Source organism: Actinomycetota bacterium, assembly GCA_030650795.1.
GTDB lineage: Bacteria > Actinomycetota > Actinomycetes > S36-B12 > S36-B12 > UBA11398.
Genome location: JAUSDJ010000017.1, coordinates 230,687 through 288,357, shown reverse-complemented (window position 1 = coordinate 288,357; position 57,671 = coordinate 230,687). Strand labels below are relative to the sequence as shown.

The 57,671-nt window shown below is 60.5% G+C and carries 41 protein-coding genes and 1 pseudogene (1 of these 42 cut by a window edge); 19 read left to right on the top strand and 23 right to left on the bottom strand.

What is annotated here, in order from left to right:
- Positions 1-124: 124 nt before the first annotated feature.
- Complete coding sequence (locus Q7L55_05150) at positions 125-808, top strand: pentapeptide repeat-containing protein (GenBank protein MDO8731946.1); 684 nt, start codon at positions 125-127, stop codon at positions 806-808.
- Positions 809-842: 34 nt separating this feature from the next.
- Here the strand turns inward: Q7L55_05150 and Q7L55_05145 are convergent, their stop codons facing one another.
- The 3 genes from Q7L55_05145 to Q7L55_05135 all read right to left on the bottom strand — a co-directional run bounded on the left by Q7L55_05145 (position 843) and on the right by Q7L55_05135 (position 3,532).
- The gene (locus Q7L55_05145; GenBank protein ID MDO8731945.1) at positions 843-1,895 is read right to left on the bottom strand and encodes an ArdC-like ssDNA-binding domain-containing protein; all 1,053 of its coding nucleotides are present in this window, start codon (positions 1,893-1,895) and stop codon (positions 843-845) included.
- On the bottom strand, positions 1,892-2,317 hold the full coding sequence (locus tag Q7L55_05140; protein ID MDO8731944.1) for a hypothetical protein: 426 nt from the start codon (positions 2,315-2,317) through the stop codon (positions 1,892-1,894). The genes Q7L55_05145 and Q7L55_05140 overlap by 4 nt, the downstream gene beginning before the upstream one ends.
- An 81-nt stretch (positions 2,318-2,398) precedes the next feature.
- Entirely contained in the window at positions 2,399-3,532 is a 1,134-nt protein-coding gene (locus tag Q7L55_05135) for a DUF4192 domain-containing protein (GenBank protein MDO8731943.1), read from the bottom strand.
- Between the two features lie 190 nt (positions 3,533-3,722).
- Between Q7L55_05135 and Q7L55_05130 the strand changes: the two genes are divergently transcribed.
- The 7 genes from Q7L55_05130 to brxL all read left to right on the top strand — a co-directional run bounded on the left by Q7L55_05130 (position 3,723) and on the right by brxL (position 16,800).
- A complete protein-coding gene (locus tag Q7L55_05130) occupies positions 3,723-3,920 on the top strand; it encodes a helix-turn-helix domain-containing protein (protein MDO8731942.1) in 198 nt (65 codons plus the stop codon).
- Between the two features lie 95 nt (positions 3,921-4,015).
- On the top strand, positions 4,016-4,612 hold the full coding sequence (locus tag Q7L55_05125) for a DUF1819 family protein (GenBank protein ID MDO8731941.1): 597 nt from the start codon (positions 4,016-4,018) through the stop codon (positions 4,610-4,612).
- Complete coding sequence (locus Q7L55_05120) at positions 4,612-5,223, top strand: DUF1788 domain-containing protein (GenBank protein ID MDO8731940.1); 612 nt, start codon at positions 4,612-4,614, stop codon at positions 5,221-5,223. Before Q7L55_05125 ends, Q7L55_05120 begins: the two co-directional genes overlap by 1 nt.
- A 3-nt stretch (positions 5,224-5,226) precedes the next feature.
- Positions 5,227-8,700, top strand: a complete 3,474-nt coding sequence (gene brxC / locus Q7L55_05115) for a BREX system P-loop protein BrxC (protein ID MDO8731939.1) — start codon at positions 5,227-5,229, stop codon at positions 8,698-8,700.
- Positions 8,700-12,161, top strand: a complete 3,462-nt coding sequence (pglX, locus tag Q7L55_05110) for a BREX-1 system adenine-specific DNA-methyltransferase PglX (protein MDO8731938.1) — start codon at positions 8,700-8,702, stop codon at positions 12,159-12,161. Before brxC ends, pglX begins: the two co-directional genes overlap by 1 nt.
- Complete coding sequence (gene pglZ, locus Q7L55_05105; protein ID MDO8731937.1) at positions 12,154-14,646, top strand: BREX-1 system phosphatase PglZ type A; 2,493 nt, start codon at positions 12,154-12,156, stop codon at positions 14,644-14,646. Before pglX ends, pglZ begins: the two co-directional genes overlap by 8 nt.
- Before the next feature lie 12 nt (positions 14,647-14,658).
- Positions 14,659-16,800, top strand: a complete 2,142-nt coding sequence (brxL, locus tag Q7L55_05100; GenBank protein ID MDO8731936.1) for a BREX system Lon protease-like protein BrxL — start codon at positions 14,659-14,661, stop codon at positions 16,798-16,800.
- 6 nt (positions 16,801-16,806) lie between these two features.
- Here brxL and Q7L55_05095 read toward each other — a convergent pair whose 3' ends face one another.
- From Q7L55_05095 to Q7L55_05085, 3 genes are read right to left on the bottom strand one after another with little or no spacing between them, the layout of a single operon-like run.
- A complete protein-coding gene (locus Q7L55_05095; GenBank protein ID MDO8731935.1) occupies positions 16,807-17,025 on the bottom strand; it encodes a hypothetical protein in 219 nt (72 codons plus the stop codon).
- Between the two features lie 49 nt (positions 17,026-17,074).
- Complete coding sequence (locus Q7L55_05090) at positions 17,075-17,794, bottom strand: hypothetical protein (protein ID MDO8731934.1); 720 nt, start codon at positions 17,792-17,794, stop codon at positions 17,075-17,077.
- The gene (locus Q7L55_05085; GenBank protein ID MDO8731933.1) at positions 17,785-18,072 is read right to left on the bottom strand and encodes a hypothetical protein; all 288 of its coding nucleotides are present in this window, start codon (positions 18,070-18,072) and stop codon (positions 17,785-17,787) included. The genes Q7L55_05090 and Q7L55_05085 overlap by 10 nt, the downstream gene beginning before the upstream one ends.
- Before the next feature lie 451 nt (positions 18,073-18,523).
- Here Q7L55_05085 and Q7L55_05080 point away from each other — a divergent pair, with 451 nt between their 5' ends.
- Complete coding sequence (locus Q7L55_05080) at positions 18,524-21,691, top strand: AAA family ATPase (GenBank protein ID MDO8731932.1); 3,168 nt, start codon at positions 18,524-18,526, stop codon at positions 21,689-21,691.
- 292 nt (positions 21,692-21,983) lie between these two features.
- Here the strand turns inward: Q7L55_05080 and Q7L55_05075 are convergent, their stop codons facing one another.
- The 3 genes from Q7L55_05075 to Q7L55_05065 form a co-directional block, all read right to left on the bottom strand.
- Positions 21,984-22,772 carry a hypothetical protein gene (locus tag Q7L55_05075; GenBank protein ID MDO8731931.1) on the bottom strand — a complete coding sequence of 263 codons (789 nt, stop codon included), beginning with the start codon at positions 22,770-22,772 and terminating at the stop codon, positions 21,984-21,986.
- Positions 22,773-23,151: 379 nt separating this feature from the next.
- Positions 23,152-27,171, bottom strand: a complete 4,020-nt coding sequence (locus Q7L55_05070) for a hypothetical protein (protein MDO8731930.1) — start codon at positions 27,169-27,171, stop codon at positions 23,152-23,154.
- A gap of 277 nt (positions 27,172-27,448) precedes the next feature.
- Complete coding sequence (locus tag Q7L55_05065; GenBank protein ID MDO8731929.1) at positions 27,449-28,165, bottom strand: hypothetical protein; 717 nt, start codon at positions 28,163-28,165, stop codon at positions 27,449-27,451.
- Positions 28,166-28,835: 670 nt separating this feature from the next.
- On the opposite strand from Q7L55_05065, the pseudogene Q7L55_05060 reads away from it, so the two are divergent.
- Positions 28,836-29,061, top strand: a pseudogene (locus tag Q7L55_05060) (transposase).
- Positions 29,062-29,289: 228 nt separating this feature from the next.
- Here the strand turns inward: Q7L55_05060 and Q7L55_05055 are convergent.
- The 12 genes from Q7L55_05055 to Q7L55_05000 form a co-directional block, all read right to left on the bottom strand.
- Positions 29,290-29,763 (bottom strand): hypothetical protein, encoded by a 474-nt coding sequence (locus Q7L55_05055; protein ID MDO8731928.1) that lies wholly within the window; start codon positions 29,761-29,763, stop codon positions 29,290-29,292.
- 160 nt (positions 29,764-29,923) lie between these two features.
- Complete coding sequence (locus Q7L55_05050; GenBank protein MDO8731927.1) at positions 29,924-31,717, bottom strand: TraM recognition domain-containing protein; 1,794 nt, start codon at positions 31,715-31,717, stop codon at positions 29,924-29,926.
- The gene (locus Q7L55_05045) at positions 31,714-33,159 is read right to left on the bottom strand and encodes an ATP-binding protein (protein MDO8731926.1); all 1,446 of its coding nucleotides are present in this window, start codon (positions 33,157-33,159) and stop codon (positions 31,714-31,716) included. Before Q7L55_05045 ends, Q7L55_05050 begins: the two co-directional genes overlap by 4 nt.
- Positions 33,156-34,640 (bottom strand): hypothetical protein, encoded by a 1,485-nt coding sequence (locus tag Q7L55_05040; protein ID MDO8731925.1) that lies wholly within the window; start codon positions 34,638-34,640, stop codon positions 33,156-33,158. The genes Q7L55_05045 and Q7L55_05040 overlap by 4 nt, the downstream gene beginning before the upstream one ends.
- 57 nt (positions 34,641-34,697) lie before the next feature.
- Complete coding sequence (locus Q7L55_05035; GenBank protein MDO8731924.1) at positions 34,698-36,095, bottom strand: hypothetical protein; 1,398 nt, start codon at positions 36,093-36,095, stop codon at positions 34,698-34,700.
- A gap of 30 nt (positions 36,096-36,125) precedes the next feature.
- The gene (locus Q7L55_05030; GenBank protein MDO8731923.1) at positions 36,126-36,401 is read right to left on the bottom strand and encodes a hypothetical protein; all 276 of its coding nucleotides are present in this window, start codon (positions 36,399-36,401) and stop codon (positions 36,126-36,128) included.
- Positions 36,402-36,482: 81 nt separating this feature from the next.
- On the bottom strand, positions 36,483-37,097 hold the full coding sequence (locus tag Q7L55_05025; protein MDO8731922.1) for an NlpC/P60 family protein: 615 nt from the start codon (positions 37,095-37,097) through the stop codon (positions 36,483-36,485).
- Between the two features lie 396 nt (positions 37,098-37,493).
- Positions 37,494-39,725 (bottom strand): S8 family peptidase, encoded by a 2,232-nt coding sequence (locus Q7L55_05020; GenBank protein MDO8731921.1) that lies wholly within the window; start codon positions 39,723-39,725, stop codon positions 37,494-37,496.
- 112 nt (positions 39,726-39,837) lie between these two features.
- Positions 39,838-40,812, bottom strand: coding sequence for an ATP-binding protein (locus Q7L55_05015; protein MDO8731920.1), 975 nt, complete (start codon positions 40,810-40,812; stop codon positions 39,838-39,840).
- 162 nt (positions 40,813-40,974) lie between these two features.
- Positions 40,975-42,132 carry a tyrosine-type recombinase/integrase gene (locus Q7L55_05010; protein ID MDO8731919.1) on the bottom strand — a complete coding sequence of 386 codons (1,158 nt, stop codon included), beginning with the start codon at positions 42,130-42,132 and terminating at the stop codon, positions 40,975-40,977.
- Between the two features lie 643 nt (positions 42,133-42,775).
- On the bottom strand, positions 42,776-45,028 hold the full coding sequence (locus Q7L55_05005; protein ID MDO8731918.1) for an AAA family ATPase: 2,253 nt from the start codon (positions 45,026-45,028) through the stop codon (positions 42,776-42,778).
- A complete protein-coding gene (locus Q7L55_05000) occupies positions 45,021-45,149 on the bottom strand; it encodes a hypothetical protein (GenBank protein MDO8731917.1) in 129 nt (42 codons plus the stop codon). The genes Q7L55_05005 and Q7L55_05000 overlap by 8 nt, the downstream gene beginning before the upstream one ends.
- Positions 45,150-45,378: 229 nt before the next feature.
- On the opposite strand from Q7L55_05000, the gene Q7L55_04995 reads away from it, so the two are divergent.
- The 4 genes from Q7L55_04995 to Q7L55_04980 all read left to right on the top strand — a co-directional run bounded on the left by Q7L55_04995 (position 45,379) and on the right by Q7L55_04980 (position 50,555).
- Complete coding sequence (locus tag Q7L55_04995; protein MDO8731916.1) at positions 45,379-46,311, top strand: hypothetical protein; 933 nt, start codon at positions 45,379-45,381, stop codon at positions 46,309-46,311.
- A gap of 178 nt (positions 46,312-46,489) precedes the next feature.
- Positions 46,490-49,231: a hypothetical protein gene (locus Q7L55_04990; protein ID MDO8731915.1), complete on the top strand. Its 2,742-nt coding sequence runs from the start codon at positions 46,490-46,492 to the stop codon at positions 49,229-49,231.
- Complete coding sequence (locus tag Q7L55_04985) at positions 49,191-50,138, top strand: restriction endonuclease (GenBank protein MDO8731914.1); 948 nt, start codon at positions 49,191-49,193, stop codon at positions 50,136-50,138. The genes Q7L55_04990 and Q7L55_04985 overlap by 41 nt, the downstream gene beginning before the upstream one ends.
- Positions 50,139-50,297: 159 nt before the next feature.
- A complete protein-coding gene (locus Q7L55_04980; GenBank protein MDO8731913.1) occupies positions 50,298-50,555 on the top strand; it encodes a hypothetical protein in 258 nt (85 codons plus the stop codon).
- Positions 50,556-50,667: 112 nt separating this feature from the next.
- On the opposite strand, the gene Q7L55_04975 is transcribed toward Q7L55_04980, so the two are convergent.
- Complete coding sequence (locus tag Q7L55_04975) at positions 50,668-52,056, bottom strand: hypothetical protein (GenBank protein ID MDO8731912.1); 1,389 nt, start codon at positions 52,054-52,056, stop codon at positions 50,668-50,670.
- A gap of 335 nt (positions 52,057-52,391) precedes the next feature.
- Between Q7L55_04975 and Q7L55_04970 the strand changes: the two genes are divergently transcribed.
- The 5 genes from Q7L55_04970 (at position 52,392) to Q7L55_04950 (ending at position 57,471) form a co-directional block, all read left to right on the top strand.
- A complete protein-coding gene (locus tag Q7L55_04970) occupies positions 52,392-55,484 on the top strand; it encodes an AAA family ATPase (GenBank protein MDO8731911.1) in 3,093 nt (1,030 codons plus the stop codon).
- A 79-nt stretch (positions 55,485-55,563) separates the two neighbouring features.
- Entirely contained in the window at positions 55,564-56,058 is a 495-nt protein-coding gene (locus tag Q7L55_04965) for a hypothetical protein (GenBank protein ID MDO8731910.1), read from the top strand.
- Positions 56,059-56,190: 132 nt separating this feature from the next.
- A complete protein-coding gene (locus Q7L55_04960) occupies positions 56,191-56,424 on the top strand; it encodes a helix-turn-helix domain-containing protein (protein ID MDO8731909.1) in 234 nt (77 codons plus the stop codon).
- Positions 56,425-56,585: 161 nt separating this feature from the next.
- The gene (locus Q7L55_04955) at positions 56,586-57,041 is read left to right on the top strand and encodes a hypothetical protein (protein MDO8731908.1); all 456 of its coding nucleotides are present in this window, start codon (positions 56,586-56,588) and stop codon (positions 57,039-57,041) included.
- Positions 57,042-57,192: 151 nt separating this feature from the next.
- Positions 57,193-57,471 (top strand): hypothetical protein, encoded by a 279-nt coding sequence (locus tag Q7L55_04950; protein MDO8731907.1) that lies wholly within the window; start codon positions 57,193-57,195, stop codon positions 57,469-57,471.
- A 29-nt stretch (positions 57,472-57,500) separates the two neighbouring features.
- Here the strand turns inward: Q7L55_04950 and Q7L55_04945 are convergent, their stop codons facing one another.
- Positions 57,501-57,671: the 3' end of a tyrosine-type recombinase/integrase gene (locus Q7L55_04945; protein MDO8731906.1), read on the bottom strand. The gene runs 1,005 nt beyond the window's last position; only the last 171 of its 1,176 coding nucleotides appear in the window; its start codon lies off the right edge, out of view — the gene reads right to left on this strand; the stop codon is at positions 57,501-57,503.

The following is a 57,671-nucleotide window of genomic DNA, read 5'->3' as shown; positions in this document are numbered from 1 at the left end:
CGTGGCGAAAACGGTCGGTACCGAGCCCGCTGACACCGTTGACTAAGTAGGACACTTCGCGCAACTCGGCGAGTGCTCGTCCGTCACGCCCGCAGGAAGCACGCACGTCACGTTGGAGGCACACATGGCAGAACCCGATCCCAAGCCCGCTTCAACTGTGCTGGCAGGACCATTCGCAGGAGCGGCGCTGTCTGATGCCCGGTTCATCCGTGCCGATCTGGCTGGCGCGGACTTCACCGGCGCCCAACTGGACGGTGCCGACTTCACAGGGGCAGACCTTCGCGGTGCCAAATTCCCTGGCGCGGATCTGAGCGGAGCGGTTCTGCACGGCGCAACGCTTACCGCGGCGGACCTCACGGGCGCCTGCCTGGCCAACGCCGACCTCCGACGGGCCGATTTCTCGGGCGCCTGCCTAGCCAACGCCGACCTCACCGGGGCGGTCTTTGATGGCGCCTGCCTGGCAGGCGCGAACCTGACCGGCGCAGACGCCCGATCAGCGTCCTTCCTGCGCGCCGATCTCGCCAAAGCCAATCTCACAAATGCAGACGTCACTGGGGCGGCCCTGGCTGGGGCCGATCTCACCGACGTCGATCTCACCGGTACGACAGGGGCAACCATCGCGGTGTTCCATGCCCGCAACGCCATCCACTGGTCCACAGGCAAGGCCCTGCAAGCCATCGCACAGGATCGCGGCCTAGATGACTACACCAATGAGGTCGAACCAGTCCTCGAACACGCACGCAGTCAAGGCGTCGACGCCACAGCTCCCGGCACCACGCAGCAGCCACCGTCGATCTCCTGGGCATAGCCGTCGAACCCGCACCACAGACCGCGAGAACTCGTTACTGCGTTAGCGAGTGCGTGCCTGCTCCAGCTGGCGAGAGTTGAGCTGGCTTGAGGCGATCCCGTACTTGCATGTCAAGCCGAGTACCGGAAACTGCGTGGTCGACAAGTTCCGCAGCTGCAGGGAGGTCGAGTCGTTCCGTGATGCTGCGCGCGGTCGCGAGCACGCGACCAGCAACCTTGGTGATCACCTCAGGTGAAGTCCCCGCGGACCACCCGGCGACGTAGCCGAAGGTGTACTCCGATGAGTCAAGCCCAGCATGAGCTGTGACCACGTATGCCACGGACTCGGCCTCGACTTCTTTGACTTCCCGGCACGGCATCGACCAGGTCGGATCGGACGCCGGATCATGCAACATCACATGCCCAAGTTCATGGGCCAGCGTCTTAACGGCCTGCGCTTCACTGACGTCCATGCGCACCCGAACTGTGCGGGCTCCGAAATCCGTCACGCCATTCGCGCCACCGATCATGGCCGCATCTGCGACGCGGGTGAGCGTGAAATTGGCCGCAGCAACCTGATGCGCAAGGGCGCCCCACAGTCCTTCAGGTGCTTGTCCCTGCAGCAGTGCGGGGCGTTGCGGCACTGGCAGCGGGTCGCCGTCAGTCTGGGCCACGTCGAAGACCGCCACCGTGCGAAAACCCGTCAACACGCGTCGAGACTGCTCCCGAACGTCAGCATCGTCAGGCTCGGGCGCTGCGTTGTCGTCCGCGTCCGCGCCCCCATCCCGAGTAATCCTTCGGGTCGTGGGTGCCAGGATCCGGATCCCGGTCCCTCCCCGGCGCACCTGTCGTCCAAGTGACTTCCAAGCGGTGTAACTGGCAACGGCTGATGCGGTCGGTCGCTGCGCCACGATGAGCAGTTGGTTGTTGAGTGAGTACGCGGGCATGCGCGCAGCAAAATCCAGCCACGCCCGCCAGCCGTCCGAGGTCTGCAGCGATGCAACGCCAGCCTGCAATGTGGCGAGTGTTGCCTCAAGGTCGGCCTGGCGCTGTTCCGGGGTCCGGCTCGCACGCGCCTGGCGCGCGCCGACGGTCGATGGGGCAGTCACGCTGCATCCGCAGCGCGCACGCCATCTCGCCGATCGCTCTGGAGTGCGAGCAGGCATGCCCTTGCCCGGGCGCGCGTTTCCACCAGAACGGTGGATTCTTCGATGTCAGCGCTGGACAGTGACTGGAGGTGTGTGAGCATCGACTCGACGAGTTGGCGCACTTGGCATGGGCTCTTGATGCCCGGGAGATCGAGGTCGACATCGCTTGGCCAGGCGCCGGCTTCCACGAGGTCCTCGCAGGCCCACTGCATCTCGAGGGCTAACCACGCGAGCGGCTGCGGGGGCAAGTCCCAGCAGCAGAGCCTTGTGGGCGCAGTGTCAATCGTGGTGCGGATGGCGCTGGCCCAGGACCAGGCGCGGTTCAGAGGCGTGGCACGGCGGGACACCTGGCATTCGATTAAGCGCAGATTCGTTGTTCGCATAGCAACTCCAATCAGGAAATTATTCGGGCAGCGGGGGCGCGACGCATGGAGCGCTGCGCTGGACGTGCTCACGCGGAAAGGTCAGATGGCCAAGGTTGGGCCGGACGCGGTCATCGGCATCGACGGTGATCGCCGCACAGACCAGGCCTGGGGCGGAGCAGAGTTCCCGTGGCGGCAGCTGGTCCGATCCAGTTGCTGCATGACTTCGGTCCACGATGACGGCGGCAGAGCGCGACCGATTGCCGTACTGACCATCGAGGCCAGCGAGTAGTTCGGGTCATCGTCGGCTGCCCGGTCCAGGCAGGCGTTCGCGCGGGCTCCGTCGCCGCGGGTCCAGTGCTGAATGGCCAGCGTTGTTGCGACCGGCGCGACATAGCCGTCTGGGGCGCTGCGCAGTGCCGCGTTCAGTCCGGACATGGTGTTGGTCGAGTCAGTGCTGTCGTGGGCCATTTCCCACAGCGCGGTGTCGCGCACGCGGATGTCCTGCAGGCCGGCGGTGACCGCCGCGATGGTCTGAGGTGACGGGGCCGGATCCTGGCGCAGGCCGGCGATCTGGCCGATGGCCTCATCGCGCCACCCCTCCACATCGCCGGAGGGGGCCGCATGCGCCGGGATCAGCTCAGCCACGCGTTCGATCGAAGTTGAATCCGGGGCGACCTCATCCCGGAGGGCCTGTCGAGACGGGGCCATCGCCGCGCCGGCCCCGGCGAACTCCGCGGCAATCATCGTGCGCAACTCATCTGCGATCGGCGCCCCTTCGATGGGGCAGCACGCGGGGTTCTGGCAGCCATACGACCAGCGCGAGGCCCCATCGGTATACAGCGCGTCCTTGACCCACAGGTCACGCTCGTCCAAGGCCTCAACCAGCTGGTCGACCAGGCCAGTGGCTGGCAGCACATCGGTACGGGCCGGGTTCTCATCCCCGAAGACCGCGACAATCACCGAGGTCGAGCCACTTGCCGCCATGGGATCGGTGGCGGCCTGAGCGAGGTCAGCCAGCTGTAAAGCGGTCAAGTCTGTACCTGGGCGATCGAACCGCTGGGTCAGCCGAATCGTCTCACGCCCTGAGCCATCATCGGCCAGACCAACCAGGACGACGGAATCGCGGGGAGGAAAGCCCAGCAGGTGCGGAATGGCCGCGAGGAACGCATCAGGGCTGGACAAGGTCAGCCGCTCAGGGACACCCGTTGGGGCAGTTGTGCGGGGATCGGACATGGTCACGCCTCTCGGTCAGGACCGCGCCAATCGCGATCTCTACCCTGTCAACGGTGTGACCCCCTCGGTACCTCGCAAGTTCGCTGACTCGTGGAGGAAGCCTTCACGAAACAATGCTAGACCCGGCAAGACAGGACTAGAATCTGGTTTGCTCGCCTCGAAAGCGGGCAGTCCTAGGAGGTTCATTCGAGTGTCCGAGCCTTGGATGTCCGCCGAAGACATCGCCGTTCACTTAGGCGTCACAAAGGACACTGTCTACTCCTGGATCGTGGACAAGCGGATGCCCGCGCACAAGGTGGGCCGACTTTGGAAGTTCCAAACGAGTGAGGTGGACGACTGGGTCCGGGGCGGGGGTGCTGCTTCCAGCGACGGCGCAGCGGCGGGATGACTGTATGACTCGACGGAAGGCAGCGTTGTCGTAGGCCGGTCATAGTTTGGCGGTTTCAGATCAGGGTGACGGGGGAGACAAGCGTGAGGGCGGTAATGACGAATTCGGCGGCGTATGCGCTTTCGTTTACTAGCGGTGCACTGCTCGCTGGTGAAGCGGCCGTAGTCACCCCCATATATCTCGAGGATCGTGACTGGGCGAAGACCCGCGCCCGAGTCAAAATGGAAAACCTTCTTCAAGCTCGGGTCTCGGCGTCAACCACCAGAAAACTGGGCGCACTCATCCCTCGACTCCAAGTCCTGACCGACGCAGAGCTGCAGATCGTCGCGGAAGGTACGTCCACGGAGCGGGGCCACTTGATGTGGGCGGCCGCCTGCCGCAGTTACCTCCTGATCGCTGAGTTCGCGGAGGAAGTGTTGCACGAGCGGTTCCTCACACTGGTCGGCACACTCGCATACGAGGACTACGACTCGTTCTATCGCTCCAAGGCCATGTGGCACGGTGAACTCGACGAGGTCACTGATCTCTCTTACAAGAAGCTCCGCCAGGTGCTCTTCAAGATGATGGTCGAAGCCGGTCTGCTGACTAAGCAAGGCGATATCGAGCCCGTCCTGCTCTCAACCCGCGTCGCGGAGTGCCTCAATCAGCGCACCCCTAGCGACATCCGGTTCTTCCCGTCGAGGGTGGCGTGATGAGTGTGCGAGCCAAGACCACGCTGACCCAGCAGGAGGAGCACCTGTTCAAGGTGCTCAGCAGCGAGCGCTTCCTCAAGATGGAGGGGCTGGGCAACGAGGTCGCCCACTTCATCTATGACTACGACCAGACTTGGGCGCTCGACGTTGCTCAGGCCAAGAGGCGCATCAAGACCAAGCTCGAAACCGAAGTAGGCATCAAGGTCTTCGAGATCAATCTTTACGACCTCAGCGTCGAACTTCTCAAAGAGCGCAACGTCTGGGATCGCGTAATCGCAGCCGAGCCAACGATGGACAAGCGTGACTTCCTCAAGATGCTCCAGAACATGCTCGACCCCCAGATTCATCTCGCCCCAGCCATCAAGTCCCGCATAGACGGCGAGACCTTCGACATCCTCTTCCTCACCGGCATCGGGGAAGTCTTTCCGTTCATACGCTCACACACGGTGCTCAATAACCTGCAAACCGTCGTCTCCGACGCGCCAATGCTGATGTTCTTCCCCGGCAGGTACGACGTGTCCACCACGCAGGGCTCTTCGCTAGTCCTCTTCGGCCAACTCAAGGACGACTCCTTTTACCGCGCGAAGCGCATCCTCGATCAGGAAGCTTGACATATGAGACTCAACGAGATCTTCCGCAAAGACGTCACCCGCTCCATCGAGGGCGTGGTCAAGGCCGACGACTTTGATCACCTGGGGATCGAGGTCGAGGAGTACGTCCTCACAAACGACGCGGCCAAGGGCGTGGCCCCGCTGCTGGAGGAGTACTCCAACTACACGAACGCAAACGGCGTCTGGATCTCGGGCTTCTTCGGTTCCGGCAAGTCGCACCTCTTGAAGATGCTCGCCCACCTGCTCGGCGACGTGGAAGGTCAGGAATTTCCGCGGTCTCAAGTGAGTGACAGCTTCATGGGTAAGACCGACGACGCGATGCTCATCGCCGCGCTGAAGAAGGCCGCGGCGATCCCCGCCAAGAGCCTGCTGTTCAACATCGATCAGAAGGCGAACCTGATCGCCAAGGACCAGACGGACGCCTTGCTCAAGGTCTTCGTCAAGGTCTTCGACGAGAGTCGCGGCTACTTTGGAAACGACGGCGCGGTAGCGCGCTTCGAGGAAGATCTTGACAAGCGCGATCAGTACGACGAGTTCAAGACCGCATTCCGGAAGCACGCGGGCATCGACTGGACACAAGGCCGCGAGCAAACAGCTCTCGAAGCGCACAACGTCGACAAGGCGTTTGCCGAGGTCAACGGCGAAGCAAACCCCGGCATCATCGGCCAGTACCAAGCCTCGTATGCCGTATCGATCGAAGACTTCGCCGACTCGGTCAAAGCGTGGATTGACACGCAGGAGGCGGGCTACCGCCTCAATTTTTTCGTTGACGAGGTTGGCCAGTTCGTAGCTGACGACGTGAAACTCATGCTCAATCTTCAGACCATTGCCGAGTCTCTCAACACGAAGTGCAAGGGGCAGTCGTGGGTCTTCGTTACCTCGCAGGAGGATATGGAGAAGGTGATCGGTGACCAGACCCGTCAGCAGGAAAACGACTTCTCGAAGATTCAGGCCCGCTTCAGGATTCGCGTGAAGCTCACCAGCGCCGATGTCGAAGAAGTCATTAGTAAACGACTCTTAGAGAAGAACGATGCAGGCTCCGTCGAACTCAAGGCCATCCACGCCGAGGAGGCCGCGAACTTCAAGACGATATTCGACTTCGTTGACGGCGCGAAGACGTATCGCAACTACGTTGATGAAAGCCACTTCATTGGGACTTACCCCTTCGTGACTTATCAGATTCCGATGTTCCAGGCATCTATTGAGGGATTGTCCGATCACAACATGTTCGAGGGGCGAAACAGTTCGGTAGGTGAGCGCTCAATGCTCGGTGTGGTCCAAGAGGTTGCCAAGCGCATCGGCGGCGAACAGGTGGGCTATTTAGCCACGTTCGATCAGATGTTCTCCGGCATTAGCGCTGCGCTCAAGGCGGCAGCGCAGAGTGCCATTCTCCAGGCCGAAAGGCACCTGCCTGACCCCACATCCGACGTCACGATTCTCGCGAACCGCCTGCTCAAGGCCTTGTTTCTCGTGAAGTATGTCGACAACTTCAAGGCCACGCCTCGCAACCTAACCGTGCTGGTATATGACCGCTTCGGTCTCGACCTCAAGGCCCTGGGCGACCAGGTGCAAGAGGCGCTCAACCTGCTGGAGACACAGTCCTACGCGCAGCGAAATGGAAACGTCTACGACTACCTCACCAACGAGGAGCAGGAAATCGAGAAGGAGATTAAGGCGGTCGATATCGACTCCTCCGAACTCTCTAGCAAGCTCTTCAAGTACCTCTCGTCCGACATCTTCAAGACGAACAAGCTCAAATACACCAAGAATCAGCAGGACTTCGCGTTCGGGTACAAGCTCGACGACATCGTTCAGGGCAACCAGCGTGAGCTCACCGTCCATTTCATTACGCCGGAGACGAGCTACACAGACGACGAGATCAAGATGCAGGGCGCGGGCAAGGATGAGCTACGCGTGTTCCTCGGTCGCGACAAGCGGCTGCTGTCAGACCTTCGTCTGCTACTGAAGACCGAGAAGTACACCAAGCAACGCACCAACTCGGGCGCAACTCCGACAATGCAGGCGATCCTGCAGTCAAAGCAGCTGCTCAATGCCGACCGCGAGAAGGAACTCATCGAGCGCCTTCGCCAAGCCGTTGGTAAGGCCCAGCTCTTCATCAACGCTGCCGAAGTTAAGTCCAGTTCGCAGGATGCCCAAACGCGGGTGTCCGACGGCTTCCAAGAACTCGTCAGCCGCACGTATACGAACCTCAGCCTGCTCGGTGGCAAGGTTTTCACCGAGCAGCAGGTCGCAGGTGCAGTTCAAAACGACCAAGGCCTGTTCGGGTCGGAGAACCTGACCGTGCTCGCCTCACCTGGCACCGAAGTGGAATCGTGGATCGTCTCCCAGACCAATCTCGGTGAGCAGGTGACGGTCAAGAAGATCGTCGGGCGCTTCGAGACAAAGCCCTATGGCTGGGACCTCGGCTCTATCGAGGTTGTGCTGGGTTGGCTCGTAGGCAACGGCAAGGTCACCCTCAGCGTTGATGCAAACCCTGTGGTGCGCACTGAGGCCGCAGTCCTGATTCGCAACACTGCCAAGCAGCAGCACACCATCGTTGCCCCCCAGAAGGTCTATGACGAGACCAAGATGGCAGCGTTCAAGAAGTTCTGCACGGACTTCTTCGACGAGGGCGGCGTGCCGAGCGACCCTACGGAGTTGGCTCGATTCGGGAAGGACAAGCTCGCAGCCAAACGCGAAGAACTCAATGCGCTGGTGAGCACCAGTCGGTATCCGTTCGTCAGCCAACTCGCCGGTGTTGTCACACTGCTCGACCACGTCATAGGAAAGCCCGCCGACTGGTACCTCGGTCAGTTCGACAGTGCCGATCAGCTTGTGGATGCCAAGGAGAACTTGGTCGACCCGATCAGAGCCTTCCTCAAGGGTCAGCAGGGCAAGATTTTCGACGATGCGCAAAGTCTGCTAAACACCAACAGCGGCAACCTGAGCTACGTCCCGGACGGCACTGCCGAAGACGTCAACGCTCTGCTTGCAGACCCCAACGCCTTCCGCGGCAACAAGATGAACCAGCTCAAGGCGGCATCCGACACTCTCAAGGGACTCCTCGACAGCAAGGTCAGTGAGTCCCGAGCCACGGTTAGGACAACAGTCGCCGTCAAGTTCACCGGCCTCCAGTCCCAGTCCTTCTACAAGGCGGCAACGGAGGCCGCGCAGAAAGCGGCGGTCGACAGCGTGAACCACTTGCTCGCTGGGCTCGACAACGAGAGTCTCATCGCGGTCATCCAGCAAACCGGCACGAACTTCGAGTCGAACGTATACCCCGGCATCATCGACCAGCTCACCCAATCCACCTCTTCAAAGGACGCACCCCAGAAGCCCACGGTCGCAGTTACCACCGTCAAGGCAGTAGGTGGGCCGACCATTATTGAAACCGAATCTGACGTGGATGCGTACCTCGCGTCGCTCCGTACTGCCCTGGTGCAGACGATCAATGGCGGAAAGCGAATCTCGAACTGATGGAGACTGCACCGCTTAAGTCCTTTGCTACGTCGGCTCGGACTGAATTGATCCGAGAAGTCACGGCGCGGATCGTCGCGGTGGTCGCGCAAGGTTCTCCAGAGCGCGTGGAGCAAGCCGGGACCGTCGCTTCTCTGGAGAGGGAAGTCGCGGCCGCTGGAGGGGGAGACGTCGGCAGGAAGCATGTGGCCGACAAGGTCGCATACGTCTGGTTCAACCGCATCATCGCGCTGAGATTCATGGACGCCAACGGTTACACCGGCATCGGTGTGGTGTCGCCCGCGATAGACCAGATCGGTCAGCCCGAGGTTCTTGCTGCTGCCAAGCGCGATCAAGTTGACAAGATTGTTGTCACCAAGGCGGCAGACGTCACTGCAATCAGGGGCCTACTCAACGACACTCGTCGGCCTCGGCAGGGCGTTGATGCTCAAGCGGAGGCGTACGCGCTCCTGCTCGCGGATTACTGCCGCTACTGGAACCGGGCAATGCCGTTCATGTTCGAGCGCGAAGGCGACTTCACTGAGCTGCTGATTCCAGGGAATTTGTTGGCTGATGATTCGGTGCGCAGCCGGGCGGTGGCGGTGTTGACGCCCGAGGTGTGCCGCGACGTTGAGGTCATTGGTTGGCTGTACCAGTTCTATGTTGCCGAGCGTAAAGATGAGGTTTTCGCGGGGTTTAAACAGGGCAAGAAGGCTGGTGCTGCGGAGATCCCGGCGGCAACGCAGTTGTTCACTCCCCATTGGATTGTCCGGTACCTGGTTGAGAACTCCCTTGGTCGTCTTTGGATGTTGAACCATCCTGAGTCTGCGCTGGTGGATCAGATGGACTACTACATCGCCCCGGTTGATGAAGAGACCGATTTTCTCCGCATCACCAGGCCAGAGGAGTTGAAGATCATCGACCCGGCTTGCGGGTCTGGTCACATGCTCACGTACGCCTTTGATCTGCTGTACGCGATCTATCAGGAGGCCGGTTACGCACCCGCCGACATCCCCAGCTTGATCTTGGGCAACAACTTGTTCGGGGTTGAGATCGACCAGCGGGCCGGTTCTTTGGCCGCGTTCGCGCTAGCGATGAAAGCCCGCGCCAAGCAACGCACGTTCTTCAACACCGGCACCCAACCCAACATTTGCGTCCTGCAGAACGTCCATTTCACCACCGACGAATTGGATGAGCTTGTCACGCGTGGGGGAGACCGGTTCGTTGAAGAAGACTTCTGGCAGGCCTTCGAACACGCCGACACTTTCGGATCCCTGATTCAGCCAAACGAAGTCCTCATTCCTGAACTTCGGGCGCATGTTCAAGCATCGATCCATTCAGACCATTTACTGAACCAGCGACTCGTCGACAACGCCAACACGGTCTTGACTCAAAGCGAATACCTGTCCCAGCGCTACCACATCGTCGTTGCAAACCCTCCGTACATGAGCAGCAAGAACCTAAATGCACTGCTCGCGGGTTGGTTGCAGGTTAACTTTGCCGAGTATAAATCGGATCTCTTTGCAGCATACGTATCGCGAGGCGTGACGTTCCTTTTGACGCAGGGGCATTGTGGCCTGATGACTCCATTCGTGTGGATGTTCATCGCTATGTATGAGCCCTTGCGCAAACTCGTACTAAGCGAGTTGTCATTGACATCGCTCGTGCAGTTGGAGTACTCCGGGTTCGAGGGTGCCACGGTTCCGATCTGTGCATTCACGATGTGTAAGGATGAAACGGACCGCCAGGCAACCTTCATTCGGCTCGCGGACTTCAAGGGCGCAACTAGCCAAGCCCCGAAGGCTCTAGAAGCTATTCGGAACCCAGATTGCGGGTGGGCGTTTCGAAGCCGCCCACGAAGGTTGCTGAAGTTGCCAGGTTGCCCAATTGCCTATTGGGCAACTGAGAGGGACTACCAAGTGTTCGAGTCGTTTCTGACCCTGAGTGATGCGATGGCAACGCGAGAAGGTATGACCACGGGCAACAATGGCCTATTCCTGCGACGTTGGTTTGAAGTCTCCACAGCGGGAATTGGATTCGGGCTAACGGACGAAAATCAAGCAATTCAGTCGGGCAAAAGGTGGTTCCCCTACTTGAAAGGTGGAACTTTCCGAAGGTGGTATGGAAATCTTGAATACGTCGTTGACTGGGAGCAAGATGGCCGACGACCGAAGAACTATTTGGATAGCAAGACTGGTCGAGTCAGATCGCATAATTACAATGGGGTATTCGGATTGCGTCCCGGCCTGACTTGGTCGAGTGTCTCAAGTGGAAGGTTTGCTGCTCGGATGGTTCCGGGTGGGTTGATGTTTGATGCCACTGCTCCGATGGGCTTTGTCGATGATGTGACCACTCTGAAGAAGGTACTCGCACTATTAAACAGTTCTGTCGTAGACCGTTACTTAGAAATGCTCGCGCCAACTTTGCACTTCAAGTTGGGGCATGTCCTAAGTCTTCCCTACCGAGATCTGCCAGACGCACTTGTCGAATTGTCTTCCAGATGTATTCAGCTTTCGAAAGACGCTTGGGATGAGTATGAGACGTCATGGGACTTCAGGCGGCCGTCCTGGATGGCAGACGGGTCTGCTTATGAGACTGGAAAAGTAGAGCGGTCTTTCAAATCAGAACATTCCGCACGCGTACAACGACGGATGCGCTTAGATTCTGCCCAAGGCGCGATCAATCGTTTGGTTGAAGACGTATTCGCGCTCCTCGGAGAGATGCCAGCTGAGCAAGATTTGCCTTGGGACGGCGATTCTGACGCTACGTTCGAACAGCAAGTCAGCGAATTGGCAGAGGATTTGGTCTCTTTTGCGGTGGGTTGCATGTTCGGGCGGTATTCCCCTGATTCTCCGGGTTTGATTCTTGCGGATCAGGGGGCGAAGTTGCAGGACTATCTTGCGAGGATTCCAGCCCCGTGTTTCATGCCAGATGCGGACAATGTGATTCCGATTGTGGATGGTGATTGGTTCGAGGATGACATTGTTGGGCGGTTCCGAGAGTTCCTTCGGGTGTCTTTTGGTGAGGAGCATTTCGAGGAGAACTTGCTTTTTGTGACCGAGTCCCTTGGGGTGCGGGATCTTCGGGACTATTTCGTGAAGTCGTTCTATAAGGACCACGTCCAGCGATACAAGAAGCGGCCGATCTATTGGCTGTTCTCCAGCCCTAAGGGTTCCTTCAATGCACTCATCTACATGCACCGCTACACACCGTCGACCGTCTCGACGGTGCTGACGTACTTGCGAGAGTACGTGACCAAGCTCGAGTCGAGCCTGCAGCAGGCCGAAAGGGCGGGGAGCGCGAAGGAGGCGGATCGCCTGCGCAAGATAATTGTCGAGCTCAACGCGTACGAGCACGACGTGCTCTACCCGAAGGCATCCGAGAACATCGCTGTTGACCTTGACGACGGTGTGAAGACCAACTATCCGAAGTTCGGGGATGCACTCAAGAGGATCCCCGGTCTGGAGTCCTCGGATGAGTGACCTGACTTCCGTCAAAGACGCCCTGGACAAGCGACTCGCTGGGAAACGAGTCGTGTTCTGGCACGATCCGTCAGGAGAGTATGACGCTGAGGTCGACGCGCTTGACTTCGGCAACGTCAACATCATCCGGGTGCACGGCAACGAGTTCGGAGTGAAGAGCGAGCTGCTCGCCGACCACGTCACCAGACACCTTGTGTACCGTGCGGGTGAGGTGCCGGGCGGCACCGACAACTGGCTGCTGGACCTTGAGTTGGCCTATGGCGTATTCACGGCCGATAAGACGTCCATGCTCCAACAGGAACTCGGTCTCAACGACCTTGCGCTCGGCCCGGTCATTGAGCAGCACCAGAAATTCTTCGCAGCCGCCGTGCGTAAGCAGGCACTCGAGAAGTTGTTGTCGTCTGGGGACGACCCTATGAAATTGCGCGCAAAGATGTGCCAGGTGCTTGTGAAGTCCTCCGGGCACACATTGACCGATATCACTAGGGAACTCCTCGCTGAGAACGCTGAAACCAAGCACACCAAGTTCGATGATCTCGTCACCTACGGACTCGACCAATTCCTCTGGGACGGCCTCACCAACATCTACAAGTACCCCAGCGCCAATCCAACGATCGACGACTTCTTACTCTGGATGTTCAGTCGAGCCATCGAGAAGTTCGAGTCTGACACTCCAGGGCGCTACCGCAATATTCGCATCGACTTCAACAGCCTGCGCTTCGACGTTCGCAGCCAAGACATGATGGCGAAACTCGCCTCTCGGGCTGCCGACGCACTCGATATCAAGTCGAAGATCGAGCACACCGACTATTACGAGTTGGTCTCGATCACGATCTTTGAGGAGATCGACCGCAAGGTCATCGTCGACCTCGCCGCCGCCGTGGCAACCCAGGCGGTCACACCTCGCGACGTGGCCGACGTGGTGCGGCAACGTCAGGAAAGCCTTTGGACGCATAAGTACGCCAAGTTATACGCGGCTATTCAGAGCGCCTCGGAACTTCTAGCAGCTATTACCGCATTGCCTAGTTCGACTGGAGCTCTCGATATCGCATTGCAGAAGTACCAGTCGGACTGGTTCCGTATTGATCAGCAATACCGCTGGTTCACATACGCGTATCAATCTGCCGAATTCCAGCAGCCGCTTGAAGCCCTCAAGGCCGAGGTGGACAAGCAGTACGCGAATAAGTTCCTCTACGATTTCGGTGGGCTCTGGCAACAGACCCTGGAACCGGTCACTGAATGGAAATCGGCGGCACTCGCGCCCCAGGCCAAGTTCTTCGACAACCATGTCGCTCCGGTAGTCAAGGATGGACGAACCAAGGCGGTCGTCATCATCTCTGACGGTATGCGCTACGAGGTTGCGGAAGAACTAGCTTCCCTGATCCGCAACGAGGACCGTTTCGACGCATCCCTCTCGGCGGTGTTAGGAGTGTTGCCGAGTTACACCCAACTGGGGATGGCCGCGTTACTACCTCAGTCCGCGTTGGAGTTGAACCCCGAGGCGCTGCCTGTCTTGGCTGATGGGAAGCGCACTGACGGCACGGCGAACCGCGACAAGATTCTGCAGTCGGTGAAGGGCCACGCGCTTTCCGCCGCCGCTGTGCTAGCAATGCCGGGAGACGAACTGCGCGATCTCTATAAGCAGCACCAGATCTTCTACGTTTACCACGACCGCATCGACGCGGCTGGCGACAAGGCACCGACGGAGCGCACCGTCTTCGAGGCCGCTGAGGAGACTTTGCGGGAGCTGTTGCTCCTCGTGAAGAAATGGACGAACGCCAACGCGACGAACATTCTGCTGACTGCCGACCACGGCTTCCTTTATCAAGACATCCCGCTGGAGCAGTCCTACTACGTCTCTGAGACTCCGCAGGGGGATGCCGTTACTAAGACCAATCGCCGTTACGTGTTGGGCAGGGCGTTGAAGCCCTCACCGTCCTTCATGACATTCACCTCTGCGCAAGTCGGCTTGTCTGGGGACATTGACATTCAGATTCCGAAGTCAATTCATCGGATTCCGCTGCCAGGCGCTGGCACGCGATACGTGCACGGTGGCGCTTCCCTTCAGGAAATCGTCGTCCCTGTGGTCACGGTCAACAAGAAGCGCAAGAGCGACATCCGCCCCGTCGAGGTCGATCTCATGCCCGAGACCGACAAGATCACGACCGGGCAACTCACCGTGAAGCTGCTTCAGCGGGAGGCCGTGACCGACAAGATTCAGTTGCGTCAGGTTCGTCTTTGTCTCTACGTGGGTGAGACGCTGATCTCCGATCAGCCGGTGCTGGTGTTCGACAGTGACGCGGACGACCAGCGTGAGCGGTACCAGTCCGCCACGCTGTACCTCACACAAGATGCCGACGACTTCAACAACCGCGCTGTCGAGCTACGGCTGGAAGAACCCATCCCGAATACGAACCAATGGAAGGCCTTCTCAAGGGCCAACTACACCATCAAGCGCTCATTCACGACTGACTTTGACTTCTAAGGGGTGACTGAGATGACCGAACGCACCGAATCTGATGTATTCGACGACGACTATCCAGAGGGCGTTATCGATGCTCCCGTTGCGTCGAATCCACCAGTGAAGTCAGCCCTCGACCAGAAGATCAACGAATTCTTTGGAGGCGCAGTAGTTCGCAAGGACCTCGTCAAGGCTGTCAAGGGCAACGCGATCGTGCCCTCGTTTGTGTTGGAGTACCTACTCGGCCAGTACGCAGCCTCGGACGACGAGGCAACGATCCAGTCGGGAATCGAGAGCGTACGCAAGATCCTTGCCGACCACTACGTGCACCGGAACCGGGCCGAACTGGTGAAGTCGAACATTCGCGAAAAGGGCCGCTACCGCATCATTGACAAGGTGCAGGTGCAACTCAACGACAAGGAGGACACCTACGAAGCCGAGTTTGCCAACCTCGGCATCAAGCAGGTGCTGGTCTCGCCAGCGATCATCAAGAGCCATCCGAAGTTGTTGGTAGGTGGCGTGTGGTGCATCTGCGACATCGAGTACTCACACAGCGACAGTCCTCACTTCGTGCCTTGGATCCTGGGATCCATTAAGCCGATTCAACTCTCCAACTTCGACTTCGACGGATACGTAACTGCCCGTCGCCAATTCACGACGGATGAATGGATCGACCTTCTCATCCAGTCCATCGGCTTCAACCCTGAACTTTTCGGTCGCCGGGCCAAACTCATCCAGCTCGTCCGCCTGATTCCGTTCGTCGAGCGAAACTACAACCTCATCGAACTCGGCCCTAAGGGCACCGGCAAGTCACACATCTTCTCGGAATTCTCGCCCCACGGAATGCTGATCTCCGGTGGCGAAGTCACGGTTCCGAAGCTCTTCGTCAACAACTCGAACGGCCGTATCGGCTTGGTCGGCTACTGGGACGTCGTTGCGTTCGACGAGTTCGCTGGTAAGAAGAAGCGCACCGATAAAGCCCTTGTCGACATCATGAAGAACTACATGGCGAACAAGACCTTCTCCCGCGGAGTAGAGACCTTGGGAGCCGAAGCATCAATGGTGTTTGTAGGCAACACTTCCCACAACGTTCCCTTCATGTTGAAACACTCGGACCTATTCGACGAACTCCCTGAGAGCTACCACGACTCGGCATTCCTCGATCGGCTGCACTGCTACATCCCCGGGTGGGAGGTCGACACGATCCGCGGCGAGATGTTCTCTAACGGCTACGGTTTCGTCGTCGATTACATCGCAGAGGTGCTCAAGTCGATGCGCGACGCCGACTACTCCGACCGGTACCAGCAGTACTTCACTTTGGGCTCAGACATCTCCACCCGCGACCGTGACGGCATCCACAAGACGTTCTCAGGTCTGATGAAGATCTTGTATCCGCAGGGTGAGGCGGCTAAAAAGGAAATCGAGGAGATCCTGCGGTTCGCCATCGAAGGGCGCAAGAGAGTCAAGGACCAGATCCTTCGTATCGACGGCACCATGGTCAACGTGAAGTTTGGCTACTACGACAAGGGAGGCGATTGGCACGCAGTTTCGACCCTCGAGGAAGACGAGTATCCGGCGTACTACCACCAGCACCAAGCCGAGGAGTCGTCTATTAGCACCACCGACGCGGTGCTCTCGACCGGCGCTGCTCCTGCAGAGGTTGGACCGAAGACCGAGCCGTTGTTCGAGGGCCACCGCGAGTTCCAGGAGAACCAGCGCGGCGTCTCGTACGAGACCTTGCTGTTGCCGTACCTGCGCGGCGCGACCGAAATCACCATCGTCGACCCGTACGTTCGCCTGCCGCACCAGGGTCGGAACCTCGTAGACCTGCTCGCGCTTCTGGCCTCGGGCAAGGACCCGGCTGACGAGATTGCCGTGAGGCTCGTAACCAAGGAAGACAAGGGCGAGTTCCAGCAACAGCACCTCCTCATGCTCAAGGACATCCAGGATGGCGCCGCGTCGGTCGGTATCAAGTTCAACGTCGTGTGGGACGACACAGTTCACGACCGGTCGATCCGCACCGACAGTGGCTGGAAGGTGCTGCTCGGTCGCGGCCTTGACATCTTCCAGAAGGGCTCGGGGGGCCAGTTCGACGTGGCCGCACGCCGTCAGGAGTTCCGACAAGTCGTTGGCTTCGGCGTGACTTACATCCGTGACAGCGAGTCAGCGTCGCAGTAGTTGGTGCTAGGGGCTGGGCCATTCGCGCGAAATGATCCGATTGAATTCCTGCTCGACCTCCACAGGGGGCGGGTGAACCCCTGACACACTCCCTGGCTGAGTCTCGACTGGGATGCTTCGCATCGCTCGGAAAATTAACTTGCCGACGGCCACAAGCAGTGCAGTGGCCCCCACCACCGCGCCGATGACGAGCGACAGGGCGACCAGGACGATCAGCGCAATCATGGAACCTCCGTCGTGACGATCCAGGCAGAGTAGGTGTCCGGTCCGACACTCACCCGGCAGCGGATCCCATGTAGGCGCGCGTGAGGGACCAGGCGGGCCACTTGGAGTCAGCGGGCGCGCTCCACGTGACTGAGACGTGCGTCGCCTCCGGAGAGATCGCCAGGGAAGTGCCACTGGCGTTGCATGCTGAACTGGGAGAACACATGACCGTGACGTGCACACGTGCACCTGAGGACAGTGTCGGTGCGCTGATGTCAGTCACGCCGATACCAAGATGTGGCAGCTTCCAGTCATGGAGCGGGTGCGTCGCTGAGCCCTGGACTGCTGGTGCAATTGCTGTCGGCTTGGGCGCCTGTGTCGGCGGCAGGGTGGGTCTTGTCGGGGTGCTCGTTTTCGTTGCTGTCGGCTTGGTCCTATCCCGACTGCTGGGGTCCTTCGTGACTTGAGACGCCGTCGGTGTTGCCTTCGGTGCAGGGAGTGTTGGCGTGGAGGCGCTAGTCGGCGCGGTTGTTGACAAGGGCGCGTTGGGCTGCGCATCTGGCGGGGTTGCGGCGGACATCGGTGTGGCGACCCGCATCGAGGGTGTTGGGTAGGTGACCTGGATGTCGCCGAGTTCGGCCTCGGAATAGGCGGGCGATAAAGCAGCCGCTTCCGGGGTGGGGTTGATGACTCCGATGCTGGGGCTGATGACCGTCGCGGCGCCAACGACCAGGCCGCCTGCCAGGCAGGCACCAAGTGCCATGCCCAGAGTGCGCGGCGTCAGCTGCATGCCGAGTCCTCGACACGGGAGGAAATCCAGCGGCTGACCTTGATAGCCGTGGTCCCTCCGATATGCGCCGCGGTAGCGGCCGTCATGCCCGGTACCTCCATGAGCTGCTTCCACGCCTCAGCTTCGACGCGGCGAGCGTCGGTGAGATCGAGGGGGTACCGGTCTTGAGCCCTGGCGAGACGATCGCTGGCCTTGGCCTCGAGCCCGGCTCGCTTGGCCTGCGCCGCCGTGAGGTCCTTGGCGGCGATGGTCGATGCGGTCAGGAAGTCATTGTTCACGAGTGGAACTCCTTGTCGGCGCGGGCCGGTGTCGACCCGTCACTTCGTTCAACGGTGTTAGCAGGGTCGGTACCTCGCAAGTTCGCGTCGCCCTGGCCGGCGTGAATGCGAGGTACCGGGGCCCCGACACCGTTGTGAAAGCTGAGACCAAGAACTCAAGGCATCGAATCACGAGAAGCAGACCAGACCACACGACCACGAAGGACACCGAAACTATGAATATCAATCACACACCAGAGCACCACGAAGACCCCAAGGACAAGGACACAAGCCACAAGCCCACGAACACCTCCCGGGCTGGCATCCAGATGCTCCGCGCCGTCCGGCCTGCCGGATCGGGGGCCTGAAGATGGCTCGCAGCGGTCATTGCCAAATGCTCACTCACGGCGCCGATTTGGGTGCGCAGGTGGGTTACAGATTGGGCGGAATCACACCGGATAAGTCTGCCTCCGTGGCTGCCCGGGAGGCCCAAGTCGACTACCGATTGGGGTCGGAATCCGTCGACTCGAGGCAGGTCTGGTTCCTCGGCGAGGGGGTCACGGCCGCGAGGTTGGCTTATCGCCCAGGAGAGCAGCTGACGCTAGCCGACGGCCGCATTGTGCGTGACGCGATGTATGGAATTGACCGGCAAACCGGTGAGCGAGTTCGCGTACGAACGGAGCGAAATCGTCAGGCCCGTATCGCCGCGGGCCCCTACTTCTCGGTCATCAAGGAAGCCTGTGAATTGGCGGAGATTCACCCTGAAGATCTTTGGCCAAAGCGGAACCTGTCGTCGCAGTTGCGCTCCGTTGCGCGTGCTGCCGGCCGATCGAACGGCACCGTCGTGATCCGTACGGCGGAGGCTCTGCTGCGTTCGAATGAACACGCCTGGGCGATGTACTGGGCCCGGGACCGGCAGGGCTTGGAGTTCGAGCCGCCGCCCGTGCAGTTCGATCGGGAGGAGGTGATGCGTCTTCTCGGTGCACACCATCGAGCCCTCGAAGAGTCTTGCCAGCAGCAAGTATTCGACGGCAAGCCATTGGACTATTCCCTGTCAGACAAGAAGCTCGGGGAGTGGATCTGGGGTCGCGTCCTGGAGCAGTCCGAGGAGACCAGTGTCGTTGGCAACGCGGGCTACGAGCTGACCTTGACGTGCCCCAAGTCGTTCAGTGTTGCCGCCTTCGTCGCCGATCCATCCACGCGCGAGCAGTGGCTTGCCACGGTCCGCGATGCTGCCCGTCAGGCCGCAGATGGGCTGATGGCCCGGGTTGCTCACGGGCGCGCAGGGCACGAGGGCGACGGGCAGAAGTCCCTCCCGATTCGGGGTCTGGGCTACTCAGCGACGGTGTCGATCGAGTCGTACTCGCGTGAACTGGACCCACACTTGCACGGGCACGTGATGATCCCCAACCGGGTTGTGTGCGTGGATGGCGTGGAGCGCACGATGGCAACCGGGGGAGCGGACTTGGTCAATCATTCGTGGTGGTTGCAAGCTCAATTCGAGCGATGCTTGCGCCAGTTGTCGACGCAGCGAGGGCTCGTGACCGGATGGGAGTTCGACCTCGCCGACCGCCAGTGGGAGGTCATCGGCGCCGACACGGATCTCATGGCCTTCTATTCCCAGGCGCAGGCACGCGTGCACGGGGAAACCCTGGAGTCACTGCACGAGGAATCAGTCGGCGTGACTCGCGCGAGGCTTCAGGTTTTGGATTCTCGTGCCAAGCGGAAGGTCACTAGCGCCAAGGGCGAGCAGACCCTGACTTGGGGCCAGGTCCGGGCCCGGATGATCGACCGCGCTGATGAGTTCGGGATCGACCTAGGCTCTGCTTTTGGCGCCGTCCCTCTTGACTTCGCTCAGCAGCCCCGGGCCTGGGATGTGGACTTCTGGGCGCGGACGGTGGAGGAGATTGTGTGTGAGAACAAGGGCGCTGAGATCACTGCCCGCATTGAGGCCGCCGTTCGCGCGTTCGCGCCGCACGACTGGTCTGAAGAGCAGGTCCGGGCCATGTTGTCGGAGGTCGTTGCGCGTGAATTCACCACCGGGGAGGTCACTGCCCGTGGGCGAGTTGGGGTGCGCAAGCACGCCTCAAACCGCATCGCCGACGCGGAGCGCCGAGCTTGCGAGGCCTTCGCTGCAGCCTCTGAGCAGAACAAGCACGCCCTCGATCCCGAAGCAGCCCTCTTGGGTCTTGAGCAGTGGCGCGAGCTGAGCGGCTGGACACAACAGAGCCTCAGTTTCACGCCCGGACAGCTCGCTTTATTCACCCAGATGACGACCGGCCGTGACAGTGTCTCAACCGTGATCGGGGCAGCTGGCTCGGGTAAGACCACGGCAATCGACGCGGCCAGGACTGTTCTGGCCGCACGTGGCCAGCGCGTCTACGGGGTGTGCGTCGCCGCGATTGCGGCACAGGCCTTGCGCGACACCGCCGGCGTTCAGGCGGGCACGGTCACCTGGCTCACCATGCGCATCAACTTCGCTCGAGATCCGCAAGACCCGATCCGGATCAAGGCAGACGAACTCGCGCGTTCTGGGCGTCGACGAGAGCGAGCACTGGCGCAACGAATATGCACACGCTTCTCCTTGCCCCAGATGGATCATCTCGTCATCGACGAGGCCTCCATGATCCCGGCAACCGACATGGCCACGGTTCTGGAATGGGCTGCCGACAACGACATCACCGTCACCCTCATCGGCGATCACCGCCAACTCCAACCGGTCGGACCCTCCGGCCTCTTCCGGCAATTTCACGAATCCCGACCTGGCGCTGAACTCGTCGAAAACCTCCGTCAACGCACCGACGTCGGCCGAGAATGCGCAGCCTTCCTACGCGACGGTGACCCCGAGCAGGCCCTGCTCAAGCTCGCAGATGCCGGGCAACTTGTCGTCGTTGCGAGCCAGACCGAAGCCGAGCGTGTCCTCATCTCAGCCTGGGCTGAGCGCGCCGAGGGCTGTCCGGAGCCACTGGAACGACTCCATGCAACTGGACTGGAATCAGACCGCAATGACCAAGTCGAGATTCTCAACACTCTGGCTCGGGTCGAAGCACGAAACCGCGGCTGGATCACCGGCGGCGATGTCATCTTCCGCGACCGAGGCCTTACTAGAAGCATCGCTATCGGGGACCAGATCGTGATCACGAAGAACATCACCCGAGGCCAAAACCGATCCCTGTCCAATGGCACCCGAGCAGTGGTCGCCTCAGTCGACGACAAGGGCATCGAGATCGCGTACCGCGACGGCGACAAGGTCTGCACGAGTCATCTGACGGCGCTGCAGGTCATGCGCAACGCGCGCCATGGGTACGCCATGACCACGCACAAACTCCAAGGCCAGACCGTGGACTCGCTGGTGATCGACGTCGGTCCGGACCGCGACATGTCCAGCGCCTATGTCGCCTTCACCCGCCATCGAAACGACGTGCTTGCGGTGGTGAATATCGCGGACATCGCCGACGGAGAGCAAGCCGCCGCCCTGATGGCGGCCGGACCTGATGCCCGCCGTGACGCGGTCATTGCCATGACTGCCGAGCGCATGTCCCAACGCGGATTCATCGAGCAGCCCACCGCGCACGCTGCCCTACGGCGTCCCCTCCCGCTGAGCCCGCGCCCCGACCAAGGCTTGGGCATGGCGGGATGATCCCAACGAATGCAGTCATTCAGTGTGGTTGTCACGTCAATCCTCGACGGTTTCCCAGCGTGTCAACAGAGTCTTCGAAGCGGCTGGGTGGGCCGAAGTCGCGCTTGGCCGGTAACGTCGCCAAGTTGCATGGTCAGATCAGTATCAGTCTCGCGACATCCTCTCGCAGGCTCAGACGCAACCTACGCTTGCGGATAAGCAGAAGCACAAATCCTCAAGGGTCAAGGGGCAATCGAACTCGGTGCAGTCCCCAGCAGGCTCAAGTCGACGGGCCTGGACCAGTCCAACAGTTTCACGTCGCCTTCGCTTCGGCCCAGAGCTCTACAGCACCATTTGGTTGAGGTATGGCCCACATTTGTGGAGGACCGCCCACTGGACGCATGACGTAGTCGCTAATGGAATACAGCGTGCCTATCGTTTGGATGAGAATCTTCATGAATTCAGTGAGTTCGTAGAGATTCCTTGGTGACCTGAACTCATTGGAGGCATCACTCCAAATTATTCCGAACATTTCAATTAAGTGCCGTCCGAAGACAGTCCGACCTGCTGTTGAGCCATTGAAGTAGAACTGCACTCGAAATTGATTGTGCGCACCCGGACTGCGCACCGGGTCATGATCTCTGAGCCAGAAGTCCTCAGTGACTTGAAATTTGTTACTAATGCCAACGTAGTTCCCGGTATTTGGATCTATGCGGTCAACATTGCGAAGGTGGTACAAAACTGGGTGTTGGCTATTTTTCGCGTCACCTTCGTAGCCAACGATTTGCAACACTGTCGGTTCGCCCCATTGCCTTTCGGTGAGTTCGTTTTCAAGACGAGTGGCCAGATATTCAGCAAATGCGCCAACGGGATTCACACTGGTTCCTACCTGGAAGTCGGCAATTGCGGAAGGCATCCATTCATCCATGCGCAGTATCCCGACGCGATACGTACCAGCAACAGCGATAGCTGCAGGAGCAAACGGGAGTCCGAATACTTTCTCGCCATCGGTGGTGGCCGCAACGGGCAGGCTTTGAACGATATTCGAATCTGATGCTTGGACCACCCCAAAGTCGCTGATGGCCGACACGATGAGAGTCACCGGAAAAGTATTGCAGTTCGCAATCGCCACGCCTGACGCTCTACGTCCTCTGCTGGACGCTAAAGGTGTATCGGACTTGGTATCCGATACGAGCGCGGGTTCTCTCACCTATGTGCGAGGCGTCTCACACGATGCCACTCAAATCTCACACGATCTCCAATCGGGAGAGCATTTCCTGACAATGGCCTGCAGGGATGCATGTAGGGAGGAGCGGCTCTAAGTTCGCCGCGTTCATGCCGCGCTTTGTGCGGGATCTGTGACTTGGGGGCAGGTCCAATGCATACCTGGCTGACCGCGCGAAACTAAGGATCTTCGTCAATTTGCGAATGATTCAGTATTGAAGGCGTTTGAATTCGGGCACCTATTCAGAGGATTCTTCCTATCCGAATAGTTCGATCGCTTTGTCTGAATTGTGCATCCATTGCACGGCAGCGAGTGTCAGAAGGCCTATAACTACACCTTCGCCCAACGACTCTGGGTCGGAAGGGGCCGAGAGCAGGTCTAGTGCCTGACATGCAAAGTTTCCTGGTTTGCCATCCTCCTTTCCTTCGTCATCGACGCCCATGGCCAATCGATTGAGTTCAAAAGCAATTTGGCCAAGGCAAGCGTCGTCACCGTATTCCGTGATTCTCTCGAAGGCTTCCGCAAATTGTGTGACGGACCCGAGATAGAAGTCTTCATACTCGGGCGCCAAATTTCTTCTACTTCGCAACTCTTGGATCGCTGAGCATCGAATCAACTGGTCTATTGCCGTGCTGACATCGCTTTGCAGAGTGTGAGTTTGTTGGGCTGGTCGTTCTTCGGGATACCACCGGTAGTACCCAGCGACAGACGGGAAGGAGCGACGGATTACCTCACAGCCGAGTGACGGCTCTGCCCGTCCTTCGAACTCGGGAAAAATCAATGTAGGTGGTAGGTGATGGGCATCGCGAATATCCAAGACGGCCTGAATTACCGCGTCAACTTGGTTTGTCCATGCGGCAACGTCCTCGCACTGGACTATGACTGCTACGTCGATCCGAGGCCAATAGGACTGATCAACTGGCGCATGCTTGTGCACAAGTTTCGCATTGAAACCACGCGCGCGAAGATCTGCATTGAACTCCCGTATGAAGTCTTCAGATGCAGCCTCAATCTTGCGATTGGCCAGATTTGCAACTCTACGAAGCACCTGCCCCTTGGGCCCAGATCGTTCTCGCCGGATGTCTGCAGGAGTGATCGCGTCATGCTGAAGTGCTAACGCTATGTCGCGTATTGCGATCAAGAGAAGTTTCAAATCATCAAGCACGGTAGGCGGCTCACTAAGGCCGATCAATGCCCAATGTTCTGCGGATCGTACTTCCTCAAGGGTGGCCACCAGGTCAGCTGCTACTGCAGCGAGTGAACCGTATTCTCCGTCGCGAATCTTTGCGGGAATTACATCCGTGACGTGATGTAACACTGTGTGAGCCGAGTCCAGACCCAACGCCGACGGGACCATTTCGTTGTCTACGAATCCTGCAAACTGCGCGGTTACTCTCGCTCCAGTGCTTGGAATGATTTCGCGGAAGAGCGCTAGCCCGTCCAATGGGTTGGCCAATTGATCCGCGTCCGTTTTGAGGTCCGATCGTTCCTTTTCGGAACTCTTCCAATACGCATTGCTTGGATCCAGGCTACGAGTTACCCAATGGTCTGCAAGGCTGGTCAGGTAGGCATAGGCGCGATAAAGCAATCCTGCCGCCACTGAGGCGTGGTTGCCCTTCGACATAGTTCCCAGCTCATGAATCACCAATGCTGTCCGAGCACGGTTCCAATCGACATCAGTGCTAGTTAACGCGTATTGCCCAAGCAAGCCAGATTGGCCGAATGTCAGGTCCCCGATTTGAAAGGGTTTGCCGCCTGCTCGAACGGTCTCAATCGCAGCGCTCGAGCAGCCTGGGAGAGACCGAATCAGAACCTTCGCGACATCGTGCGCCCGTGCATTTGGATCTGGGGTCAAGTCTTCGTGGATGAACATGACTTTTGCAGAAGCGACATCGACTCCATCGTGCTGCTCGCGCCCCACTGCAAACACTGTCGGGTAGCTCTCGAGTAGCCGCTCGATGATTTGGGACTCGCCTCCCGCGTACTCGAGCAGCTTTTCTGCAAGGGGGATCGAGAGTTGCCCGGCAGTGTGGCCAATACCCGCGAATTCCTCGGAAGTGCACGCAGTGAGTACGCTCTCCGCGCTTGTTCCATCCCAATCGGCCGCAACGAGATCGTCTACGGTTGTATTCGAGACGCCGATGCATGCAGAAAGAAGGGAAGCAAGCGCACTCGCGCTCCTCTGAGACAGAACGGTCTCGACCACTTGAGCGCGGTCAACGGCATCGATAAATGCATCTCTGAGTCCGGTCGACTCGACCCGATTTTCTCCAAGCGCGTTGATGGCCTCGTTTAGGGACGAATCGAAGAGCGACTCGGGCCATTCAATTCCCGTCAATCCTGATGTGACTACAAGTGGCCAATGGGCTGGAGGGACTGCTGCCTGCTCAACAATTCCCGCACACAACTCAGCGTGGCGCACGAAATCAAGTGCTCGAAACGCGTGGAGCAGCGCCCCGAGCAGTTCAGGCGATCCGGTGGTGGTACGGCTCGCAGCTAGCTTAATAATCGCGCCGTCCAGCGCGCGGTTGTCGCGCAGCACTCCTACGACCAGTTTGACGAGGTCGCTCTCGGGCAGGACCCCCATCAAGCGGGTCACTGTTGTAGTCAAGGTCGGTGGTGGATTCGCGTGCACTGAGTCAACGAGCGCGCGCGAGCGATGCAGGTGCAGTCCTCGTATCGAATCAAAGTCTTCTAGGACAAGATGTTCATCCTTAAGTCGTCTCATCGCACGGCGAAAAGCATCGTCGCCAAGTCCGGCTGCCTGCTGCGCGGACTCTACGGAGAGTGCAATGCCATGTGTGTGTGCCGCACTTACTAGTGCAAGAAGTTGAAGCTCATCACTTGCTCCTTCTCTCACCATGCGATCAACCTGTGCGCCGAGCACGACCGGCAGCCGCTCTCCTTGCGTTAGCTGATACGTGAATTCAAGGGTCAATCCATCGGCGTCATTGAATGCTTCTCGCCAATGAACCGATTGCGTCAAACCGCCTTGCTTAAGATATTCGAAGATGCGAGCGGCGACACCCTCGTCGAGGCCGATGTCGACTCTTGTTGCAAGGTCGGCAGTTGTCGCAGCAAACAAGTCTTCAATGCGGGCAGTCCCTAGCAGGTACACGTTTTGCAAGGGTGAGAGTCGTCGAAGAACTTGGTCCCATGCTTCCATGTCTCCAATTCCTATTCCGTCGACCAGGAACCCGAGCGGCGCTGCTGACGTGGGACGCCTTCCGACGGCGAATCTGTAAATGTCTTCCACGTCAGAAGATAGAAGTCGATTTACGCGATACCAGCTGACGTGACGTTCAACAAACGCCGTCATCCAAAGAACAGTCGATTTTCCGGAACCAGACGGACCCGCAATCAATACTGCCCGAGTTTCAGATAGAGCTGCCAAGACCGCATCGACTTGTTCTGTGCGAGGCGCGGGTAAGCCAGCAGCTATGTGGCCCGGCTGAGCATCAATGCCCTGAAAATAGACGGCGTTGTCATCAGGAGTATCGAGATCGAGTGGTTCAATCGCACCAGAATTGATGGAAGCGACCAGTGAGCCTGGATCAATCTCCGCAATTGCCTGATGGGCAGCCCTCTCGAGCGTCGTTCGATCGAGCCCGGCGCGATGTGAGTAGTCACGTTCTGCGTTGGAGTCAGCGGCATCGGCTATGAGTCGGAGGTAGTCAGCGGCAATCCGAGCAGCAACGGCTGGCTCTACATTGAATGTGTCTTGCACGATATCTGCTGTTCCCCGACGAGCATCCTCGAAGGAGAGGATTCGAATGCGAATCTCGCTGCAACCTGCATTCGGCCACGAGGCGTCTTCAAAGAGACGTTTGCAAGCGATGGCAAGGGGATGGTCTGCTTCCAAGTCTCCTAAGCGCATGCAGCTATGCGGTAGCGGGCATTCGCGGATGTCTCGCTCTAGTACCAATTCGATTGTTGATCCCGCATTGCGGGACTTACGAGCATGCAGAGTCTTGATGTGCTCGGCGACTTCTCTTGCGGGAAAAAGTCCTACTCGCTCCTGTCTTGACTTGGCCTGGACCTCCGTACCTGCCTGACCCTCGCAGGACGCATCTTCGCGATGTGATTCGGGGACGACTCGCGTGTGACTGTCAGAGACCAGTAGTTGAGCCGCGTACCAAGATGAAATGGCATCTTGATAATGGAAGCCACGCCCAGCGTTGGCTCCGTGTCTCGTCGAAGCCCATTGGGAGGCATCCTCGTCCATCAAGTGAATATTCTGGCCGGCCTGCACATAGGGAAGCTTGGACTGGATCATTTCGTCGACCACTGCGCGCTGGCCACGTCTCTCGTTAGATTTGGACAGTTTAGTCCGTCGGCCAGTTCCCTTCTTCACGGGACAACTCCACCATAGGTGGCTGACACTTCCTGTATCCGTGCAGCGTCCACAAGCAGGTTCTCACAGCTGGGCGGAAGGCGGCGCCAAATGAGTGCCTTCGGTCTCCGCATAGGCGATGTTCATTGCTCGCAGGAGTGAAGTGGCTTTTGCCCCATTTCAGGAAGGATGGCAAACCCTTGTATGAGCGGCAGCCCTTCTATGCTGGAAAGACCGCTGCAATTAGCGCCAGGACATTGGATGCACGTTCAAGCACCATCTCGTCAGCATGAGGATTCAGGACAATTGTGAAGCCCATCCCAGGGGCCAGGACATTTCGCTGGACTAGGCCTACACCCAGAAAGGGGAGTTCGGCTGACATCCAAGTCCTAAGCACGGCCTCCCAAGTGGCTGCGCTGCGCATGTAGGCATATCCAACATCTGATGATTCGATCAAGAGGATGGTAGGCATAGATCGGGCCTGCTCGATTTTCTGTTGATCGCGTGTCTTGGCTAGAAGCGCCTCTTCAACGTGTTCCATTGTTCTTGCGAGTGCGGCGGATTCTACTTCCACTTTGACATGCGATGCGTCGTTGTCATCTGGTTTCTGGGCAATTTCGATAGCGAGTGCGAAGGTGCCCGTAAAAGTATCGATCTCATGAATCGTGTCAATCTGGCTGCCTGTCTCTATTGCTTGGGACACACGAAGCATGATGGAGTTTTTTGTTGCTTTCCGAACTTGCAACGGGTAGTTGTCAAACGTCAGTGTCAAAGTGAGTGATCGAGTTCCGATCAGCCGGGTTAGATCTTGAACGAGATCGTCTACACCGTCATAGTCGCGTCGAGTGACCTCTATGCCAATTCCAAAATCTTCCAGAACGAAGTCAGGCTCCGGATTGGGTGGAGCGCCAAACCGAAAACGAATACCTGCTTTCACGAGCATCCATGCGACTGCAAGTTCTAAGCGAACATTCCAGAGGTCAGCCTCATCACGTGCATCTCGGAATCGACGTCGCATGGATGCGATTCCGACGATTGTGGGATTCACGCTGTCAAGAGTTGTAGTCATTTCCGCAAGACTCTCAATTCCAAGAACTGTGAAGTTGTCGAATTGGTTCTCTGCCCGATCTTGCGCGATCCACTGGAGTACGGGATGACTCTGGCCATTCATGCCCACCGGTAGCCAAACGCGCATGCGATCCAATGCGGCCTGGATTCGTTCCTCATTGGTAGCAGGCATGTTGTCCTCAGCATGTGAATTTGTAGGAGCTCGAACTAGGAGGGTGTTTGATCGCAACATAATTCATAGGAGCGGACCCTTGTGAGGCACCTGGGTGATAGCAGATCGCTGTCCGTGAATTGTTCCAGTGACCTAACTGCAACTTGGTTATTAGCTGTATTGAATTCCCTCTCCAATATGGGCTCGACTTCCCTCACACATAGAGGTGTCATCTCACAGGAAGTTGATGGCATCTCACGCCATCACGGGGCTTCGGACTGCCGAGGTCACGCGGTCGGTGCTACCCAGGCTTTGGCGAGTTCGCCGTGCATCTCGTTGAGTTCCAGCTCCGTCAGTTCCTGCTGCGCGGTTTCGCGCATCGCAGGTCCACTGGCGGCAGATCTTGTCCACCAGCCCCCTCAAGAGAGTGAACAAGGAGATGAAGCGGCCCACGGACGTCGACGGCGTGTTCCCCAATCCCGAGGCGCTGCCGCGCCTCGCGGAAGCAGCCCTGGTCAAGTAGCACGACCGAATGGGCCGTCGCCGACAGGCGCTACCTCTCCGAACGATTCTTGACCCTGGTGACGACCACGACCGCCCACCGAAAGGGGTAGGTGACAACACCAGAACTCATATCGGCATGATCGGAGCACTGACCTGAATGCGAACAGTGCAGAGCTGCCACTCAGGGGATGTCACCTTCCATCCAGCGTGAAGACGGTGGAAGTCAACCTGGGTGAGGTGGAGCAGTCGTTCACCCTGGTCGCCCCAGAGCTGACATCTTGCTTGAGGACTCACACAGTAAGCACTTCTCGTACGGAGACTGGTAACTGCGTTTCCTGCTAGTCGGGAACATCCAGAACAAGTGGCACCACCGGCTGATGCTCGTGTCGGCACCTGCCGCGGTACGTGACGTCGAGGCGCTGCTTGAGCTGGAACGTGTGCTCCTGGAACTCCATCTGGCTGGAGATTGGGGCCTTGGGATCACGGACATGTGATTGCCAAAGCCCCCACCATGAGGTGAGCTCTTCGATGATGTCGAAGTGCAGCCACCAGCATTTGTGCGGAATCTGGTCGGTGCTGAATCCCCAGTGAGGCAATGCCCACGCCAGGAAGTCGCACAGCGCGCCCCAGGTTTCCTCGAAGTGGTCGTCCTGCATCTCGTGCCAGTCGACGGGACCTTCGGGGGCGCAAGGATCTCCTTCTCCAGGGCGCTTGTGGTCCAGGTGCCAAGTCTCCTGCTTGAGAGCGCTCTTGATTCGAGCGGTGTGAACGAAGGTCTTGGCCTTAGATTCCAGACTGGATGTCTCAGTCATGCTGCTTCCCGTCCAGATTTACGTGCATGTGCTAGCCGCCCCAGGTGCCATGCACTACAGCGTTCGCATTGATAGGCGCGGCGATGGGTACCGGGGTAGCGGCGGGCGAAAGCGCGAGCGGCTGCCCTCGTGGTGTGACTTCGCTTGCCGGTTGGGCAGTTCATGGCGCCTCCTCGCTGGAGCTTCGTAGAAGTTCAGCCTCCAGAGCAGCCTGCTGCCTGGCGAGGAGCGATCCATCTGGCCGTTCAGTCCATCGACGCATGCGCAAAGGGAAGGGATGTGCTTGGGACAGGAGCATGACTGCAGAGCCGAACGGGATCGAACGGATCGCATCGGGGGGAAGGATCGGCACTTTGCGCAGGGAGCTGCTGCTGGTCGCGCCGGAGTCGATGGCCAGGGCGTGTGCGGATCGGCTGGTCGTGGTGAACCAGTCGTCGCGTTCGCCGATGAGTTCGGAGAGGTCGCGAAGGTCGTCGGCGTCATCGGTGCCGCCGAGGATGAGTTTGATTTGCGATGCGGAGAACACGGTCGAGGCGTCTTCGTCTCCGTAGCGGGATCGGACTTGGGCCAGGGCCTGGAAGATTGGGATGACGGTGAGGTTCTGTCCTCGTCCATCTGCCAGGAGCGCAGGGAGGGAAGGGATGGGCGCGACGTTGGCGCACTCATCGAGCAGGAAGAGCACCGGAGGGTCCATGCGGCCACCGAGCGAGCGCGCAGCTGTGATGCGCGCGACGTAGGCGATGTCCTCGATCAGCGCCGACACCAGGCCCGACGCTGCGGCAGCCCCACGATCAGTGGCGATCGCATACAGCGTGCCGCACTCGGAGAGCAGCTGCTCAGCGGTGACGCCGGGCCGATCGCCGCTCGGTGTTAATGAGGCGCGCACGGTCGGCAGGGCCAGTGGGGCGATGGCTGCGGCGACCACGCTCATCACTGAGCCGACGAATCGCGGGTCGGGGTTCTTGGAGATGCCGCGTAGTCGTGCGTCCCACGTTGGGCACGCATCGGGATGGGATTGAAGGATCTCAAGTGGGACTTCGAGTGCGTGTTCGGACTGGAGCCAGCGATAGGCCGTTTCGATGTTCGCGCCATCCAGTGCCGCGGCGTGCAGGACGGTCTCGATGACGGTTTTCGCGTGGCCGCGCCATATCCGGTTCTCGCTGCCCTCGCCGATCCCGGTGTTTGATGCCAGTGCTTCGGCGCGGGTGGCAGCGCGCATCGGGTCCTGGCAGCCGGCGACCGCATCCCAGGCGACGTGGTGGGGGAACGTCGCACCGAGCATGCCTTGGGGATCGAACACGCCGACGGGGCCTTTGGCCGACCGCGATGTCAGCGTGGCCTTGAGGTTGTCAGGTTTGGTGCTGGTGGTGATGACCGGCCCGGGCGCGTCGAGTATCGCGTTGATAGCGATATGCAGGCCTTTGCCAGATCCGGGTGGACCGATGACCAGGACGCTGCGCTCGACTGAGGCCCACACCTGCTGCCCCTTGCTGGTTCCCAGGAGGTATCCCAGGTCTTGTGGACGAGGGGCAGGGACGGCCGGCCGCAAGAGGGCCGCCTGCGCATTGAGCTGCTTGACGGAGGCGGCGGTACGCACACCGGCCGGAGTCGACCAGCCGGGTCGGGCGGCAAACTCGTTCGCCCGATGCGTCACAGAGGCCTTACGGCTTGCGCGCCATCGCATGAGTCGTCGAGCGGTTTCCAAGAATGCGATCAGGATGACCATGATCAGGATGAGGTGTGCGATTGGTGACACGTGCGGTGTGTATGGCTCGAACTTGATCACACCAAGCGCACGTCCGGGTGTGAACGCCGGTGCCTGGTCGCCCGCGATCTTTGCGAGGGCGAGCCCGGTGAGGTGGATCAGGCCGAACGCGATCACTGCGGCTGTAACCATGAAGACGACGGCCTTCTCGATCGCGAACGAGTTGCCCGAACTGGCGGTGGTGCTCATGCGGCGGGCTCCTGGTCTAGGACTCCGGTGGAGTGCATCCCTGCGGTGGTGTCCCACCACTGCAACTCATACGGGTGCAGGTCTACTCGAATGCGGTATGAGCGCACGCCTGCGGTGGTTTGTAGTTTGACGAGGAACTCTCCGCGGGAGGCGTTGGCGATGACTTCGACCTCGGCTTGCGTCAGGTCGAGGGCTGCTGCGGTGCCGGGGAGTTCTTTGGCGGGCTGGTAGCCGATCACCTTGGTGCCGGCCAGGGCCAGGAGCGATTCGGCCTTGTTGCGTTCGGCGCTGCCGGCGTCGCCGACGTTGAGGGTGTCGCGCAGGTTGTGCAGTACCAGGACGTTGGACAGCCCCCAGGCACGGGCCAGGCGGAACTGCTGCTGGAGTCGGTCGATCGCGCCATGAGCGTGGGACAGCACGCGCCAGGCCTCGTCGTAGACCGCGAACCGTTGGCCGTTGCCCGGTGTCGCGAGCGCAGCCTCCATCCATGCAGAGGCACAGGTGAAGGCGATCGACAGGTTTCCGTTGTCGTTGTACAGATCCGACAGGTCGATTGCGACGATGGGTGCGGTTGAGTCAAACCTCGTCGTGCTGGGCCCGTCGAAGAGGTCGCGAGCGACAGTGGACAGCAGACCGTCGAATGCCCAGCGGGCGGCGTTGCCGGCCTCGAGCATCTCGCCGGGAGTGCGTGAGATCGCTTGGGCCAGCAAGGGATCGGGTTCACGTAATGCTCGGGCGACGTCGGACAGGATCGGCTTGCCACCAGCGGCGTGTAGCGCCTGCTCCAGGGCCAGCGCAACGGCGGTCTTCTCGTCCACCCGCAGGGATCGCTCGAGACGAATCTCGATCAACCCCTCCAGAAGTCGCAGCTGGGAGGACTTGGCGAGAATTTCCGGGTCAATGCGGTTGCCCTCGGCGTCTACCCGAGCACGCATCAGCGCATCGGATACGTCCAGCGGGTTAAGCCTGTTGCCGCGGCCGGGCCCGATGCTGATGGCTGCGCCACCATAGGAGCGTGCGAAGCGTGCCCAGTCGCTCTTCGCATCCACGGCAGCGACCTTGTAGCCCAGCGGGATGGAGCGCATGGTCAGCGCGCAGGTCGTGTTTGTCTTTCCCGATCCGATCTCACCAACAACGAGGATGTTCGGATTGGTGATGAGCCCGTCGCGGTACAGCTCGAAGGGGGAGAAGGTGAACGGTGCGCCGGTGCCGAGATTGGTGCCCAAGAATGTGCCCCTGTGGGTCAGAGGCGCCTGGGCCAGGAACGGGTACGCCACCGATGCGGTCGCCGTCGACACTCGCAGGCTCGGCAGTGTGAACCGTGAGCGGTCACGTCCCTGTCGGGCGAATCCCGACGCCGGTGCGCCGGGGCTGGTCCATGTCGAGGGTTGGGTCGGTGCCGTGTTCTTGTGGCGGCGCAGGGCAGGCAGCGCGATGCTCATGCGATCACCTCGATACCGATTGGTAATGCTGCCGCGGTAAATGCCTGTAGTTGCTGCCCATAGACGCGGCGCAGATCCAGACTCGCCTGGGTCGCGGCGGCGTGAATGGAGGTGACATCAGCTTCGAGTGCATCCAGCGTGGACGCGGTGACGGTGATCATGCCCACCAGTCCGACCTCAGCATGACCGGCGAGCAGTTCGGACTCCCGGGTCAGGACGTCGTCGAGTTCCTTGGAATCGGCAAGGGTCTCAATGCGACCGAGTTTGTCCTTCAGCCACGAGCTCTGCACGATCTCCGAGTGCTTGGCACGGATGGCGCTTTCGGACTGGGCGCGAGTGAACGGCTTGTAGAACAACGACAGAGTGCGGTTCACTCCGGAGGGAAAGATCACTGGCCACAGCACGTCAGCTGCGACATGGGCGCGCGGCCATTCAGCGACCCACAGCACGGCATGGAACGCACCGTCGGTGCGGACGTAATGCCATTCCTCGCGACCCGCAGTCGGGCCACATGCGGACGGGTCGACCCCCTGGCCCGGTTCAATCGTGAACGTGGAGGCTGGGTCGTATGCGGTGCGAACAACTTCGCCAAGACGCCGCGGGGACAACTCATCGACGATCGACAATCCAGCCGATGGCAGCAGCCGTGCCAGGAGCGCGTACTCCTGACGCCACGCCTCGATCAACCCAGCCATGTGCCCGCCGGCAGCCTTGATGCGGGACGTGGCGGCGGCCCGATCGACAGTAATGGCGAGGAATGTCTGGTGCCGGTCAGCGCCGCCACGCAGATCTCCGACCAGATCCCGGTAGGCATCCGCAAGGGTCAGCTGCGTGGGCTCGGTCGTTAGGTGGGCGTCGGTGTAGGCCGATAACTCCGAGCCGTCGTCGGGGATCGAACGTTCAAGGAGCTGGACCTGGCGGATCGCGCCGGTGCGTGTCGCGGCAGCTAGTACGCGTCCCCATCCGGCGACGCGACTGTTACGGTCGACCGGATCGCGTAGCAGGAATTCAGGGCTGGTGACCTCGACAACGGCTGTGATGGTGCCCTGATGCGGATGGAACAGATAGCCGACGCCATTGAGTTCGTGCACCTGTACGCACGCCGCTCGACCGGGCAGCAGGCCCACCCCCTTCTCCACCGCTGTGTGTTGGCCGAAGGAGCCAACATGCACGGGCTTTGCGAACGTCGCATTGCCGCGGCGCAGCCGCAATGCATGCGACGTATGTGTTGCTAGCCAGGCGTAACCGGGGCGACCCTCCACGGTCGAGGTGGCCAGGATCACCAGCGCGATCACACCGCCCAAGGCAAGCCCGCGCATCGGACCGGGGAATATGCCGGTGAACAGGGCGAGCACCAGCATCATCACGGCGACCGCGAGCAGCGCTACTTGGCCCCCGCGAAGGCCCATGACAATGCCGGGACGTGGGCGACGCGGGAACGCGACGGTGACGTCGCGATCCTCAATGGCAGCGGTTGTCATGACGGCTCCTCGTTCGATCAGTAGTGGTGGATGGGCGTGCTGTCAGTCGACGCTGAATCAGTCGACGCGATGGGAGTCGGGTGACCCGAAGCCGGAAGGTCCATCCGAGGGTGGGTTCGCCGAACTTGCGAGCCCCTCGGCGGTTGACGTGGCCTTGCTGGCGACTTGGGCGGCGGCTTTCTTCGCCGCCGCTGCACCCAGCACCACGGCTGCGCCGACTCCGGCCGTCGCGGCACCGGCCGCGGCAGCGGTCCCGGCGGTAGCTGCCGATCCAGCGCTCGCAGCTGATGCTCCGGCTCCAGCTGTCGGCGCCGCCGATGCTCCACCGGCGGCGGACACAGGCGGGGGAGCTGGGCCACCAATCGGCAGTCCCGGTCCTGAATTCCCACCACCGCTAGTTCGATTTGCTGGTCCAGCGACAACTGCGCCTTGCGAGCGCTGCGCAGCGGATGGCTCATGCGGTACCACCGCGTTGGGAGCTGAGCCACCAGTAGTGCTGGGGGAGCGGAACTTCTCACCAGCGGTGCGCATCGCGTTCACCCCGGACTTGCCCATCTGCATCCCGTAGTAGCCCGTGCTGGCCGCACGACCAGGACTTGAGGGGACGCCAGCCGGTCTGGTTGCGACGGTGCCCATGAATGAGAACAGGCTGTACGCCAGGAGTGGCGACAGGAGTGCGCCCATTCCAAGAATCAGTCCGGCGCCGGCATTGACGAAGGCCTGCGCGGTGCCTGCGTTCTTGGAGTTCGCGAACAGCGACACCGATAGCGCTAGCAGGATTGCGATCGGCACTTTGGCGAACAGCAGGGCGAACATTGCGGTTGCCCACTTGGTGAACCACACGCGGGTGGGGCTCATCACCAGTCCCGCGAACGCGAACGGTGATAGCACGAACAGCACGACGGCTCCGGCCATGCAGAACAGCAGCACGAAGAACACCGTGCCCATCCCGAACAACAGCAGCGCCGCAATCAGTGGAGCCACCAGTCCCAGGCCTTCGTAGATCGGGTTCGATCCGACGCCTGCCAGCAGGCGCATGGACTGCGCCAAATCCGGAGTTGCCGTCGCGACGATCCCTTCAGCAAGGGAAGTGAAGCCAGCGGCGAGGAATGGCAACAACAGGGCTGCGGCTTGCGGGCCCAGGATCGCTAGCACGATCCCGGGGAACGCCTGGAGCAGGTACTTGTTCGACTGCGCGAGCATCGAGCGGAACGCCGCCAGGATCAGCAGGATCGTTGCAAGGCCCACAGATAGGCCAGTGGTGATGCGCCAGATGCTTCCGACTGCCTCGGTGCTGAAGTCGACCGTGGTGATCTGGAACAGCTGTGTGTACATGCCGCTGACCAGTTGTGCCAGCGAATCTGACAGCAGCGACATCAGCGTGCGCAGGATCATTCCCAGGGGATCAAGTGTGGTGAATAGCCCATGGAAGACGTTGTCGAAGAACAGGTCCATGGCGATGGATCCCCGTGAGCGAGACGGCCGCTATGCGGCGGTCGTCGCCCAGCCCTGAACGATGCCGACAATCGCCGGGGCCCCGACACACACGATCGCGGCGAACAGTGCGGCGAACATGCCGCCCATCCACCGCGAGGCATTCTGCGGGCTCATGCCCTTTGATCCCATGTAGCCAAATGCGCACACGATTAGCACAATCGTTGCTAGAGCAGTGCCGTATACCTGCACGCTCTTGGCGAGTTCATCCATGAAGTTCTGGTACGGCATGGTCAATGCCGCGGGCACGGCAGCAATGGTTGGCATGAAGAGCTCCGATCAGTTCAGTGGCAAGGGTGATTCCCCTCCACATACATCAACGGCGCGAGCCACTGCGGTTCCTCGCATTCACCGCGTCACCCGACCAAATCCAGTCAGGTAGGTCTGATCCCAGGCGTCACCAAAGTCGCGAATACGGACGCCCACATCTGGGTTGGCTGCTTCGGCGATCTGTACATGCGCACCATTCACAGCCACCACGATCGCGACATGGTGCACGTCCCCACCGAACCAGAACACCAGGTCGCCAGGTGCGAGGGCGCTGCGGGGGATTCGTTGAGTCTGATTCCACTGCGTGAACGAGTAGTCCACTAGGCCCACGCCAGCAGCGCGCCAGGCAAACGCCGTGAGCCCCGAGCAGTCGAAATCCACAGGACCGTTCCCCTCGGCGATGTATCTCCCGTGGCGATCGACGGCTTCGATCGCTGCCTGAACTGCGCTTGCCGCCGCAGGGTCTGGGGCAGGAATGCTCCCGGGATCAATTGGAATCGGTGCACCGAACAATGACGGGCCGATAGCCCCTGGAGTACAGACAGCGGGGTCGGACGTCGCTTCGGACAGACATCGCGGATCAGTCGTTGCGGCGGCGATGCTGCCCCCGACTAGTGCCAATGACATGACGCAGCCGGCGGGGGCCAAGCACACCAACAAGGCGACTGACGTGATGCCGAGGGCGCGCTTCACGGTCTGGGGGTCCGGAGTTGGCTCTGAAGTGTGTTCATAACCTATTCAACGGTGTGGACGCACTCGCAACCGTGCAAGTGTCGGGACACAAGTGCATGTTGATTGCGCTGGCGGACAGCGGAGCCGCAGGAGTTGCTGCATCAGCCAGACTGAGGCGTCCGGAGGAGGGGGTCTGACTCCCTACGTCACATTGTCAAATGGGTCACGACGAGGTGTCACAGTCGGCTACAGAGCCTCCGGTACCTAGGTCCTCGGAGTTCGACCTGATCGAAGTTGATCGATACTCGTGGATCATCGAGTCAGGCCTGAGCACAGCAGTCGCGCCGGAGCGCCGTCTGGAGATGACGCACTGGGTCCCCTGCCTTACGTTGCGCAAGAGCGCAAGAGGTAGTTCCTTTACGCCCTAAGCCGCACTCGGGTCGGGACCTTGAGTTGTTGGCGCAGGATCTGATGAAGATCTGCAGTGACGAGGTCTTGATCCTCAAGGGTTGCTGCGAGCGCGTAGGCTTGGCTCTCGTACGTTGGATCATTCCGTGCCCACGTCTGCGCCTTGTGTGTGACGGCAATGAGGAAAGTTTCGTCGTCATTGATGAATGAATTGCGTCCCACCCATTCGCGAAGTTGGAGGGTGCTGTGAGTGAATGTATTCACGCCTGGCTCTAGGCCGAGCCTTCGGCGATCATTGATCAAATCTGACTGATCGTCCGAATCCTGACGTTGCAGGATTTCCGCCAAGTCGTCAGGGTCAATATCTCGGTATACGTCGAATTTCATGGTGCCCGCTAGGTATTCGCGTCGTTGGCGCCGCACCGGTGGGTCGAATCCAAGGGCGACGCTGATGACCCGATCTCGGCGGCTCCCGCGGCGAAATTCTTCAGGGATTGGTACCGAGTGGATCTGGACGGTGTCGACCGGCATAGATCCATCAAAAGTCATCGTCACCCGGTGTGCGTTGCTGCTTGTGGCCCTCTCCACACTAGGTAGTCCTAGGCCATAGACGCGGCTTCGGAGGTGTGGCGCTTGCAAGGCACCCGCGGGAGCGGTGTGAGTGGAGCCACTGGCAAGCAGCGCGCGAATCAGATTGGCCGAGGCGTCAGGATAGGCGTAGGCAATGTCGGCGGCGACACGTGCGACCGCAGGCGCCGCGTAACTAGTGCCATTGACTGCTGCGAATAGTTGACCGGCACCGCCTTTCGTCGAAGTGCTCACGAGTGAAGCACCCGGGTCAGTGGATACAAAATTCCCACTGTCATTTACGACCGCATTGCCGCCAAAATGAATGACATCGGGCTTGTTCGCACGTTTCGGATTCGTGCCGAGTCCAGGTCCACTTCGGCTAAACGGCGCTGCCTCATTAGCTTCGGCCACGGCCCGCCATCCGATATGACTTGAGATCTCCGCTGGGGCCCCGCTAAGAGCGATCGCCCCAACGGTAACGGCTAGCGCAGCGGGGCCTGGCTCTGCTAGTCGGTGCTCCGGGGTAAAAAAGTACTCAGGCTTGTCGTCGATGACGTGGTGGCCGCTAGGCGTACGAGCAGCTAGATTCGCTGGAGCATTCCCCGTGGGTACGACTATGACAATCCCCAACTCACGCACGAGATCATCGATCGTCTCTGTCAGAGGTTCGAGATGAAGGTCGTTAAAGGGCTCGGAGTATCCAAACGACAAGTTGAATACCCGCACTCCGTACGAGCTATGCAGGTGGCGAATAGCTTTCTCCACCATGTCATGCGCAGTTCCATAGGTCGCGAACCGTGGAGGATGATCCCTGCGCTGGGGGTCGGGCTCTAGTATGCGAACGACGCGGACTGCTCCAAAGGCTGTGAGTGGAAGCGCGTCTCGCAGTTCCTCATGGAGCGATGGGAAGAGGACCCGCCCAGTTACCTCGGAACCATGGGTGCCGCGTTGTTGCCATGCGTAGTCAGCTGGTGCTAGAGATTCGTCAGACAGGACAAGTCCGGCTAGTAAGGGATGCGAGGTCTCCGGCGAATCATCAAGTACCCCGACCACCTCGCTCGCCTCTTCGATGCGGTCGAGCGAAGCAACGCTGAAAGTCCGCCATTCTCGGAAATCGAGGAATGGGACTGGCGGAGTTCGAACCAACTCGATAGCACTGGTGTTCAACAGGTCGTAGAGCCCGTCGACCGAGATTTGGACTCGTAGGTAGTTTCGGCGTGCGGAAATCGACCGGAGCAGAATCTCGCCACTATTCGCGCTAATAATCCCTTCGACAATTGCCGCTCGTCGATTGGCCTCGTTGAGCGATCCTGAGGGCCAGATGGACAGGTCAACTATGCGGATTCCGTCGTATCCAGACGCAAGTTCTTCGATGCCTGGGCCTGTTCGATCTGCCGGACCGTAAGTTTCAATGTCATCGATCTTGTTGAAGAACGTCCGTAACTCACCGGTTCGGACGTACCGCTGCATCGCCTGCTCGAGCGAGGCGCCTTGGTCGCTGGAGAGCACGAAGTACGTGTAGTTGACGGTCTCACCCAGCACTTGCAGTCCGCGGCCTTCGAATGCAGAATCGTCGGGGCGCGAGCCTGCTCTGATCTTGAAGACGAGGTCTGGGTCGACGCCCGCGTTCAGTTGGCGGGGAGTCCGTGCCTCTTGCAACTGCTGGCGCAAATGAGAGCCGTGTTGACTGCGCTGACGTGCCGGACTTCCTCCGCCGGAGCCGTTCGATCGTCGTGATCGTAGTTGCCTCGGACTTGGCAGAAGCAGGTGTTCAGGCACAGGGTCACCACTGCCGAGATGTAATGCCCGGCAAGGCCTTTGCTACGTCGACCTGTTCGACAATCGAGGAACTTCTGAGCAGCGCATTGCGCCGCGAATCGATCACCAGTTTCTCCGCGGCCGCGTGAGGGAGTCCCTTTAATGAACTCGCATACGCGTCAAATTCTAGCCCTGCGTGGGCGATGCCTTTGAACCGCAGCCGCAGGAGTTGACGTATCTGGTGGACCGTGGGTAGCCCCAAGGTCAAAACCTCATCGAATCGCCGCCAGAGTGCCTCATCGAGAAGGGTTGGGTGGTTTGTCGCAGCGAGCAGAATGCTTGGGCCTCGATATCGGTCAGTCATCTGGAGGAAGGCAGTCACCACTCTCTTCATCTCGCCGTGTTCCGACGCGTCATCACGTGCGCGACCTAATGCGTCGAATTCGTCAAATAGAACGACGAACGGTGCCTGATCCGCGTACTCCAGGATTCGACGCAGGTTGCTCGCGGTTTCCCCTAAATAGGACGAGACGACGGCGTCAAGCCGTACCACAAGCAGGGGTCGGCCGAGCTCAGACGCTAGCGCCTCGGCCGCAGTCGTCTTTCCGCAACCAGGCGGGCCTTGGAGTAGCAGTCTCTGCCGCCGCGGAATACCGGCGGCATCGAGGGCCGGCCATTGGCGAACTTCATTCACGATGCCATCAAGAGCCGACGTAACGCTGCTATGAAGGATCATGTCCTCCAAAAGTCGGTCGGGCTCGAGAACTTCGCCCAGGTCCCACTCGCCTTCACGGTCCTTGGGGGGAGCCGGGACCACGATGGTTGATCCTGAGTCGACTTGACCGCCACCGGCAACAAGCAGTTTCTGAAGGTCACGAGCCAAGGCGTTGTGATGCTTGGCCTGCTCTTCCTCGATGATCTCCAATGCCGCGCGCCGGAATGCCAGCTCATCCCGAGCGTGGAATGCTCGAAAGATCTCCTTCAACTGTCGCCCGGCCATGTGATTCACCTTAGAGGCCCATATCGTGGGATTCGTGCCGAACCCCCGTAAGGCTGACTGATTCGGAGCAGTGCCCAAAGGTCCACCAACGGTCAGTCGCCTGTCACGGGGATCGCTATCCACTTAAATGGAACTTTGACCTGTAGCAATCCATTCCAATGTTCAAGCATCTGTGCTGCGCGCCTGCTCCATTCGGTCTGCGACCTGCCGGCCGTGATCGCCTGCGGCGTGTGCATACTTCATCGCCGCGTTCACGCTGCTGTGGCCGAGTCTGGCCATGAGGTCGGCGAGGGTTGCGCCAGACTGCGCTGCGAGGACTTGGCCCGTGTGGCGTAGGTCGTGGACGCGGATGTCGCTTCGACCCATGGCCCGCAAGGCTTTAGTGATCGCCAACTGCGCAGCCCCGTAGGCGCAAGAGCCCGTTCGCGTCGGGAATACGAGTGCATCAGGGCTGGCGTCCTTCACGAACTTATCCAGGTGTTTCTGAATCTCCCCACACAAGAAGACAGGGATCGCGATTTTTCGGTGCCCAGCACGTGACTTGGGTGTGTCGACAAAGTAGCCGCCGTCAGGATTGGGGTAGGCGGCCCGGTCTATTCGGATGGTCCCGTTGTCGAAGTCAAGGTCCCGTCTCCGCAACTCGGTCGCTTCGCCGAGTCGGATGCCAGTCCAGGCGAGGACGAGCACCAAGCCCTTGTATCGGTGCGATACAAACGTCGCGAGCTTGTCGATTTCGGCGATAGTGAGCGTTGGTCGCTCAGTGTTTCGGTAGGTGCCGCCGTTCTTGATGCGGCAGGGGCTCGAGGCGATGAGTTCATCCTCGACGGCGGTGTTCATGACTGCTCGCAAGATCCGGTAGCAGCGTGCCACTGTCGAGGTGCCGTCCTGGCGAGTTGCGGTGCTGATCTTGTTCTTGGACGCCAATTTGTCGGCCAGGTCCGTGCCGAGTTCGGAGTACCACGTGCGAATGACTTCTGGGGTGACCTGATCAAGTTGGTAATCCCCGATCCGAGGAGAAATGTGGTTGTTCCAATCCTCCAGGTATCGGATCCGCGACGTGTCCTTAAGCGGACGTTCCGCGATCCACTTCAAGCCGTATGAGTCAACGGTGTGTTCAGACGAGACTGGCGCCTTCCAGGTTTGGCGGACTAGGTCCGCCTGGATGGTAGACAAGTAAGCCTCGGCGTCCGACTTGAACTCGTAGGTCACAGGCGCGACGTAGTACTGGGCATCGGGCCCGAGGTACTTCGCCTGAAATCGACCGGACGGCAACTTGCGAATGGCTCCGAACGGTCTCCGAGTCCGTGATTTGCGAGCCACTCGATCTCCCCTTTCATGCCCGTTGGAGCCCGGGCGTCCCTTGTCACTATTGCACGACTATTGCACGCAAGGACCTAGGCCGCGCAAAAGAGGTTGCAAATAAACAAGAAATTCGGCATATCGACCAGCCTCATAATCTGGTCGTCGCGGGTTCGAGCCCCGCCCGCCCCACTTGCTAATAGTTGTTGCGCTGCAACAACTATTAGCATCCCCATTTCCACCTTAAGTGGTGGGAAATGGGCCTACTTGGGCCCACCTAGTGGCACGTATCTGGCACGGACTCCCTCACGAGTGCGCATCCGGAATGCGGTGGAGGGCACGTAGGCGGCACGCCGACGACGACCAGATTTCGCAGGGCGGGAAGCATTCAGACGGAGTGGGGGTCGATCGCACTACCGGCCGCCTAATCGATTTCGTGCACAATCCGCTCGACAGAAGAGGAGATCGATCCACAGTGAAGTGATCGTTGGCGATCCGCGACGGGGGGGTACTTACGATTGATCAATGTCCGAGTTGTTGAAGGTTGCGCCGCCCTCACGAGCGTCATTTGCTTTGCGAAATGCTTAAGCGGCGTCTCGACCCAAAGTATTGGCGAGACACGCATGGCGCCGCCGAGAAAATGTTGACGCATCCATCTCCAAGTTCATGCAGGTCCAGGCTTGGGCGAATCACTGATGCCCATCGCAGTCTCGCCCATCATCATGCTGTAGTGGCCGACTTGCCCGTGCACCTCGAAGATTCGTCGAAACACCCGGAGATTGCCTTCAACGGTGGTCGGCGTCGGAGAGTAATCCAGGTCGTCGAAGATCGAATGTGAGCCAGCGTTGACCCACGAGAATAGGGCGCGGCAGATGGTCCGGTCTTCACCTTCGAAATTCGTGATGATCGTACTGTCGTCCACTCCGCCAAGCACTCTGAAGTATGTCTCGAGTATTCGCCTCAGGGTGTTTTGGAGGCCGCTTGCTGGGGCGGAGGGTTCCCTAGTCATGCGCTTTACTTCGTCCCACAACGCGCCGTACGCCGTCTGAATCGGATTCGCCGAAGTGAGGATTACGTCGCTGGGCTGACCACTTCGCTTGCGGACGATGCCGTATTGCCAACCGCCGTCCTTGTCGCCTTGTCGCTTGTAAGTGACCTCTTTGTGGAAGTGGGCGTTGTGCGTCAAGAGGACGAGTTGTCGGACTCGCCCTGTTCCGGCGGCGATACCAGCAACGATGCGTCGGATCACAGTTGACACGGCGTACAGCACGTCGCTGTCGAGGCTCGAGATTGGATCGTCAATGACCGCGATCAGGTCGTTCGGCTCCGAACTGTCCTGGGCGGCGCCCTCAAGAGACTGCGCGAAGTAGAGGAAAGTGATGAAGGTGCGTTCGCCTTCGCTCAGCGTGTCCCCGACGACTTCGCCACCCGCTCGCACGACGGAGTATCCGTCCTGCACGGCCGCAGACTCTGCGAGTTGAAACGTGTGGAAGCCGACGGCGTCCAGGAGGCGGTTGATCTTGTCGATGATCGGCTTGCTCGACGTCACCTGCGATTGCAGTTCGCTGAGTCGGGTTCGCTTCGTCCCGAGGTCGGCAACTGCGGTCGAGATGGCCTCATCGATGCCCTCCTTCCCCTTGGTCAGGCTCGGCATAGCACCCTCATAGCGTCCAACTTCGGCGGCGATGGTCTGACGCGCGAACACCACCCAGCAGCGACCGAGCAACGCCTTCTTCGCGGTCGCGCGGCTTTGGAGGCGCAGGTTGAATGTCTTGATGGAGTTGTTTGCTTCCCCCACCACAGTGTTGACCGCTTCGACGGCAGCCCTTGGGGACGACGCTTCGAGCACGGTAGATGGTCCAGTCAACTTGGCCGCGATGGTTGTTGTCAGTTGCGCGACAACTTGCTCGAGTTGCATCCTTGCTGTTTGGAATTTCTCGGCGTTGAGATGCTGCTTCGCGCCGGGCTGGACAGGGAGAGACTCGAAATAGGAGCTCCAGCCCGCTGCCCAGGTCTCGACGTGATCCCGCAACTGCTCGACTCGATTGATCTGCTCCGAGTACCTCTTGTCAAAGTAGGCATCGAGTTGCTCGGCAAGATCGATGGGAACCTTCTGCTGGCAAAATGGGCACAGTTCAGGGGACTGGCTCAAATGGTCGCGGCCGTGTTCGACCCAGTCTGCGTTCTGGAGTTGCTGGATGAGCGGCGCCAACCGCACGTCTGCGCTACCAACGACGGGTGTTGCTAGTAGCTCGAATCCGGGTGCATCCTCCAGATGCAGTTGGCTTCCAAGTGGGAACTCCGCAAACGGAGTCGCGTCGTCTGCAAGCACCGCCGCTGCTTCGGCCTTTAGGGGGTCGAAGGTCTCGGATACGGTTGGATTCGCTGCAGCGACTTCCAGCAAGTGCGCGAGGAGGTTCTCCTTGTTGTTGTTGTAGCCGGTGAACATCGTGCCGAGTTCCGTGGGGACAGCCGTGCGCTTCGACCAAGCTGCATCCTTGAGCTCGTTGCGGGTGGAGTCGATTTCGCCTTGCTTCTTAGCGAGAGCGTCTTCGAGGCCGGCGAGGCGCTTCATCGCCGCAGCGATTGACCCCGATGGCCCCATCAAGCCTTCGATTTCGGCTTGGATCTCGACGTCCTTCTTCCCGAGCAGGAAAACTCCGGGCAGGTGTGCTTGCTGCAGTGTGTCGACGACATAGTCGCGGTTGTAGACCCTGACGCTGGGCGTCGGCGCCTGAGACAACCATCCGAGGGTGGTGCCGGAGTACCTGCCCGGATCAGCAAGCGCCCGGCTGATCGTGGTCTTCCCGGACCCGTTCGGACCAAAGATGAAGTTCACGGGCTTCAGCGGGCCGATCTTCGTCACCGTGACCTGGGAGAACGCGGGTGCACCGGTCAGGTGAAGGTACTCAAGCATTGCGCATGTCCACGGGCCGGTACGTGTTCCTGATGTTGGCTGGTTCGATGCCAGCGTCCGTGTCCAGCAGGCTGTAGTTCATCCTTCGCAACTGATCAAAGGTGCGACAACTGTTGGTCATGGTTCTCCCCGTTTGCTGCTGTCCGAGCCCTCTCGAGAATCCACCGTATCGGCGACCTGAGACCTTGGGGCGATTCCGCTCCGTCTCGCCGCACGGAAGTTGGCCAAGGTGCAACCCCAAGCGAGGCGGAAGCCAGCAGACCCGCAGCGTGCGCACGGACGCGAGCACAGTCAGCCCCTCAGGTGAGGATTGGGGCTGATGGAGAATTCGATAGAAGGGTACGATTGCCGTGGATCGGGCGCGTGTGGCGGAGCCGCTTGCATGGCCGCACCTGGTGCGACCCGCTGTGCCGATCCTCTACCTGGACCTCAACCACTTCATCAACCTGGCCAAGGTCCGCCGGCAATCGGGTGGCGCGCCCGCGGGCTACGCCGAACTGTGGGACGCGCTCTGCAGCGCTGTCTATTCGGGGCGAGCGGTGGTGCCCCTGAGCGCTCAGCACGTGTGGGAGATGTACGGAATCTCAGATCCTCAGCAGCGCCTCGACGTCGCGGAAGTCATGGAGGAGCTCGCCCGGTTCCAGTATCTGCTCGGTCGGACGGAGATTGGGCAATTGGAGATCGAGGCAGGGATTCGACACATCTTGGGCGAGCCGGACCCTCCCGTGCCATTGCCGCTGCTTCGCGCGACCATAGGCCAGTCCATGGGCATTGTCGGCGGCGTGAAGATCATTGACGAGTCTGGTCAGGATGCGTCCGAGCGCGGCCTGCTGGCTGGTTCGTCGGATGAAGACGCCGAGATCCTCCGGTCAGAGCATGGCTACGCGCCTGAGGTAGCTCGAGCGAGTGGCGCAAGTAGGCTGGCGTTTGAGCAGGACCTATCGGCAAAGCTCCGGGCTGATGAACGGTGGCGTCGCGGGCGACTTCGCGGCGTCGTGACCGCCCGAGAGTTCGCACACGAGTGGCTGGACATCCTCAATCGCATCAACCGCGAGCGAGTGAATTCAGGCCAAGAAGACTTCGACGTCATCGACAGTGAGTTGCTTGGACTCATCGCCGCCATGCCTCACTCCCAAGTCGCCATCTCTCTAAAGACGCGATATCAGCACAATCCCATACATCGATGGTCGACTAACGACATCGTCGACATCGAGCGGTGTCTGTCGCCTTCGCCTACTGCGACGCCGTCTTCACCGACGAAGCGGTCCGCCATACGTCGCTGAACTCGCGGGAGCGCCGCGCCTTCCTGACCGACCTTCCGGAATGACCAGCCGACCTCGTGTCTTGGCTGTCGAGCCTGGCAACACCAGCGCTGGGAGCGGACTTCCTGATCGAAGTGAGCCGAACCCGCAGTATGCAAGCGTCAGCCCGTAGGCTCGAAGGATTCAGAACGGGGGTGGCATGACAGCTCGGACATTGCCGGAGATCCAGGACGCCCTGCAGCAGCTGGCTGATCGGTGGAGCCGCTACTCGGGAACTGAACGCTCGGGCTCCCAGACGTTTCTGAACCAACTCGTCCGTGCATACACCGGCGCGGAGGATGTGATCGAGGCCGGCGCGGTGTTCGAGCAGTTTGGTCCGCGTGATGAGGGCATCGGGTTCATGGATCTCTATTGGCCCGGCGTCGCCATCGTGGAGATGAAGGCGCCGAAGGAGTCCGGCCGACTTGATGCGCACCGGGCGCAGGCGCTCGACTACTGGCGCAACAGTGCCGACGCGGAGACGGGCAAGGCCGCCCCCCCTTACCTCGTGCTGTGCAGTATCCGGTCCTTCGAGGTCTGGGAGCCGGGCCGGTTTCCCAACGCCCCGCGCGATGCGTTCACGATCGAGGAGTTGCCCAGCCGAGCGGAGGCGCTGCTTTTCCTGGCCGGTCGGACTCCGGTCTACGGAGGCCCGGGTGCGGCGGTCACGCAGGAGGCGGCCGAGCACATGGTGAAGTTGTACTTCCAACTGTTCGATCGACAGGCCGCGCCGCCAGAGGAACTACGGCGGTTCGTCGTGCAGGCGGTATGGGTGCTGTTTGCCGAGGACTTGGGTCTGATTCCGGAGCGCGTATTCGGGAACCTAGTCGACGCGCTTGCCGCGGATCCGTCGCGCAGCTCAGCGGTGGAGATCACGGACCTGTTCCGGCGGCTGAACCAGCCAGACGCCGAGCGCCGAAACCGTGGCCGGGCGGTGGCGGTGCCGTATGTCAACGGCGAGCTGTTCGCCGAGGCTCCGGAGGTACCGCTCGACGCGTCCGAACTGCGCCACTTGGCGGCGGCGGCGGCCTATGACTGGCGTTGGGTGAATCCGACCGTCTTCGGGTCCCTGCTGGAGGGCTGCCTCGGTCACGACCATCGCTGGGAGCTCGGCGCCCACTACACGAATGAGGAGGACATCCTCTCGATCGTGCGACCGGTCATCGTTCGGCCGTGGTCGGAGCGCATCGAGGCGGTTGACGCTCCGGTGGCGGCGATCAAGCTCCTCGGCGAACTCGTCAACTTCCACGTCCTCGATCCTGCGATGGGGTGCGCGAACTTCCTCGCCATCGCCTACCGCGAGCTCCGCAAGCTCGAACGCCGCCTGTCCGACCGCATCGCTGATCTTCACTCGGCGGCGGGCATGTTCCCGCCCGCACTGCCGCGCTTCCCGCTGCGGAACATCCATGGGATCGAGATTGACCCGTTCGCCGTCGAGCTCGCCAAGGCGACGCTGTGGATGACGCATGCTCTCGTCGCGCGGCAGTTGGGTGCCGCGGAGTCGCCCTTGCCTCTGCAGCCTATGACGACGCTTCAGTGCGCGGACAGCCTCAAGATCGAGTGGCCGAAGGTCGACGCGATCATTGGGAACCCGCCGTTCCACGGTGACCGTCGTCTGCGTGAGGTTGTGGGGGACGCGTACATCGACTGGCTCAAATCCGAGTTCGGCGTGGGCGTGAAGGACCATTGCGTCTACTTCTTCCGCAAGGCGCATGAGCACCTTCGCAAGGGTCAACGTGCTGGACTCGTCGCGACGAACACGATCAGTCAGGCCAAGAACCGTGACGTCTCCTTGGCGTGGATCGTCGCCAACGGCGGCACGATCTTCGACGCCACCAGCACCAAGCCGTGGTCTGGCGATGCCAAGGTGCATGTGTCGATTGTGTGCTGGGAGAAGGGTGACTTCCCGCCCCCGCCCTACCTCCTCGATGGTCGCGAAGTTGAGGGCATCACGCCGTCGTTGACGGCAGGAACAGAGCATCGTGCAGCCGTGAAGCTCACCGGGAACGCGGGCGTCGGCTTCGTTGGGTACTTCCCCAACGGAATGGGCTTCGTCCTTGACGACGACGAGGCAGCTGCGCTGCTCGGCCGAACCGATGCCGACTACTCGACCGTTGTGTTCCCCTTCATCAATGGCGAGGACATCGTCGATCGGGTTTCGTCCGACCCCAGCCGATGGATCATCGACTTCGGGAGAAGGGCTCTCGAAGAGGCTGGGGCGTTTCCGGCTGCCCTTGACATCGTTCGTGAGAAGGTCAAGCCGTTCCGGGATGGAGTAAGCCGCAAGGCTCACCGCGAGCGCTGGTGGCAGTTCGCCGAAACGCGCCCGGGCATGACGGCGGCCCTCGCGCCCCTCACCAGATACCCGCTGGCAGGCCTCACGGGGAAGCGCTGGATCGTCGTGTGGGGTCAGCCAGGGTGGCGCCCGTCGCACGCGCTCGCGGCCTTCGCATTCGACGACGACTACTCCTTCGGAGTGCTGGCCTCTCGGCCACACGACCTATGGGCTCGGGCCAATGGGTCGACGCTCAAGGGCGACCTGCGATACACGCCGAGCACTTGCTTCGACACGTTCCCGTGGCCGACCAAGCCGAACGACGATCAGCGCGCGACCGTGGCCGAGGCCGCGCGCCGGATCGTGACGGAGCGGAGGGCCGCGTGCGAGTCACACGGCAAAGGCTTGACCGCTGTTTACAACGCGATGGATGAGGGAGCGTTCGTGAACCTGAAGAAGGCACACGATGACCTCGACCGTGCCGTCCTGGCCTGCTACGGCCTTCCGGCTTCACTCATCAAGGACCGACCTGCCTTGTTGAGTGCCCTGTTCGACCTCAATGAGAGGGCCGCCGCGGACTCCGCCTATGACCCTTTCGGAAGGCGAGACTCCGGTGGCCATTCCTGATTTCCAGTCGTTGTTCCGGCCCGTTTTGGACGCCGTGGCCGATGGTGCTGTGTGGCCGTTGGAGAACGTCCGTGAAGTGATCGCCGAGTCACTCCGATTGACGATTGAGGAGCGTCAGGAGAGATATGGCAGCGGTGGCCGGCGCTACGACGGTCGAGTGCATTGGGCCGTGACCTACCTGGCTGGTGCCGGGGCCGTCGCGAGAGTTGGACGCGGTCAGGTTCAGATCACAGATCGCGGGCGCGAGCTCATCGCCGAGGCGCCTGAGCGCATCACGGTTCGCTACCTCACGCGCTACACGGAGTTCGCGGAGTTCTACGAACGCGCCACAGCATCTCGCCGGCGGCCATCGTCGAGCGGCGAGGTGTCGCAGGATGTCGAGCCGGTTGCTGAGGATCCTCAGGATCAGATCAGTCAGGCAGTGGAGGAGATTGCGGCCGCCGTTGCATCGGAACTCGTCGAGCGCATCAAGACTCAGTCGCCGGAGTTCCTTGAGCGAATCATCTTGGACCTCATGGTCGCCATGGGTTACGGCGGCGAACTCGGGCACGCCGAGCATCTGGGCGGACCGGGCGACGAGGGATTCGACGGCGTGATCCATCAGGACGCGCTTGGTCTCGAACGGATCTACCTCCAGGCCAAGCGCTACACGGATCAGGCGGTCAGCCGGCCGACGATCCAGGCTTTCGCGGGCGCCCTGCAAGGTGCCGGCGCCAGTCGCGGTGTGTTCATCACGACCAGCCGGTTCAGCGCGGAAGCTCGCGACTTCGCGAGTCGCATTCCCGCCCGCGTTGTCCTGATCGACGGAGCGGAGCTCGGGCGCCTCCTTGTTCAGTACCGAGTGGGCGTGCAGGTCAGGCAGAGGTTCGACGTGGTTGAGGTCGACGACGACGCCTTCGAGGCCTAGCGGCATCAGTCCATGACCAGCTCTTGTGGTCTTTGGCTTTGACTTCCCAGTCGCCCCCTACATTCCCCACCGCTACGTCCTGGCAGACAATGAAACGATTACCCTTGCCGCCAAGGGTGCTCATGGGATCTTGCGATGTAGCTTCGGTAGCGTTCCCTCATGAGCGGACCACGGATGTTTGACAATGACCGAATCGAAGTCATCCAGCATCACGTCGAAGGACTCACCAGTGCGGTTACGGAATTGATGATGGGCTTGGCCGACCTCGCCAAGGACCATCCAGAGCTGGCTAAGCACGTTGCCGCCGCCGGGACTGAGTTGGTGAATGCAGCCGAACGGGCGCATGAAGCGATCGTCCTTGGCGAGGAGCGATGGCGTGTCGCTCCTGAGGAGTCAAAGCGACCCAACGGGGCCTGATGGACTGCTCATCTACAGGGCAGGGGCGATATGAGTTCGAGACGGCGAAGATGGACGGGCAGAGTTGCCACCGCAATCGGCACCGTCAAATGAACGTCCCGCCCACGCGCCCTCAGTCCAGATTCTGAGACTCATTCAGCGTGTCATGGGCAGCGGCGAGTACGGGAGGCTCGTCGTCCTTGCTCCATTCGGGTGACCGTGGATCAGGTCGCCGATCCTTCCATTCGAAAACTTCCCTCCACCCGTCGTTCTTGGTCTGGGGGAAGCCTGAAGGAGGGTTGGGACCGTCGAACTGCCACTGCTCCTGCCAGTTCTTCGTTCCCCCGACCCCGAAATGCCAGCCGCTTGGTGTCTGCCGCCATCCCATCCACGACTGACGATCCCTGCTGATCCTGAGACTCACCTCGTCCGAAAGTCCGTCCGCATACAGACTTGGGAGGAGCCTAAGTACCTCGGCGTTGTAGCCGCGTCTCGCATCTTGGTAGTTCGCTCGCGCTGGCCAGTAGATGTCATCGAGTCGTTCTTTGGTGATGTGGAACTCGTGACGATCTAGAAGAAGCCCATCTCGATCAAATCCGCTGACGCCTTCTGTGGCATCCATGTGTTTCGCGTAGGCCTCTAGATTGCGATCTCTCGTCTTGACAGCGTGCCGAAACCTCTTCATGACTGCGATGCCCTCGCGAAAGCCGTGCGTGTCGCCCAGCGCCGACCGCCAGTCGCTCACGAACTCATTGCACAATCTCAGGCTGAAATGAAAGCCGTAGTAGCCAGCAAGTCTCGTCATCGGTTTGTGTCGTGCTTGTCCGTCGCGGAAGAGCGCCATCTTCAAAGCAGAACTCGCCATGACCAAGAAGGCGCTTACATACAGGAAGGGCAAAAGAGCAAAAGGAAGCCAGACCGACAGCGCGAGGCTCCATGCCGCCGCTGACCAATCTGATGCGCTCCACTCCGTGATCACCGTTCTAGTGGTGTAAACAAATAGTGCGACCAGAATCAGGATGCGGGCAGCCCTGACGGCTTGCTTGGTGCGCGCATATCTGGGGAGCATACTGACTCCAACTGAGATCAAGATCAGGATCGCTGTGACGCCTTGGACTACAACTTCTGCCCAGAGCGCAAGTGATTCGAGGTGTACGAAGAACGCTAGGAAGGCAGCGGCCCCGAGCGTGTTCACAAGGACACGGCGAATCATGGCGGCACCACTGCCGAATTTGTGGACTGAAATGAGCAGCGGCCCACCGACTGCGACGGCTAGCACGATCGTGTCTTTCAACTGGTCCATGGTCCAAAATCCGATTCGCGACGCGAGGACCAAGACGGTGGCGAGGTAGGCGACGTAGTAGATCAGAAGGCAGATGATCGCTCGCGATCGCAACGCTGCGAGCAACCTCCTAAGACTTGGGACAACCGACCTGCGCAAGTTGGGAACGAGAACGACCACTGCGACGAATGCGCACGTGAGAATCACCCACGCGCACTCCCTATTGGTGATCTGTCCCATGATCAAGGCTCCCATCTGCGGCTGACACGTTGTGCGAGGCGCGAGCCTCGATGTCGTCCATTCGGGACGCCTCGCCCCGCTGGGTCAGGCTGTCGAACTTGCGAGGTACCAGGCACCCCACACCGTTGATAGAGCATGACTCGAATCTCGCAGCACATTCCGACCGGCCCAAGAAGTCAATCCACATTAGAAACAACATCACATCGCACGAATCAAGACCCCAGCCAAGGAGGCCCAAGCCAACCAATCAAGTCCAGTCCAATCAGCACGATCACGAACCAGTCAAGGACAGAATTCATCTATCCGGTTTGGAATCCGGATTCGTGGGTGTCGCGATGACGGCTCACGCGAAGGTGACGATCATCGGTCACGCGGCGGCGGGGATGGGCCAGGTCTGGTACCGGGTCACGGGCAACACCGGTGTCGGGAACGTGCAGGTTGCCTATCGGGCCGGTGCGGGCGCCGAGGATGCACGACGCGTGCGATTCGTCGGGGCTGGTGCCACCGCGGAACTCGTGGGCTTTCGACCGGGCGAACTCGTCGCGGACCCTGTCGACTACCTACACATTGCGTTGGCCTTCTCGGGTCGGTACCTGACGCGCGGGGTGAAGATGCAGCGGTCAAAGTTGGCGCGGGTTCCTGCGGGCCCGATCCATGAGGTCGTCGTCGCCGCGATGGTTCGGGCTGGCCTTGACCCGGCGAGCGTCTTCGCGTCGCGCGATGCGGGCAACTGGTGGCGCGCCGTTTCCCGTGCTGCGGAGCGAGACAGGTCAGTGTCGTTCTTGACTGCGACCGGTGTGCTTCGCGCCGCAGTGCGGGCTGGAATGAATGTGGAGGAGTCGGAGCTGCATTGTGCGCTTGGTCGCTCGACTCGCACCCGCCTGACCGGCCCGGTCACTGCGCGCCGGGAGCAAGACGCGGTCCAGCAACTGGATCTAGATGCCCTCGAAGTGGAGAAGTTGAGCGACAAGGAACTGGGGGAGCGGGTGTGGCGAGCCGCTGAGGCGGCGTCGGCATGTCGCGAGCCGGTTGGCAATGCAGGCTATGAGCTGACGTTGACACTGCCGAAGTCGATCAGCCTCTATGCCCTGACCGGAGATCCTGCTGCAGCTGGGGAATGGCTCGACGTTATGGAGACTGCGGCAACGCGCGCGCTTGAACGGTTGATGGCCGAGGCGGGGTTCTGCTCGACCGGGCACCGCGGCGAAGGCCAAAACGTCATGCTGATGCCAGCGGATGGTTGGGCCGGGTTCATCGCGACCGAGTTGTCCTCGCGTGCCGGCGACCCGCACCTGCACGTGCACTGCACATTGCCGAACGTGCTCGTCGGTCGAGATGGGATTGTCCGCACGATGGCTGACGGCGGCCGGGAGTTGCATGTGAACGCGCCGCGGTTCGCTGCGTGGGGTCAGGAGTTCGTCATCGCCGAGGCCCAGGCTCGAGGTCTGCTGGGGGAGGTGTGGTTCAACCCGCAGACGGCGCAATGGGAGGCCGGTGGATTCAGCGACGACACATTGTGGGCATTCTCCCGCGGCCGTCAGGCGGTGCTGGCGGAAGAGGCCGACGCTGACGACGGGCAACCCATCTCCGCATCCGATCGAGGTGCCCGCAATCGCGCAGCAAAGAAACGGGCCACTGCCGCGAAGGCTGATGAGCAACCAACCTGGGCGCAATTACACGAACGGATGCTCGCGCGTGCCAACGAACTTCGAGTGGACCTCGCGGCGGAGCGCGATGCGACGGGGGAGCGGTTCGCTTCGCCATCGATGTGGTCGGACCGCGACTGGGTCGACTGGGTGTCGTATGTCGCTTGCCAGCACGAGTCCGTCACCAGCTTGGCCAAGATCCGATCCATCGTCGATCTGGCCACTGCTGGCATGCCCGAAGCCGAACGTTCGCGCATCACGCGCCTTGTTGTGGAGGATGGTTTCGTCCGTGCGCACGCATCACGCGACCGCGGGATGCGGAGCGGCGGGCAGCAATGGATCTCCAAATCCGCACTCGATGCCGAGACCCGCCTGTTGGAGCACATGTCTGCCAGCGCGCACCAGGCACCAGGGCTGACCTGGCGAACAGGGACAGGCATCAGCCGATTCCAGGCCGATCGCGGCTGGCAGTTATCCGGCGAACAGCAGCGCGCAGTGCAGGCAATCGTGGACGGCACCGCGCAGGTCACGTTGATCTCAGGCGTCGGCGGTTCGGGCAAGACCAGTGTCCTGGCCGCGGCTCACATGGGATTGGCCGGCGAGTGGTACGGACTGCTGGTGACTTCGACCGCAACGCGCGCGGCTTCCGCGGCAGGTCACGAGTCCGGTGCACCGTGGGTGAACCTCACCGCGCTGGTCCATCGGATCACCAGCGGGCAGCCGGTGCACGCTCGGGTCATCGTGGTCGACGAAGCGTCAATGGCAGATGTTGCCACCCTCGCGCGAGTCGCCGACTACTGCGCGCAGAAGGGCAAGCGGCTGGTCCTGCAGGGCGATCATGCCCAGTTGCGAGCAGTGGGAGCCGGCGACGCATTCAACGTCCTTTGCTCAGCGCATCCGGACTCCGTGATTCGGCTGGAGGTCAACCAGCGACAGCGCACCGAAGTAGGCCGGGCGGTGGCGGGTGCTTTGCATGCCCGAGATCTCGACACTGCGTGGGAGCACCTCATCGCTGATGGTGCCGTCTTGGTTGCCCGCAATCGTGCGCACAAGCTCGACCTCGTCGCCAGCACGATGGTTCGCGAGATCAGTGCCCTTGGCGCTGAGAACGTCACGTGCGATGCGGTCACCAATGCTGAGGTTGATGACCTCAATGACCGTATCCACGCGCGGCTCCTCGCTGCGGGCACCCTCGACCCGGCTGCAGCGGTTGTCTACCAAGGACGCTCGGGCCAGCGAGTGTTGGCTCCTGGCACGGTCTTGCGCGTGCGCACTCCAGTGAGCCATCGGGATCCCACGCGCAGGCTTGTGCGAGGTGACCGCGCGGTAGTCGTCCACGCGGGCCGGGACGAAGTCTGCGTCCGTTTCGACGATGGGAAGCAGCGCCGCTTGAAGCCCAACACTCTGCTCAGGCATCTGGACTACGGCTACGTCGGAACCACGCACACGGTGCAGGGCCAGACCAGTGAGGTCCACATTGCCTCGCTTTCCCCTACCAAGGACGCGGCCAGCCTGTATGTCAGCGCCAGTCGCGCCCGTGAACGCACGTTGTTCGTTGCCGATGCCAGGGACTACCTCTCGGACAAGGAGATGCGAGCAGCCGCGCAGTGGCACCCGGCCGACCTCGACGACGAAGTCCTCGAACGAGTCCACGCGGTTCTGGCCGGCCGTGAGGAACACCTCGATTCACCGCGCCGCGCCTTGGGACCCGTCCGGGGCCTGGCGAGCCCTTCATACCGCAGCGGCATCGGCTTCCCGGGTTCGGGGATGTCGCTGCGCTAAATGCGAGGTACCGAGAGGGTCACACCGTTGTAGAGGTGACAGCACTTGTCTTCGACAAGCACTCGGCGAAAGGACCGTCATGGACGTCATTGAATGGCTTGACGAGGCAATGGCTCCGGCCAACGAAAGGGAGCCAGGACTCAACAGGCTTCGCTACGCGATGCAGCTGCTCTACGACGTCGCAGATGCGCTTGCTGCTGACACACCGCTCAACCGTCGAGACTTGATCGTGGTCGGGTTGAACCGAACCGAAGTCGTGATCCAGCGACTCGACGATGCGGGTGCGCTCATGGCTGACTTTCTGGTGCCCGAGATCCCGCCACACATTGCTTCAGCAGTCCTGAGCAACGTCGCGTGTTGGGCCGCCAGTATCGCCCTTGAGTCATCAGTGCAGCCCTGCTTGCCGGATTGCCAGGGCCTCGATGCTCAGCACTGGTTAGGCGTCAACGACTCAGGAGTTCTTGAATGCGTGGATTTAGTCGTCTGCGCCCTGGGCGCAGCCGCGAGCGCGGAGGCCTACATCGTCGCTGCTCAGTGGGTCGCGTGGTTCGAGCTGTGCTGGTTTGACGACTGACTCGCTGCCGTCGACCTACCTCGCGAAAGCCATCGTCGGCACAACTTGCGAGGTACCGAGGGGGTCGCACCGTTGTAGAGGTGAGGGCGACTGCGCAATGCCGTACCGGCCCGCAAGCGAGAGGAGACGAAGATGACCATCTTGGAAAGCTCACGACGGCGTTCCGCTACGCCGCCGACGTCGTCGGGCGACCTGCTGACCGTCGAGCAGGCCGCTGACTACCTCAATATCACCGACCACTTCATGCGCCGTCTGATTCGGGAGCGGCGCATACCGTTCCTGAAGGTTGGACGACTGGTTCGGCTACGAAGAGCGGATATCGATGCCTACCTCGCTGGATGTGCTGTTCCTGCGGTCAGGCGTTGAGTCGATTGCGGCCACACAAGCGCGTTGTTCTATGGCCGTGCTCAAGAATCGGTGGTGATAGACAGGGGCACGAACGCGGCCGGACAGCGGAATCACCTTGCCGCCGCCTTGACACTACCGAAAAAAGCCATCAAAATAAGAAGTCAGATCTGGGAGGTGTGATGTCGAAGGCAGCCGTTGAATCAAGTGTCGTCATCAAGACGTTTGAGAGGGCTGAAATGCTCGAGGCGTTCGCGGGTAACCTCCCAGACCCTTCGCAGAAGGCAGAGCAGTTGCGGCTTGCGATGGACTTGATTAGCGATCTTGGGCCGATTCGGCCCGTATCCGTGAGCAAGGTGCTGGGCCTGACCGAGAAGACCGTGCGCGCGTGGGCATCGGAGGGCGCACTGGGCATCGCCCGCACTGAACCGCGCGTGCTTCTGGATCCGCTCAGCGTTCACACCGTCCTGCACCTTGTCGAGGGGTTGAGGGCTGCTGGTCAGACGCGCGGTCTCTTGGACGAGGTGTATCGAAGACTGTCCGACGCATCTCTGATTGAGAGCACGGACCTGCGGGAGAGCCTGGATCAGATGCGGCAGGGCCAAGGCAAAGTCGTTCGAGCTCGACCCAGTGCCTGAAGTTAGACAGACCCCGCTCGCCACGAGTCGTGTCGCCGGGCTGCGCGGGCCAAACCTGCGGGCATACAACGCATTCCTTGACGCGTTGGCACACGAAGGTTGCGCCTCTATGGGCTACCGCCTGACGGGCCCTGTCATCGAAAGATTGTGCGTGAAGCATGTTCGGGGACGCCTCCGCGCCGTAGTGGCCTTCAGTGTCGATGACGTGGCATGGGTTCTCTTTGTGGGTGAGCACCTGAACGATTCGGAGGTGAATGTCTACGACGAGTTGTATCGGCTGGTAGGTCATCGACCTGAGTCGGGAGAGAAGCGCACGAAGCCACCGTGCTGCAACGATTCAGAGTCGACACCGTCCGATGCATTCGGAGAGGACGAAGTGGTGGATCTCGTTGCTCGGATGCGAAGAGTTGCTCAGCAATCTCGCCGTTAAAGAGAAACTACAGCCCTATCCCTGAGGCCTCAGCCTGACTTCTTCCGCGTCGTGATGTCGACAACCGTTGCGCGCTGCGCATTCATCCGCTCCGCGATGCTGCGGCCGTTGTCGCGCGAGGCGTGTGCGTAGGCCATTGCAGCGTTGACCGTCGAATGCCCCATGCGACGCTGGAGGTCCATTAACGTCGCCCCGTTCGT

Excerpts from the sequence above, each read along its gene's own strand:
- Q7L55_05150 (MDO8731946.1), top strand. The coding sequence starts at position 125 with ATGGCAGAACCCGATCCCAAGCCCGCTTCAACTGTGCTGGCAGGACCA.
- Q7L55_05140 (MDO8731944.1), bottom strand. The coding sequence starts at position 2,317 with ATGCGAACAACGAATCTGCGCTTAATCGAATGCCAGGTGTCCCGCCGT.
- Q7L55_05135 (MDO8731943.1), bottom strand. The coding sequence starts at position 3,532 with ATGTCCGATCCCCGCACAACTGCCCCAACGGGTGTCCCTGAGCGGCTG.
- Q7L55_05125 (MDO8731941.1), top strand. The coding sequence starts at position 4,016 with ATGACGAATTCGGCGGCGTATGCGCTTTCGTTTACTAGCGGTGCACTG.
- Q7L55_05120 (MDO8731940.1), top strand. The coding sequence starts at position 4,612 with ATGAGTGTGCGAGCCAAGACCACGCTGACCCAGCAGGAGGAGCACCTG.
- brxC (MDO8731939.1), top strand. The coding sequence starts at position 5,227 with ATGAGACTCAACGAGATCTTCCGCAAAGACGTCACCCGCTCCATCGAG.
- pglX (MDO8731938.1), top strand. The coding sequence starts at position 8,700 with ATGGAGACTGCACCGCTTAAGTCCTTTGCTACGTCGGCTCGGACTGAA.
- pglZ (MDO8731937.1), top strand. The coding sequence starts at position 12,154 with ATGAGTGACCTGACTTCCGTCAAAGACGCCCTGGACAAGCGACTCGCT.
- brxL (MDO8731936.1), top strand. The coding sequence starts at position 14,659 with ATGACCGAACGCACCGAATCTGATGTATTCGACGACGACTATCCAGAG.
- Q7L55_05095 (MDO8731935.1), bottom strand. The coding sequence starts at position 17,025 with ATGATTGCGCTGATCGTCCTGGTCGCCCTGTCGCTCGTCATCGGCGCG.
- Q7L55_05090 (MDO8731934.1), bottom strand. The coding sequence starts at position 17,794 with ATGCAGCTGACGCCGCGCACTCTGGGCATGGCACTTGGTGCCTGCCTG.
- Q7L55_05070 (MDO8731930.1), bottom strand. The coding sequence starts at position 27,171 with ATGATCCAGTCCAAGCTTCCCTATGTGCAGGCCGGCCAGAATATTCAC.
- Q7L55_05055 (MDO8731928.1), bottom strand. The coding sequence starts at position 29,763 with ATGACTGAGACATCCAGTCTGGAATCTAAGGCCAAGACCTTCGTTCAC.
- Q7L55_05050 (MDO8731927.1), bottom strand. The coding sequence starts at position 31,717 with ATGAGCACCACCGCCAGTTCGGGCAACTCGTTCGCGATCGAGAAGGCC.
- Q7L55_05045 (MDO8731926.1), bottom strand. The coding sequence starts at position 33,159 with ATGAGCATCGCGCTGCCTGCCCTGCGCCGCCACAAGAACACGGCACCG.
- Q7L55_05040 (MDO8731925.1), bottom strand. The coding sequence starts at position 34,640 with ATGACAACCGCTGCCATTGAGGATCGCGACGTCACCGTCGCGTTCCCG.
- Q7L55_05035 (MDO8731924.1), bottom strand. The coding sequence starts at position 36,095 with ATGGACCTGTTCTTCGACAACGTCTTCCATGGGCTATTCACCACACTT.
- Q7L55_05030 (MDO8731923.1), bottom strand. The coding sequence starts at position 36,401 with ATGCCAACCATTGCTGCCGTGCCCGCGGCATTGACCATGCCGTACCAG.
- Q7L55_05015 (MDO8731920.1), bottom strand. The coding sequence starts at position 40,812 with ATGGCCGGGCGACAGTTGAAGGAGATCTTTCGAGCATTCCACGCTCGG.
- Q7L55_05005 (MDO8731918.1), bottom strand. The coding sequence starts at position 45,028 with ATGCTTGAGTACCTTCACCTGACCGGTGCACCCGCGTTCTCCCAGGTC.
- Q7L55_05000 (MDO8731917.1), bottom strand. The coding sequence starts at position 45,149 with ATGACCAACAGTTGTCGCACCTTTGATCAGTTGCGAAGGATGAACTAC.
- Q7L55_04990 (MDO8731915.1), top strand. The coding sequence starts at position 46,490 with ATGACAGCTCGGACATTGCCGGAGATCCAGGACGCCCTGCAGCAGCTG.
- Q7L55_04985 (MDO8731914.1), top strand. The coding sequence starts at position 49,191 with ATGACCCTTTCGGAAGGCGAGACTCCGGTGGCCATTCCTGATTTCCAG.
- Q7L55_04980 (MDO8731913.1), top strand. The coding sequence starts at position 50,298 with ATGAGCGGACCACGGATGTTTGACAATGACCGAATCGAAGTCATCCAG.
- Q7L55_04975 (MDO8731912.1), bottom strand. The coding sequence starts at position 52,056 with ATGGGACAGATCACCAATAGGGAGTGCGCGTGGGTGATTCTCACGTGC.
- Q7L55_04970 (MDO8731911.1), top strand. The coding sequence starts at position 52,392 with ATGACGGCTCACGCGAAGGTGACGATCATCGGTCACGCGGCGGCGGGG.
- Q7L55_04965 (MDO8731910.1), top strand. The coding sequence starts at position 55,564 with ATGGACGTCATTGAATGGCTTGACGAGGCAATGGCTCCGGCCAACGAA.
- Q7L55_04960 (MDO8731909.1), top strand. The coding sequence starts at position 56,191 with ATGACCATCTTGGAAAGCTCACGACGGCGTTCCGCTACGCCGCCGACG.
- Q7L55_04955 (MDO8731908.1), top strand. The coding sequence starts at position 56,586 with ATGTCGAAGGCAGCCGTTGAATCAAGTGTCGTCATCAAGACGTTTGAG.